Source organism: Lentzea sp. NPDC051838 (assembly GCF_040681245.1).
GTDB lineage: Bacteria > Actinomycetota > Actinomycetes > Mycobacteriales > Pseudonocardiaceae > Lentzea.
The window spans coordinates 71925-128171 of sequence record NZ_JBFAYI010000021.1 but is presented as its reverse complement, the minus strand read 5'-3'; the positions used below and the strand labels follow the sequence as shown (position 1 = coordinate 128171).

Annotated in this window: 60 protein-coding genes and 1 tRNA gene; 40 read left to right on the top strand and 21 right to left on the bottom strand. The window is 68.4% G+C overall.

What is annotated here, in order from left to right; all coding sequences use genetic code 11:
• Positions 1-87 precede the first annotated feature (87 nt).
• From AB0M24_RS33760 to AB0M24_RS33750, 3 genes are read left to right on the top strand one after another with little or no spacing between them, the layout of a single operon-like run.
• Positions 88-1929 (top strand): SdrD B-like domain-containing protein, encoded by a 1842-nt coding sequence (locus AB0M24_RS33760; protein WP_363777309.1) that lies wholly within the window; start codon positions 88-90, stop codon positions 1927-1929.
• A 36-nt stretch (positions 1930-1965) separates the two neighbouring features.
• Positions 1966-2907, top strand: coding sequence for a hypothetical protein (locus AB0M24_RS33755; protein ID WP_363777307.1), 942 nt, complete (start codon positions 1966-1968; stop codon positions 2905-2907).
• A gap of 50 nt (positions 2908-2957) precedes the next feature.
• Positions 2958-3212, top strand: a complete 255-nt coding sequence (locus AB0M24_RS33750; RefSeq protein ID WP_363777305.1) for a hypothetical protein — start codon at positions 2958-2960, stop codon at positions 3210-3212.
• A gap of 130 nt (positions 3213-3342) precedes the next feature.
• Here AB0M24_RS33750 and AB0M24_RS33745 read toward each other — a convergent pair whose 3' ends face one another.
• The 4 genes from AB0M24_RS33745 to AB0M24_RS33730 are packed head-to-tail and all read right to left on the bottom strand — an operon-like array spanning position 3343 to position 7622.
• The gene (locus AB0M24_RS33745) at positions 3343-3699 is read right to left on the bottom strand and encodes a septal ring lytic transglycosylase RlpA family protein (protein ID WP_363777303.1); all 357 of its coding nucleotides are present in this window, start codon (positions 3697-3699) and stop codon (positions 3343-3345) included.
• Positions 3700-3744: 45 nt separating this feature from the next.
• On the bottom strand, positions 3745-4137 hold the full coding sequence (locus tag AB0M24_RS33740) for a contact-dependent growth inhibition system immunity protein (RefSeq protein ID WP_363777301.1): 393 nt from the start codon (positions 4135-4137) through the stop codon (positions 3745-3747).
• Positions 4138-4165: 28 nt separating this feature from the next.
• A complete protein-coding gene (locus AB0M24_RS33735; RefSeq protein ID WP_363777299.1) occupies positions 4166-4795 on the bottom strand; it encodes a hypothetical protein in 630 nt (209 codons plus the stop codon).
• Between the two features lie 40 nt (positions 4796-4835).
• Positions 4836-7622 (bottom strand): BTAD domain-containing putative transcriptional regulator, encoded by a 2787-nt coding sequence (locus AB0M24_RS33730; protein WP_363777297.1) that lies wholly within the window; start codon positions 7620-7622, stop codon positions 4836-4838.
• Between the two features lie 58 nt (positions 7623-7680).
• Between AB0M24_RS33730 and AB0M24_RS33725 the strand changes: the two genes are divergently transcribed.
• On the top strand, positions 7681-8727 hold the full coding sequence (locus tag AB0M24_RS33725) for a cytochrome P450 (protein WP_363777295.1): 1047 nt from the start codon (positions 7681-7683) through the stop codon (positions 8725-8727).
• On the opposite strand, the gene AB0M24_RS33720 is transcribed toward AB0M24_RS33725, so the two are convergent.
• Positions 8702-9130 (bottom strand): OsmC family peroxiredoxin, encoded by a 429-nt coding sequence (locus AB0M24_RS33720; protein WP_363777293.1) that lies wholly within the window; start codon positions 9128-9130, stop codon positions 8702-8704. The genes AB0M24_RS33725 and AB0M24_RS33720 overlap by 26 nt on opposite strands.
• A 133-nt stretch (positions 9131-9263) precedes the next feature.
• On the opposite strand from AB0M24_RS33720, the gene AB0M24_RS33715 reads away from it, so the two are divergent.
• Positions 9264-10151, top strand: coding sequence for an LD-carboxypeptidase (locus AB0M24_RS33715; protein WP_363777291.1), 888 nt, complete (start codon positions 9264-9266; stop codon positions 10149-10151).
• Positions 10152-10193: 42 nt separating this feature from the next.
• Here the strand turns inward: AB0M24_RS33715 and AB0M24_RS33710 are convergent.
• A tRNA-Gly gene (locus AB0M24_RS33710) sits at positions 10194-10269 on the bottom strand.
• Between the two features lie 32 nt (positions 10270-10301).
• Entirely contained in the window at positions 10302-10700 is a 399-nt protein-coding gene (locus tag AB0M24_RS33705) for a hypothetical protein (RefSeq protein ID WP_363777289.1), read from the bottom strand.
• Between the two features lie 173 nt (positions 10701-10873).
• Here AB0M24_RS33705 and AB0M24_RS33700 point away from each other — a divergent pair, with 173 nt between their 5' ends.
• The 3 genes from AB0M24_RS33700 (at position 10874) to AB0M24_RS33690 (ending at position 13592) form a co-directional block, all read left to right on the top strand.
• On the top strand, positions 10874-12178 hold the full coding sequence (locus AB0M24_RS33700; protein ID WP_363777369.1) for a sigma-70 family RNA polymerase sigma factor: 1305 nt from the start codon (positions 10874-10876) through the stop codon (positions 12176-12178).
• Between the two features lie 94 nt (positions 12179-12272).
• Positions 12273-12710, top strand: a complete 438-nt coding sequence (locus tag AB0M24_RS33695) for a hypothetical protein (protein ID WP_045313076.1) — start codon at positions 12273-12275, stop codon at positions 12708-12710.
• A 15-nt stretch (positions 12711-12725) separates the two neighbouring features.
• Positions 12726-13592, top strand: coding sequence for a DNA-formamidopyrimidine glycosylase family protein (locus AB0M24_RS33690; RefSeq protein WP_363777287.1), 867 nt, complete (start codon positions 12726-12728; stop codon positions 13590-13592).
• On the opposite strand, the gene AB0M24_RS33685 is transcribed toward AB0M24_RS33690, so the two are convergent.
• From AB0M24_RS33685 to AB0M24_RS33675, 3 genes are read right to left on the bottom strand one after another with little or no spacing between them, the layout of a single operon-like run.
• Positions 13585-14163 (bottom strand): LUD domain-containing protein, encoded by a 579-nt coding sequence (locus tag AB0M24_RS33685; RefSeq protein WP_363777285.1) that lies wholly within the window; start codon positions 14161-14163, stop codon positions 13585-13587. The two genes, AB0M24_RS33690 and AB0M24_RS33685, sit on opposite strands and share 8 nt — an antisense overlap.
• Positions 14156-15574: a LutB/LldF family L-lactate oxidation iron-sulfur protein gene (locus AB0M24_RS33680; RefSeq protein WP_363777282.1), complete on the bottom strand. Its 1419-nt coding sequence runs from the start codon at positions 15572-15574 to the stop codon at positions 14156-14158. Before AB0M24_RS33680 ends, AB0M24_RS33685 begins: the two co-directional genes overlap by 8 nt.
• Positions 15556-16263 carry a (Fe-S)-binding protein gene (locus AB0M24_RS33675; protein WP_363777367.1) on the bottom strand — a complete coding sequence of 236 codons (708 nt, stop codon included), beginning with the start codon at positions 16261-16263 and terminating at the stop codon, positions 15556-15558. Before AB0M24_RS33675 ends, AB0M24_RS33680 begins: the two co-directional genes overlap by 19 nt.
• Positions 16264-16374: 111 nt before the next feature.
• Here AB0M24_RS33675 and AB0M24_RS33670 point away from each other — a divergent pair, with 111 nt between their 5' ends.
• Together AB0M24_RS33670 and AB0M24_RS33665 are read left to right on the top strand one after the other, a co-directional pair.
• Entirely contained in the window at positions 16375-17637 is a 1263-nt protein-coding gene (locus AB0M24_RS33670; RefSeq protein WP_363777280.1) for a histidine kinase, read from the top strand.
• A 51-nt stretch (positions 17638-17688) separates the two neighbouring features.
• Positions 17689-18030 (top strand): hypothetical protein, encoded by a 342-nt coding sequence (locus AB0M24_RS33665; RefSeq protein WP_363777277.1) that lies wholly within the window; start codon positions 17689-17691, stop codon positions 18028-18030.
• A 222-nt stretch (positions 18031-18252) separates the two neighbouring features.
• On the opposite strand, the gene AB0M24_RS33660 is transcribed toward AB0M24_RS33665, so the two are convergent.
• Positions 18253-18420, bottom strand: coding sequence for a hypothetical protein (locus AB0M24_RS33660; RefSeq protein ID WP_166048541.1), 168 nt, complete (start codon positions 18418-18420; stop codon positions 18253-18255).
• A 111-nt stretch (positions 18421-18531) separates the two neighbouring features.
• Here AB0M24_RS33660 and AB0M24_RS33655 point away from each other — a divergent pair, with 111 nt between their 5' ends.
• The 13 genes from AB0M24_RS33655 (at position 18532) to AB0M24_RS33595 (ending at position 29689) form a co-directional block, all read left to right on the top strand.
• On the top strand, positions 18532-19392 hold the full coding sequence (locus AB0M24_RS33655; protein WP_363777275.1) for a S49 family peptidase: 861 nt from the start codon (positions 18532-18534) through the stop codon (positions 19390-19392).
• 63 nt (positions 19393-19455) lie between these two features.
• Entirely contained in the window at positions 19456-20328 is an 873-nt protein-coding gene (locus AB0M24_RS33650; protein ID WP_363777273.1) for a LytTR family DNA-binding domain-containing protein, read from the top strand.
• Complete coding sequence (locus tag AB0M24_RS33645; protein ID WP_363777271.1) at positions 20325-20753, top strand: hypothetical protein; 429 nt, start codon at positions 20325-20327, stop codon at positions 20751-20753. The genes AB0M24_RS33650 and AB0M24_RS33645 overlap by 4 nt, the downstream gene beginning before the upstream one ends.
• Before the next feature lies 1 nt (position 20754).
• The gene (locus AB0M24_RS33640; RefSeq protein ID WP_363777269.1) at positions 20755-22554 is read left to right on the top strand and encodes a cation acetate symporter; all 1800 of its coding nucleotides are present in this window, start codon (positions 20755-20757) and stop codon (positions 22552-22554) included.
• 259 nt (positions 22555-22813) lie between these two features.
• A complete protein-coding gene (locus AB0M24_RS33635) occupies positions 22814-23164 on the top strand; it encodes a DUF485 domain-containing protein (RefSeq protein WP_363777267.1) in 351 nt (116 codons plus the stop codon).
• On the top strand, positions 23161-24762 hold the full coding sequence (locus AB0M24_RS33630) for a cation acetate symporter (RefSeq protein ID WP_363777265.1): 1602 nt from the start codon (positions 23161-23163) through the stop codon (positions 24760-24762). The genes AB0M24_RS33635 and AB0M24_RS33630 overlap by 4 nt, the downstream gene beginning before the upstream one ends.
• A gap of 120 nt (positions 24763-24882) precedes the next feature.
• On the top strand, positions 24883-25368 hold the full coding sequence (locus AB0M24_RS33625; protein ID WP_363777263.1) for a SigE family RNA polymerase sigma factor: 486 nt from the start codon (positions 24883-24885) through the stop codon (positions 25366-25368).
• Complete coding sequence (locus AB0M24_RS33620; RefSeq protein ID WP_363777261.1) at positions 25368-26297, top strand: hypothetical protein; 930 nt, start codon at positions 25368-25370, stop codon at positions 26295-26297. Before AB0M24_RS33625 ends, AB0M24_RS33620 begins: the two co-directional genes overlap by 1 nt.
• Before the next feature lie 59 nt (positions 26298-26356).
• Positions 26357-26695, top strand: a complete 339-nt coding sequence (locus AB0M24_RS33615; protein WP_363777259.1) for a rhodanese-like domain-containing protein — start codon at positions 26357-26359, stop codon at positions 26693-26695.
• A gap of 2 nt (positions 26696-26697) precedes the next feature.
• The gene (locus AB0M24_RS33610; protein WP_363777257.1) at positions 26698-27603 is read left to right on the top strand and encodes a DUF4328 domain-containing protein; all 906 of its coding nucleotides are present in this window, start codon (positions 26698-26700) and stop codon (positions 27601-27603) included.
• A gap of 62 nt (positions 27604-27665) precedes the next feature.
• A complete protein-coding gene (locus tag AB0M24_RS33605) occupies positions 27666-28496 on the top strand; it encodes a DUF5753 domain-containing protein (RefSeq protein ID WP_363777255.1) in 831 nt (276 codons plus the stop codon).
• Between the two features lie 12 nt (positions 28497-28508).
• A complete protein-coding gene (locus AB0M24_RS33600; protein ID WP_363777253.1) occupies positions 28509-28694 on the top strand; it encodes a DUF397 domain-containing protein in 186 nt (61 codons plus the stop codon).
• A gap of 23 nt (positions 28695-28717) precedes the next feature.
• Positions 28718-29689: a glycerophosphodiester phosphodiesterase gene (locus AB0M24_RS33595; RefSeq protein WP_363777251.1), complete on the top strand. Its 972-nt coding sequence runs from the start codon at positions 28718-28720 to the stop codon at positions 29687-29689.
• On the opposite strand, the gene AB0M24_RS33590 is transcribed toward AB0M24_RS33595, so the two are convergent.
• The gene (locus tag AB0M24_RS33590) at positions 29686-31377 is read right to left on the bottom strand and encodes a SpaA isopeptide-forming pilin-related protein (RefSeq protein WP_363777249.1); all 1692 of its coding nucleotides are present in this window, start codon (positions 31375-31377) and stop codon (positions 29686-29688) included. The genes AB0M24_RS33595 and AB0M24_RS33590 overlap by 4 nt on opposite strands.
• 262 nt (positions 31378-31639) lie before the next feature.
• On the opposite strand from AB0M24_RS33590, the gene AB0M24_RS33585 reads away from it, so the two are divergent.
• Positions 31640-34567 carry an NACHT domain-containing protein gene (locus AB0M24_RS33585; protein WP_363777247.1) on the top strand — a complete coding sequence of 976 codons (2928 nt, stop codon included), beginning with the start codon at positions 31640-31642 and terminating at the stop codon, positions 34565-34567.
• Here AB0M24_RS33585 and AB0M24_RS33580 read toward each other — a convergent pair.
• On the bottom strand, positions 34554-35741 hold the full coding sequence (locus AB0M24_RS33580; protein ID WP_363777245.1) for a cytochrome P450: 1188 nt from the start codon (positions 35739-35741) through the stop codon (positions 34554-34556). The two genes, AB0M24_RS33585 and AB0M24_RS33580, sit on opposite strands and share 14 nt — an antisense overlap.
• Positions 35742-35831: 90 nt before the next feature.
• Here AB0M24_RS33580 and AB0M24_RS33575 point away from each other — a divergent pair, with 90 nt between their 5' ends.
• The 11 genes from AB0M24_RS33575 to AB0M24_RS33525 all read left to right on the top strand — a co-directional run bounded on the left by AB0M24_RS33575 (position 35832) and on the right by AB0M24_RS33525 (position 43708).
• Positions 35832-36572 carry a glycerophosphodiester phosphodiesterase family protein gene (locus AB0M24_RS33575; RefSeq protein WP_363777243.1) on the top strand — a complete coding sequence of 247 codons (741 nt, stop codon included), beginning with the start codon at positions 35832-35834 and terminating at the stop codon, positions 36570-36572.
• A gap of 27 nt (positions 36573-36599) precedes the next feature.
• Positions 36600-37535 (top strand): DUF5926 family protein, encoded by a 936-nt coding sequence (locus AB0M24_RS33570; RefSeq protein ID WP_363777241.1) that lies wholly within the window; start codon positions 36600-36602, stop codon positions 37533-37535.
• 44 nt (positions 37536-37579) lie between these two features.
• Complete coding sequence (locus AB0M24_RS33565) at positions 37580-37915, top strand: DUF952 domain-containing protein (RefSeq protein WP_363777239.1); 336 nt, start codon at positions 37580-37582, stop codon at positions 37913-37915.
• 88 nt (positions 37916-38003) lie between these two features.
• Positions 38004-38528: a SigE family RNA polymerase sigma factor gene (locus AB0M24_RS33560; RefSeq protein WP_363777365.1), complete on the top strand. Its 525-nt coding sequence runs from the start codon at positions 38004-38006 to the stop codon at positions 38526-38528.
• Positions 38529-38531: 3 nt separating this feature from the next.
• Complete coding sequence (locus tag AB0M24_RS33555; RefSeq protein WP_363777237.1) at positions 38532-39329, top strand: hypothetical protein; 798 nt, start codon at positions 38532-38534, stop codon at positions 39327-39329.
• 281 nt (positions 39330-39610) lie between these two features.
• Positions 39611-40171, top strand: a complete 561-nt coding sequence (locus AB0M24_RS33550) for a hypothetical protein (protein ID WP_363777234.1) — start codon at positions 39611-39613, stop codon at positions 40169-40171.
• Positions 40172-40262: 91 nt separating this feature from the next.
• Entirely contained in the window at positions 40263-40862 is a 600-nt protein-coding gene (locus AB0M24_RS33545) for a hypothetical protein (RefSeq protein ID WP_363777231.1), read from the top strand.
• A 33-nt stretch (positions 40863-40895) separates the two neighbouring features.
• Positions 40896-41447 (top strand): hypothetical protein, encoded by a 552-nt coding sequence (locus AB0M24_RS33540; protein ID WP_363777228.1) that lies wholly within the window; start codon positions 40896-40898, stop codon positions 41445-41447.
• Positions 41448-41473: 26 nt separating this feature from the next.
• The gene (locus AB0M24_RS33535) at positions 41474-42049 is read left to right on the top strand and encodes a hypothetical protein (RefSeq protein WP_363777225.1); all 576 of its coding nucleotides are present in this window, start codon (positions 41474-41476) and stop codon (positions 42047-42049) included.
• A 103-nt stretch (positions 42050-42152) separates the two neighbouring features.
• On the top strand, positions 42153-42560 hold the full coding sequence (locus AB0M24_RS33530; RefSeq protein WP_363777222.1) for a YciI family protein: 408 nt from the start codon (positions 42153-42155) through the stop codon (positions 42558-42560).
• A gap of 2 nt (positions 42561-42562) precedes the next feature.
• Positions 42563-43708 carry a sigma-70 family RNA polymerase sigma factor gene (locus AB0M24_RS33525; protein WP_363777219.1) on the top strand — a complete coding sequence of 382 codons (1146 nt, stop codon included), beginning with the start codon at positions 42563-42565 and terminating at the stop codon, positions 43706-43708.
• A 49-nt stretch (positions 43709-43757) separates the two neighbouring features.
• On the opposite strand, the gene AB0M24_RS33520 is transcribed toward AB0M24_RS33525, so the two are convergent.
• The 4 genes from AB0M24_RS33520 to AB0M24_RS33505 all read right to left on the bottom strand — a co-directional run bounded on the left by AB0M24_RS33520 (position 43758) and on the right by AB0M24_RS33505 (position 47289).
• Positions 43758-44318: a ferritin gene (locus tag AB0M24_RS33520; RefSeq protein ID WP_363777216.1), complete on the bottom strand. Its 561-nt coding sequence runs from the start codon at positions 44316-44318 to the stop codon at positions 43758-43760.
• A gap of 99 nt (positions 44319-44417) precedes the next feature.
• The gene (locus tag AB0M24_RS33515; RefSeq protein ID WP_363777213.1) at positions 44418-45659 is read right to left on the bottom strand and encodes an arginine deiminase; all 1242 of its coding nucleotides are present in this window, start codon (positions 45657-45659) and stop codon (positions 44418-44420) included.
• Positions 45660-45752: 93 nt separating this feature from the next.
• Positions 45753-46514 (bottom strand): CPBP family intramembrane glutamic endopeptidase, encoded by a 762-nt coding sequence (locus AB0M24_RS33510; protein ID WP_363777210.1) that lies wholly within the window; start codon positions 46512-46514, stop codon positions 45753-45755.
• 10 nt (positions 46515-46524) lie between these two features.
• The gene (locus AB0M24_RS33505) at positions 46525-47289 is read right to left on the bottom strand and encodes a DUF2470 domain-containing protein (protein ID WP_363777207.1); all 765 of its coding nucleotides are present in this window, start codon (positions 47287-47289) and stop codon (positions 46525-46527) included.
• Between the two features lie 245 nt (positions 47290-47534).
• Here AB0M24_RS33505 and AB0M24_RS33500 point away from each other — a divergent pair, with 245 nt between their 5' ends.
• Positions 47535-47831: a hypothetical protein gene (locus tag AB0M24_RS33500; protein WP_363777204.1), complete on the top strand. Its 297-nt coding sequence runs from the start codon at positions 47535-47537 to the stop codon at positions 47829-47831.
• Complete coding sequence (locus AB0M24_RS33495; RefSeq protein WP_363777201.1) at positions 47828-48292, top strand: hypothetical protein; 465 nt, start codon at positions 47828-47830, stop codon at positions 48290-48292. The genes AB0M24_RS33500 and AB0M24_RS33495 overlap by 4 nt, the downstream gene beginning before the upstream one ends.
• Here the strand turns inward: AB0M24_RS33495 and AB0M24_RS33490 are convergent.
• Genes AB0M24_RS33490 through AB0M24_RS33475 form a run of 4 tightly spaced genes read right to left on the bottom strand, consistent with a single transcriptional unit; the run spans position 48289 to position 52083 of the window.
• Positions 48289-49431, bottom strand: a complete 1143-nt coding sequence (locus tag AB0M24_RS33490) for a VWA domain-containing protein (protein WP_363777198.1) — start codon at positions 49429-49431, stop codon at positions 48289-48291. The two genes, AB0M24_RS33495 and AB0M24_RS33490, sit on opposite strands and share 4 nt — an antisense overlap.
• Positions 49428-50060 carry a helix-turn-helix domain-containing protein gene (locus AB0M24_RS33485; RefSeq protein ID WP_363777195.1) on the bottom strand — a complete coding sequence of 211 codons (633 nt, stop codon included), beginning with the start codon at positions 50058-50060 and terminating at the stop codon, positions 49428-49430. Before AB0M24_RS33485 ends, AB0M24_RS33490 begins: the two co-directional genes overlap by 4 nt.
• Positions 50060-51223: a fumarylacetoacetate hydrolase family protein gene (locus AB0M24_RS33480; RefSeq protein WP_363777192.1), complete on the bottom strand. Its 1164-nt coding sequence runs from the start codon at positions 51221-51223 to the stop codon at positions 50060-50062. Before AB0M24_RS33480 ends, AB0M24_RS33485 begins: the two co-directional genes overlap by 1 nt.
• Complete coding sequence (locus AB0M24_RS33475) at positions 51220-52083, bottom strand: hypothetical protein (protein ID WP_363777189.1); 864 nt, start codon at positions 52081-52083, stop codon at positions 51220-51222. Before AB0M24_RS33475 ends, AB0M24_RS33480 begins: the two co-directional genes overlap by 4 nt.
• 70 nt (positions 52084-52153) lie before the next feature.
• Between AB0M24_RS33475 and AB0M24_RS33470 the strand changes: the two genes are divergently transcribed.
• The 3 genes from AB0M24_RS33470 to AB0M24_RS33460 all read left to right on the top strand — a co-directional run.
• Positions 52154-53326, top strand: coding sequence for a homogentisate 1,2-dioxygenase (locus tag AB0M24_RS33470; RefSeq protein WP_363777186.1), 1173 nt, complete (start codon positions 52154-52156; stop codon positions 53324-53326).
• Between the two features lie 33 nt (positions 53327-53359).
• Positions 53360-54523 carry an SWIM zinc finger family protein gene (locus tag AB0M24_RS33465; protein ID WP_363777184.1) on the top strand — a complete coding sequence of 388 codons (1164 nt, stop codon included), beginning with the start codon at positions 53360-53362 and terminating at the stop codon, positions 54521-54523.
• Positions 54520-56247, top strand: a 1728-nt coding sequence (locus tag AB0M24_RS33460; RefSeq protein WP_363777181.1) for a DUF5691 domain-containing protein, incomplete at its 3' end; no start/stop codon positions are given. The genes AB0M24_RS33465 and AB0M24_RS33460, both read left to right, overlap by 4 nt.

Here is a 56247-nt window from a genome sequence, read left to right as displayed (position 1 = left end):
CACATCCACCGCACGGCGGGGTTTCGCGCGGTACGTCGGGGGTCGTGTCGCGCCGGAGCGGTGATCTATGTCCTGGGGGAGTTCCTCTTGTCTGCAACACAGGCGCGCCTTGTCGCGCGCAGATCGGCCGTGTTCGCGGCCGCCCTGGCGTTGACCGCCACGACCTGCTTCACCGCGTACGCGCAGCCGGACGACCCGGCGACGCCGAGCACGCCTGCCACGGCGACCAGCACGCCCGCCGAGACCAGCACGCCCGCGGAGCCGACGGAGTCCAGCACTCCGGTTGAGCCCAGCACGCCCGCTGAGACCAGCACGCCGGTCACGCCACCTGCGGAGACGCCGGCCGAGCAGCCTGCGGAGAAGCCCGCCGAGCAGCAGAAGCAGCAGGAAGCCGACCCCGCCCGTCCGGACCTGAAGGCCACCGCGACGGTGGTCGGTGCGGGACCGTTCCTCGTGGGTCAGTTCGTGTCGATCAAGCTCACCGTCACGAACAGCGGCGCCGGCGAGGCCACCGAGGTCTCCGCTTGGTCCGAGGCCCTTTCCGGTTCGTGGTTCAGCATCAACCGGGAAGACTGGGACGGCCTTCAGCCGCCGTTCGGTGAGCCGTCGACGTTGAAGCTCGCGGCGGGTGAGACGCGGACCTTCAACCTCAAGGGCCGGACCTACGGCTACCAGGGCGACTCGAAGATCCGGTTCCGCGTCGAGACCAAGAACGACGTCAACCCGTTCAACAACACCACCGATGTCGAGATCGCGTTCCGGGAGCCCGTCAAGACCGGCACGATCAGCGGTGTCCTGTGGGGCGATGCGAACGGCAACGGCGCCCAGGACGCGGGCGAGGGCCTGGCCGGCGCGGGCGTCTACCTCTACGGCGGGGGCGACCCCAACGTGACGCCGAGGACGCGCACCGACGCCAGCGGCCGCTTCACCTTCACCGGTCTCGAGCTCCGCACGTGGGGCCTCGGCTTCGACGACGACCTGCCCGGCGGGTGGGTCGTCCAGAGCAACTCCTCTTCGGACATTCCCGTCGACGGCAGCGGCTCGACCTCGGAGCTGCGCTACCAGGCGGTCCGGCCGCTGCGCGACCAGCTGTCCGCCGCGGTGCGCTTCCTCCCCGGTGAGTACGTCGACGGCGGTCCCGTCACCCTGGAGTTCACGCTGACCAACAAGGGCGGCGCGGACATCACCGACATCACTGCCGGCTGCGGGCGCTCCGGTGAGGGACCCCACGTCGACGTCTGGCGCGGCCGTCTCGGCGAGCTCGACTGGAGCCGTGGCGCGACGATCCCGGCAGGCCAGAGCCGTGTGTTCACGGTCGAGGCCTTGATCGCCGGCAACGCCTCCGACTACGGCTACTCCTTCGTCGCGTGCGACTTCGGCCCGAAGGACCAGGGTGTCATCCACGGCTACCCGAGCGTCTTCGACTACGTCAAGGTCGGCAGCAAGCGGACGAACACCAGCGGTTCGATCTACGTCGACCTCAACGGCAACGGCTGGATGGACGGTCAGGAGCACCTCAACGGGGTCTCGTTCAGCCTGGTCGACCCGAAGACCGACGAGGTCGTGGCGACCGCCACCGGCTCCGGCGAGCACGGCGAGGCCTTCTTCAACGACATCCCCACCGGCCTGTACAAGATCGTCGTGAACGGGCCGTACCAGGTGAAGCACCCCGAGTGGTTCATCACCGCCTCGGACTGCTCGAAGTGGTGCCAGACCGGCTGGAACATCCAGGTGGTGCCGGTCGAGGGGCCCGCGGGTCCGCAGCCTCAGCCCGAGCAGCCGGCGATCGTGCCCGTCGCGAACTACAGGTCGACGTCCGGCGCGCTCGCGGACACCGGTGCCAGCGTCTCGGGTCTGGGCCTGGTCGGCGCGCTCACGCTGCTCGTCGGCGGGGCGTCGGTCTTCCTGGCGCGACGCAGGACTGCGTGATCAGCAGAAGATGAGGCGCTGAGAGAATCCGTGCCGGTGGGGGCGAAACTCGACTTCTTCGCGGACGTCGTCCACAGCGGCACGGTTCTCGGCGTCGACGCGAACCTGGGGCCGGACGCTGTGTCGGCGGTGCTGGGCGACTTCGGCGAGAACCGGAACGGCCGGTCGTACTGGCGGTCGTACGGCATCGTCGAGATGGCTTGGTACGACCGCAAGCGCGGCCTTGGGCTGAAGGGCGAGCACTGGGCGGTGCAGGCGCATCGGCTGGCGTACGACGTGCCGCTGGAGAAGGCGATCGTGGCTCGCTACGGCGAGTTCAGCGGATTGCAGATGTTCGACGAACTGCAGGCCGAGCTCGAGGGCCGCGGCGTCGGGCTGGTCGAGCTCGGCGGGCCGGAGTTCGGGCACCAGCGGTACTGGCAGCCGGACGCACAGGTCACGTTGCACGTGTCCGTCGACGACGATCCGGGCGCGGTGCAGAAGATCTTCTCGGCGTTCGGCGAGGATCACACGATCAAGTTCGACGGCGACTCCAAGGCCGCCTGGCAGCAGATGAAAGCGGTCTGCGCCATGACGGAGGAGCAGCGCGCCCGATGGGTCGAGAAGAAGCGGCCGGACGACTTCCGGTCGTGGTGGCGGTACTGCACGCGGTTGACGACGGCCCGCACCGAACTGGGCGACGTCGGTGATCGTGCGGCGTTCGTGGAGCTCGTCTTCTGGATGCTCGAGTTCGGTCGTACCCACGACGTGTTTACGCCGGCGGAAGTCGCCTACCGCCGGGCCGATTTCGCGGCTCACCTGGACGAGCTCCACCCCGAAGAAGTGATACCCGGCCACGACGTGCTGGTCGACGCGTGCCTCGACCACGTCAGCGAACAGATGACGCGCGACGACAAGAACCTGGTCGACGTCGCGAGGTTGTTGAGCCACGGCCTGACTGACCCTCGAAGGCTGAACCGGGCGATCAGCAGAAGATGAGGCCGCAGGGCTTCGTGGTGGTCGTGGTCGGCCGCGGCGGCTGAGTCGTCGTGGTCGGCTTCGGCGGCTGCGTTGTGGTCGTCGTGGTCACGGTGGTCGTCGTGGTGGTGGTCGTTGTCGTTGTCGTGGAAGAAGAAGACGACGAGGACGACGACGGGCCGGACGACACTGTCAGTGATGGTGTTTCGGTCTGCGTGGGCATCAAAGACGGGGTGTTGATCAGCGAAACACGGGCTGGTTTGTCGCCGTCCGGGGCTGTCGGATCGCCCGCTGCGAGCGATCCGACATGCGGTGCGAGCACGTAAAACGCTGCGATGAAGGCACCAAGAAGTGCACCAGTGGCGAGCCGTACAGGCCCACTCATCGCCGCCAACACCCCGATTGCCTATCCCGTTCACTCGATTGGGTCAAGCTAAACGAGAGTTTTGGTATGGATCAAACGCGGGTAACCGTGACGCCGACTACGCCCTGTGACAGCTGGGCGATGGTCTTGAAGGCCTTCGGGGTCAGGTCGATGCAGCGGCCGGTGATGAACGGGCCGCGGTCGTTGATCCGCACGGTGACGGTCTTGTTGTTGGAGCGGTTCTTCACCTTCACGCGGGTGCCGAAGGGCAACGTCTTGTGCGCGGCGGTGAGCTTGTTGGGGTCGAAGCGCTCGCCGCTGGCCGTGGTGCCGCCACCGGTGTAGTACGAGGCCTTGCAGGTCTCGGCGGAGGCCACGGGGGAGAAGAGCACTGCGGTGGCGGCGAGAGAGGCCAGCGTGAGGCCGGCGGCCGCGAGGGTCTTTGCCATGTGCCCAGAAACCCAGAGCGCGCCAAAGAGACGCCTAACGCGCGCCTAACCGGGGAATTGCTCCGCCGCGGACACGAGCAGCTGCCAGTCGCCCTCGGGCAACGTGCGCAGCCGGTCCAGCAGAACCGACATCCGCGTCAGTAACGCTGGGTGATCGGTCCAGAACGAATGATCTACTCTGAGTAGAGCGGCGAGCAGGTCGCCGGGATACAGAGCGAACGACCGCAGCGGATCCGACTCGACGTGCTCCAGCGCCAGCAGGGCGGTGACGTCGAGGCCCACCTGGTGCGTGACCAGCAGGTGCAGCGACGTCGGCGTCAGCTCCCGCACCGGCAGGTCGCGCAGCGCGCAGAGGTCGCGGTACAGCTGGGTGGACGACGGGTCGGGTCTCAGCCAGTCGTCGTCGCTCAGGTGCGCGAGCGTTCTGTCGCGGTCCACGCACACATAGTCCCTGCCGGGACAAGACCTAGCGGGCCGACTGAGGCAACGGTTCGGCATTGGGCGACTGCCAACCCACCCGAACGAACACCTCGCCCTCGTGCAACAACGCCTGCGACGCCAGTCCCCACACGGTCGAGGCGAGCAGCACTGAGCTCACGGCCTCGCCCAGCCGGAGCCAGTCGTGGCCGATGAGTCGCAGCAGCACGCCGTTGCGCCGCGCCACGAGCTCCAGGTCGCAGCTCTCGGCGTGGGCGGCGTGCAGCAGCCACGTCAGCGCCGAGTCGGGCACCTCGTCGTCCAGGAACGGCCGCGGATCCGCGCGGCGCAACGAGATCGCCGCCGCGGAGGCCACCTCGCACGAGAACGCGTCGAGTTCCCATCGGGGGTGCACCGACGCGACCCGGCCGTCCCCTTCCCTGGTCCGCAGCACGTGGCAGTCCCAACCCATCGCCGAGAGAGCGACGCGCACGTGGTGAAGCACAGCGCCACACGCGAGGAGCGCCGTCTGGTCCGTGCGTGTCGTCAAGAGTTCGAGGCACTCGTTGCCGTTGCGCCAGCGCCACGGCGGCACGATGTCGAACGACGGCGCGCGGGCGGCGAGCTTCAGGACTTCCTCGACCGTGCCCTCGTCTGGGGTGCGAACGCTGGTCCTCATGCGAAACAGCCTGCTCAGACCCGGTTGCACGGGGCCTGCGTCACGACTGCGCGGCCGCGACCACCGCCGTCACGGTCATCGCCGCGCCCCGTGCGAACGTCGCGGCGTACTCCTCCTCGCCCAGCGCCTGCACGCACAGGGCCACGCATTGGTCGTGCGAGGCCGCGAAGTTCGCTGACCCGAACAGCGGCAACCCGACCGACTGCCACACGCGGTCAGCGCCTCCCAACAACAACGCGGCGTGCAAAGGACCTCCGGACACCACCGAGATCAGCGCCAGCAGCTCGACGGACACCGCGATGCCCAGCAGGTCGTCGAACTTCTCCTTGATGAGCAACGAAGAAGTAGCCAGCTCACGAGCCTCTGCGACGTCACCGCGTCCCATCGCCACGAACGCCAGGACGTACAACGCGTACGCGCGCGCCCAGAGCTCGCCGTTCTCCTCGCACACGGCCCGCGCTTCAGAGCACAAAGCGGCTGCGCGGTCGAGCTCACCGGCGAAAGCCACGGTGATCGCCAACGCCACCCGCGCCATGATCACGTTGCTGTCCAGGTGCCCCATCTCGGCGTGCAGCCGGTCCGCCTCGGCCAGCAGCGACGCGCCCAGCGGCAGGTCGTCGTTGAACACCGCGGCCGCACCCTGCACGTAGGTCGCGTAGACGTCGGCGTCCGCGTCGTCCAGCAGCGCGGCCTCGGTCCGGCAGGCCTCCAGCAGCGCGGGCACGGCGGAGGTGTTGCCCTGCAAGGTCGCCACGTACCCGTTGACCCACAACGCCTTGCAGCGCGCCCGGGACGGCTCGGTCTCCAGCGACAACGCCCAGTTCAGCCAGTGCCGTCCCTCGGCGAACCGGCCGCAGCCGACCCAGTAGAACCACAGCGTCGCCGCCAGCCGCAGACCCGTGTCGGCCTCGCCCGGCGCGGTCATCGAGTACTCCAGGGCCGCACGCAGGTTGCCGCGCTCGGCGGTGATCCACCCGACGGTCGCGGCCTGCCGCGGCGTGAACCAGGCCCGTTCACCCTGCTGCGCCACGCCGGCGTACCAGTCGCGATGTCTCAGCCGCAGCCGTGACTCCTCATCGCTCGCACGCAGCCGTGTCTGCCCGTACTGGCGCATGGTCTCCAGCAACCGATAGCGCGCCACGCCCGCGTGTTCCTCGCGCTGCAGCACCGACTTGTCGACCAGCCCGTCGACCGCGTCGAACATGAAGTCCGCAGTCAGCGAGTCGTCCGAGCACACCGCCTCGGCCGCCGAGAGGTCGAAGCTGCCCGCGAAGACCGATGCCCGCGCCCACAGCAGCTGCTCGCGCGGTGAACAGAGGTCGAAGCTCCAGTCCATCGTCGCCAGCAGGGTCTGGTGCTGGGGCAACGCCGTTCGGCCGCCGTCGGTCAGCACCTTGAACCGGTCGTCGAGCCGTTCGAGCAACTGCGCCGGTGTCAGCGCGCGCACCCGCAGCGCCGCCATCTCGATCGCCAGCGGGATGCCGTCGAGCCGCCGGCACAGGTCCGCCACGGCCTGCTCGTTCGCCCCCGTGATGACGAACGAGCCAGGCACCGCGGCGTCGGCGCGTTGAGCGAACAACGTCGCCGCCGGGTAGGGCACGGACAACGGCGCCACGGCCATCACCTGCTCGCCGTAGACGCGCAAAGCCCTGCGCGAAGTCGCGATGACGCGCAGCCGAGGCGCTACCCGCAGCAGCGTGTCGACCAGTACCGCGCAGTGGTCGACGACGTGCTCGCAGTTGTCCAGCACCAGCAACGCGTCCCGGTCTGCCAGGAACTCCTGGAGCACCGTGAGCTGCCCACGGCCCGTTTGGTCGACCACGCCCAACGCCTCGGCCACGGTGTGCGGGACCAGTGCCCGGTCGCGCAACGCCGCCAGCTCCACCAGCCACACCCCGTCCGGCGGCTGCTCGCCCCGCGCCACGTGGACGGCGAGCCGCGTCTTGCCCACCCCGCCGACGCCGATCAACGTCACCAGCCGGTGCTCCCGGATCAGCTGGGCGACGTGGTCGGTCTCCGGCCGGTTCACGAAGCTCGACCGGTCGGCCGGCAGGTTGCCGCGCACCACGACCGGAGCACGTTCGGGCAGGTCGAGGCGTGGATCGGCGGTCAGCACGGCCTGTTCGAGGTCGCGCAGCCTGGTGCCGGGCTCGATGCCCAGCTCGTCGACCAGCACGCCGCGCGCCCGGTGGAACGCGGCCAGCGCCTCCGCCTGCCGTCCCGACCGGTAGAGCGCGATCATCAGCTGCTCCCACAGCCGTTCGCGGAACGGGTGCTGCTCGACCAGCGAGTTCACCAGCGGCGCCACGGCGGCGTGCTCGCCGAGCGCCAGCGAGGCGTCCATCAGGTCCTCGGTCGCGTCCATCCGCAGCTCGGTGAGCCGGGCGGACTCGTGCCGCGTCCATTCCCCTGGCCGACAGTCCGCGAGCGGATCGCCCGACCACAACGCCAGCGCCTCCCGCAGCATCCGTGCGGAGTCCACCGGGTCGTCGCTCTTGCGTGCTGCTGCGACGAGCACCTCGAACCGTGCGGCGTCCACGGTGTCCGCGGAGGCGTTGAGCACGTAGCCCGGCTCGCGGGTGGTGATCAGCTCGCCGAGTCCGGCGTCGCGAATCTGGCCGCGCAGACGTGCGAGGAGGCTGTGCAGGGTTTTCGTGGCGGTGGCCGGCACCTCGTCCCAGAGCGCGTCCACGAGTGCGCTGCGCGGCACCGTCTCCCCCGGATTGAGGGCGAGCCGTGCCACGAGCGTCCGCTGTCCCGCGCTGCTGAGCTGAACTGCTCCGTTCGGTCCGGTGAGTTCGAGCGGACCGAGCAGCCGGATGATCACTGTAATTCGTCCTGTCGTCAGCCCCCGACAAAGGCTGGAACCGGGACAAGATACTGCAATGGAATTCGACCCGAGAATCAACGCCCAGCGGGTGACCGCATACGCCGACCTGCGTGCCGTGCTGGCTGATCCGGTGACGTTCTCCTCCCGGAACATGACAGGTCCGCAGGTCGCGGCCGTGGCGGCACTGCTGCCGCCGGAGCAGCGGCGATTGCTGGAATTGATGTCCTCGCTCAACGCGGCGGACGGCGCAAGGCACGCCCGAATTCGTGCGGCGGCGAATCAGAAATTCACTCCAACGGCCGTGCGCCAAATGGCTGACGTAATTCGATTACGCGCTAGGACGCTTCTCGACGGCCTGCCTTCCGAGGCCGACTTCGTGAGCGAGTTCGCCGCGCCGTTCGCGTTGGGCGTCGTCGGTGACGTGCTCGGTGTGCCCGAACGCGACTTCCCGCTGTTCCGCGAGTTCGTGGCACCGGTGCTGGAACTGACCAGCGGCGAGGAGGTCAGCGAGCGGGTCCTCGGGTCGTACTTCGCCGGGATGAACGAGTTCTGCGCCTACTTCGGGCGCTCGGACGCCTTCAAGGGCGGCCAGCTGTCCGAGCAGGAACGGCTGTCGCTCTGCCTCGCCGTGGTCGTCGCGGGCACCGACTCGACCACGAACCTGTTGGCCAGCACGCTGCTGCGCCTCAACGCACGGGAACGACGGCTCGGTGGCGTGGTGGAGGAGGTGGTGCGGCTCGACGCGCCGTTCATCGGCTTCTTCCGGACGGCGACGTGTCCGGTGACGATGGGCGGGGTGAAGATCGCCGAGGGCGAGCACCTGTTCCTCGACTACGCGGCGGGAAACCGCGACCCGCGCGTGTTCACCGAGGACTTCGACCCCGGCAGGCCGTCCGTGCCTGCCCACCTCGGCTTCGGGCACGGGCCGCACTACTGCCTCGGCGCGGGGCTGGCGCGCCTGGAGGGCCGGATCGTCGCCGAAGAGCTGCTCGACCGCTCGTCCGAGGTGGCCGAGCAGCCCGGCGACGTGCGCTACCGCAGGCACCTGATCAGTCACGGGCCCGCGGAGCTGCGGTTCAGACCAGGGCGGCGTCCAGCGTGATGTTCTCGACGGCCGCGAGCGCCTTGGACACCGGGCAGTTCTTCTTGGCGCCCTCAGCGGCCTCGGCGAAGGCCTCCTGGGTGAGGCCCGGCACGTTGGCGCGGACGGTCAGGTGGATGCCGATGATGCCCTGGCCGGCCTGGAACTTGACCTCCGCCTTGGTGTCGATGGAGGTGGGCGGCGTGCCCGCGCCGGTCAGGCCGTGCGAGAGCGCCATCGAGTAGCAGGAGGAGTGCGCCGCCGCGATGAGCTCCTCAGGGCTGGTCTTGCCACCGGCCTCCTCGGCGCGCGCCTTCCAGTCGATCTCGAAGCTGCCGCTCTTGGAGGTGTCGAGGCTGACGTTTCCCTTGCCCTCGACGAGAGAGCCTTCCCAGTGCGCGTTTGCCGTCTGAGTGACTGCCATGATCTCCAGGTCCTTGTCGAACGTGCTCGATCAGGTTGATGCGAGCGGACACCGGCCAGCTTTTCACGGTCCGGCCCCGAGATCACCTTGAGAACCCTGAGAAACCACGGGCCGGGACTGGAAGAGTCGTCACGTGCGTGTCGTGTTGCCCCGGCGGGTGGGGGCTGGAGATCGTGTCCGGCTCGTGTCACCCGCGAGTTTCCCAGGCGAAGAGGATCTCGCCGAGTCCGTGCGAACCCTGGAGAGCTGGGGATTGGTCGTCGAGGTCGGCGAGCACGCGATGGACCGCCACGGGTACATGGCCGGGCGGGACGAAGACCGGCTGGCGGATCTCGACGACGCCTATCGCGATCCCGGAGTGCGGGCGGTGTTCGCCACCCGAGGTGGTGCCGGCGCATACCGCATCGCCGACGACCTGGACTTCGCCGCGGTGCGTGCCGACCCCAAGCCGTTGGTGGGCTTCAGCGACATCACCAACCTGCACCTGGCGTTGTGGCGGCACTGCCGGGTCGCGGGGATCCACGGGTCGGTGCCCTCAGCGCGGTCGTTGCTGATGGAGAGCGAGCCCACCGTGCTGCACCGGGACGAGCAGGCGCTCACGGCCGCTGTTCGGATGCCCGGAGTGGCCAGGGGGAACCTCGTCGGCGGTCATCTCGGCACCCTCGCCTGGTCCGTCGGCGTCGGCTTGCCCGATCTCGACGGCGCGATCTTGTTCCTGGAGGCTCCGCGGGCGGTCGGACTGGGTCACGTCGACCGTCAGCTGACGCAACTCATGCGATCCGGCTCGCTGCGAGGGCTCCGCGGGGTCGCACTCGGCCGGTTTCCGGGCTTCGAGGACTACTCCGACCGCGAGTGGACGTTGCTCGACGTGCTGCGAGACCGGCTGGGGACGCTGGGAGTGCCGGTGCTCGGTGGCATCGACGTCGGACACGGAGACAACACGCTGTCGGTACCGCTGGGTCCGTTGGCTGAGCTGGATGCCGATGCAGGTGTGCTCACGGTCGGGCCTGCAGTTCGCTGAAATGAAAGAAGCCCGGCGTCCGTGGACACCGGGCTTCTTTCGTGGAGCGGATGACGAGACTCGAACTCGCGACCCTCACCTTGGCAAGGTGATGCGCTACCAACTGCGCTACATCCGCACTGCCTTACGTGGAGAACTATACAACAGGGCCTAAACGGCATCTTGCGAGGGGGGCTGCAAACCGGCCAGCAGCTGATCTACCTCGTCCAACTGCTCCTTGGGCCAGCGCCACTCCCAGAGAGCGCGAACCTTGGCCAGCACGTCGACCGGCAGCCAGGCCGCGACCTCCTCGCGAAGGTCCCAGTCGTCGAACACGTGCTCGTAGAAGCTGACCAGCGCGGCGTTCTCCAGGAACTGCTCCTGTTGGTGGAAGCACCAGTGCGCGAACCCGTACGCGCGCCGCAGCACGTCGTCGTCGTGCTCCCGGTGCGCCTCGGCCGCCAGCTGCGAGAGCTCGGAGAAGAAGACGTGGCAGGACCACTCCTCGGTCAAGGCGACAGCACGAAGTTCCGGCACCAGAGCCGAAGCGCGTTCCCGCCAGTCCACCACGGGCGTGACGATAGTCGCTCGATCTTGTTGCGCCGACGGTCCGACGCCCACATGTGACCGTCTCGTCACCGGATGCGTTGCGCTGATCAGCTCACGACTATCGGATGGTCTTGTATATCGACCTGTTCTCATCTGAAGGCAGGTCTGGCCCCTTGTGGCATGTTGAACCCGTGATGGTCGACGAGAACGAGGTCGACCGGGACCTGCTCGCCAGGGTGCGCGAAGGAGACGACTCGGCCTACGGCGAACTGTTCTCCCGGCACGCGGACGCGATCCGCCGTTTCTCACTCAGGCACGTCCGCGAGGCGGCCGAAGCCGACGATCTCACCGCAGAGGCGTTCTTCCGCATGCTGCAGGCGATCAGGCGCGGCAGCGGTCCCACCGACCACGTCCGCACCTATCTGCTGACGGTCGCGAGGCGTGTCGCGTGGGAGTGGAGCGGTCGCCGGCGTGATGTCCCGGTGGAGGACGAGGAACTGGGTCGTCGGGTGGAGCCCGTGGGCGACAACGCGAACCGCCGCGCCGAGCACAACCTCATCACCAGAGCCTTCTCGAGCCTGCCCGAACGCTGGCGGGTCGTGCTGTGGCGCGTCGAGGTGGAGGGCGAGCGCCCCGCCTCCGTGGCACCGCATTTCGGTCTCTCGCCGAACGCCATGTCCGCGTTGGCTCGCCGCGCGCGTGAGGGTCTGCGTGCGGCGTACCTGCAGGCGCACCTGGCGGCCGACGACGGGCGTTCGTCGTGCGCGGCGATCCGGTCGAAGCTCGGCACCTACACCGCCGGCGGGGTCCAGGGCGTCGAGGAACGCCGGATCCGCGCCCACCTGGACACCTGTTCTGGCTGCTCACAGCTCTACACCGAGCTGAACGAGGTCTGCGCGACCCTGCGCGCCAACTCGGCGTTCCTGATCGTGCCGTCCACGCTCGGCGTCGCGTTCGCCGGCAAGCTGCTGATCAGCAAGGCGAAGATGGCGGTCGTGGCGGCCGGTGTCGCCACGGTCGGCCTGTTCGGGACGATGGCCGCGGTGTTCAACGGCGGGCCCGGTGCGGCGGTGTTGCAGCCGGACCAGCACCCGGTGATCGCGATGAGCACGTCGGGCTCCAGCTCGGGTCACAAGCAGGAGCTCGTGGCCGCGCCGGCGCCCCAGGAACAGCAGCAGCCGGTGAAACCGCAGGAGAACGTGGTCAACCCAGGCGGTGCGCCGAAGCAGGAGACCGTCCGCAAGACGGCGGCCAACCCGCCGCCACCTGCCCAGGAGCGCAAGGACCCGCCGACGGAGCGGGCGCTGCCGGTCGCGCAGTCGTCCTCGTCCGAGGTGATCACCTCGGTTTCCACGACCACCGCCAGGGACATCAGGTCGCTGGACACCCCGCCGTCGTCGTCCGAGCCGGTCTACCCGCCGCCGGACCCCTGCTCGACGCCTCAGACCACGTCCACCACGATCATCCTCTACCCGACCAGGCCGCCCGTCGAAGACTGACGGTGACGATCGAGCTAGGGCGAGTTCACCCACAAGGCTCACCTCGCGTTAGGTACGGTTTGAGCAGAATCGACCGAGCGTGGGAGACGGGTTTATGACGCGGCTGGTGCGCGGTGCCGACGGGCGGATGTGGACGGTCCACAGCCGCATCGAGTGGCGCAACCCGGAGGTGTCCGACGACTTCGAGCACGACGTCAGCGGTGGCATCCTGCCCGGCATCATGATGGCCGGGATGCTCGTCGTGATGACGGTGGTGCTCATCGCGTGGACGCCGGAGCAGGTCGTCGTGCCCGCGTGGCTGATCCTCGCGCTGATCTTCCTGTTCGCGTTCTTCCCGGTCCGCTGGGCGCTGCGCCGGCCGCACACGCTGGTCGCGGAGAGCAAGGCGACCGCCGACGAGCTGCCGCCCGAGCGGTGGATCGGGTCCGTGCGCGGCCCTCTCGCGGTGCGCCAGGAGGCGTCGCGGGTCGCTCGCACCATCGAGATGCACTCGCTGCCCGACGTCGAGGGCCCGCTGCAACCCGTCGACTGATGCGACACTGGACCGGTGCCCGAGCTACCCGAGGTAGAAGCACTGGTCCACCACCTGCGTGAGAACGCGGTGGGCCGAACCGTGCACCGCGTCGACGTGGCGTCACTGCAGGTGCTCAAGACGTTCGACCCGCCGTGGACCGCGCTGCACGGCCAGGAGGTCGTGGCCGCGCACCGGCACGGCAAACACCTGGACCTCGAGGTCGCGGACGGCCTCCACCTCGTCGTTCACCTCGCCCGCGCCGGTTGGCTGCGCTGGGCGGACAACATGTCGGCGCCGCCGCCCAAGCAGGGCCGAGGCCCGCTGGCGTTGCGCGTGCACCTGGGCCCGCCCGGTCAGGGTCCTGGGTTCGACCTGACGGAAGCTGGCACGAAGAAGGGTCTCGCGGCGTGGATCGTGCGCGATCCCAAGTCGATCGCGAGCATCGCGCGGCTGGGCCCGGACGCGCTCGGGATCACCCGCACGCAGCTGGAGGACCTGCTGCGCGGGCACACCGAGCGGTTGAAGACGGCGCTGACCGACCAGTCGCTGATCGCGGGCATCGGCAACGCGTACTCCGACGAGATCATGCACATGGCTCGGCTCTCGCCGTATGCGACTTCAGGCAAGTTGAACGACGAGCAGCTGGATGCGTTGCACGAGGCGATGCTCAGCACGCTGACCGATGCCGTCGCACGGTCCGTTGGTCAGGACGCGGCCCGGCTCAAGGGCGAGAAGCGGTCGGGCCTGCGAGTGCACGCGCGCACCGGGCTGCCTTGTCCCGTGTGCGGCGACACGGTCCGTGAGGTGTCGTTCGCGGACAAGGCGTTCCAGTACTGCCCGACGTGCCAGACCGGCGGCAAGCCGTTGGCCGACCGCCGGCTGTCGCGCCTGCTCAAGTGACGATCAGAACCTCCAGGGTGCGAGGGCCGTGGACGCCCTCCACCCGGTTGAGCTCGATGTCGCTGGTCGCCGACGGTCCGCTGATGAACGTCAACGGCCTCGTGGGCTCCAGCCGTTGCAATGCCTCCGGCACCGACGCGGCGATCTGGTCCTCGCGCACCACGCACAGGTGGTAGTCGGGGAGCAGGGTGAGCGCGCGGCGACCCTGCGCCTCGCCGCCGTCGAGGACGATCGTGCCGGTGTCCGCGATCGCAGTGGCGCATCCGGTCAGCACGCCGTCCGCCTGGTCGAGCTCCTCGATCGTGAGCGGCTCGTGCAGCCACGTGACGCCGTCGATCAGCCACTCCGGCGGAACGTCTTGGGGCGCAACGATCCGCTTGCCCTTGAGGTGTTCGAGCGCGGCCGGGACGTCGCTCACGACGTGCACGATCGCGCGGTAGTCGGCGACCCGTTCGGCGAACAGCTCGACGCCACCCTTGCCCGTCTGGTGGTAGCCGCGCACAACCGGACGCGCTTCAGCCACTCGTGCGTTGCGGATGCGCTGGAGGATCTCTTCTTTCGCGCTAGCCACGGTTCTTCCTCCACCAGGCGCGGAACGACTCGGACGGTGGGGCGGGCACGTCGCGGGAGGACGTCCACTTCGAACCCGGCCACGGCAGCGACGTGATCTTGCCGTCCTTGGCCAGGAAACGGGCCAGGGAACCGGCTTTCTGCGCCTTCTCGTACCGCGACGCCGAGGCGAACATCCACGCGGCGGCAGCCATCGCGACGGACTCAGCCGTGCGGCCCTTGGCTTCCACGGCCTCGGCGCGCAGGTGCGTGAGGACGGACGGGATGTCGATGCGCACCGGGCAGACCTCGAAGCACGCGCCGCAAAGTGAAGAGGCGTAAGGAAGTGAGGCGGCCTGCGGGTCGTGCATGTCGCCGACCAGCTGCGGTGTCAGGATCGCGCCGATCGGGCCTGGGTAGACCGAGCCGTACGACTGGCCGCCGGTGCGTTCGTAGACGGGGCAGACGTTGAGGCAAGCTGAACACCTGATGCATCGGAGTGCTTGGCGCCCAACGGAGTCTTCCAACGTTTTGGTGCGGCCGTTGTCGATCAGCACGAGGTGGAAGTTCTGCGGGCCGTCGCCTTCCGTCACTCCCGTCCACACGCTCGTGTACGGGTTCATGCGCTCGGCCGTGGACGAGCGGGGCAGCAGCTGCAGGAAGACTTCCAGGTCCTGCCACGACGGCACGAGTTTCTCGATGCCCATCACCGTGATGAGGGTGTCCGGCAGCGTCAGGCACATCCGGCCGTTGCCCTCGGACTCCAGCACCACGATCGACCCGGTGTCGGCGACCGCGAAGTTGGCGCCGGAGATCGCGACCTTGGTGGTGAGGAACTTCTGCCGCAGGTAGACGCGCGCGGCTTCGGCGAGGTCCGCGGGTTCGTCTGATACTTCGACTCCCATGCGGCGCTGGAAGATCTCGCGGATCTCCGAGCGGTTGCGGTGGATCGCGGGCACCAGGATGTGCGACGGCCGGTCGTCGCCGAGCTGCACGATCAGCTCGGCGAGGTCGGTCTCGATCGCGTGCACGCCACCGGCTTCGAGGGCTTCGTTGAGCCCGATCTCGGCGGTGGCCATCGACTTGACCTTGACGACCTCTTTCGCGTTCTCCGCTTTGCAGAGGTCGAGCACGATCCGGTTGGCCTCTTCGGCGTCGCGGGCCCAGTGGACCGTTCCGCCGCGTGCTTGGACTGACTCCTCGAGCTGGAGCAGGAGCGTGTCGAGGCGTGCCAGGACGTCGTCCTTGATCTGCTCGCCTGCCAGTCGGAGCTGCTCCCAGTCGTCCATCTCGGCGACCGCGGCCGCCCGCCGCCCGCGGATCGTCCCGGTGGCCTTGCGCAGGTTCTGCCGCAGCTGGGTGTCCTGCAGGGCCGATTTCGCGGCTTTGGGGAACGTCGGGCTGCCCAGCCACGTCACGGGGTTGCGCGCCACGGGTCCTCCTCCGTCGAAGCCAGGATCTCCGCCAGGTGCACCGGCCGGACGCCCGCGCGCAACCGCGACAGGCCACCTCCGATGTGCATGAGGCAGGAGTTGTCCCCGGCAGAGAGCACTTCCGCGCCGGTGTCGAGCACGCACTTCATCTTGTCCGCGAGCATCGCCGTCGACGTCTCGGCGTTCTTCACCGCGAACGTGCCGCCGAAGCCGCAGCACTGCGTCGAGTCCGGCAGTTCCACCAGATCGAGTCCTTTGACGGCCCTGAGCAGCGCCAACGGCTTGTCCCCGACGCCCAGCATGCGCAGCGAGTGACAGGTGGGGTGGTAGGTGACCCGGTGGGGGAACCACGCGCCCACGTCCGTCACGCCCAGCACGTCCACGAGGAACTCGGCGAGCTCGAACGTGCGCGGCGGAGACGTACCGAGCGTGGGGTGGATCTCGCGAACCATGCCCGCGCATGACCCGGATGGCGCAACCACGAAGTCATAGCCGTCGAAGACCTCGGTGTACTTGCGCGCCAGAGGCTTCGAATGCTCCCGATAACCGGTGTTGAAGTGCATCTGCCCGCAGCACGTCTGGTCGAGCGGGAACTCCACCGAACAGTCGAGCCGTTCCAGCAGACGCACCACGGCGCGTGCCGTCGACGGGAAGAACGTGTCGGTCAGGCAGGTAGCGAACAGAGCCACTTTCACGCGCACACCCTCTCCCCAAATTCATCGGATGTCTACCCGGATCGGTGGACCGTACGGGGGTACGCCGGGCGCGCCTCTTGCTATAGAGGTGTCCCACAGCACAGCATGTGCAGCGTGGGCGACCTGTTGACCGAGCGCGCTGTGCTCGGCGTCATCGCGACCCTGGCCGTTCTTGGCCTCTTCGTGATGCTGTGCCGCGCTCGACGAGTCAGCACCTCCGTCGAGGATGCTGTGATGGACATGCTCGACCGCATGTCCAGGGCGTCGAGCGACCTCCGCGCGGGCTTGACGGAGGAAGCCGCCAACAAGGCCACACCCCACCTGCGCGAGATGCTGCGGTGCGTCGCGGTCGCCATCACCGACGAAGAGGGCACCGTCCTCTCGTGGGACGGCGGCGCGAACGACCACTACGAGTACCTCCGCGACACGGTCGCCCGTGCCATCAACAACTGCCACAAGGAACACGTCGACCACCGCAAGCTCGGCTGCGAGCTGCAGGGGCCTTGTTCTTTGCACAGCGTTGTCGTGGTCCCCCTGGTTGTCGAGGGCGACGTCGCCGGCACGTTGATCGTGGTGTCGGGCGTGGCCTCGAAGCGCCAGATCCGGATGGCGGAAGAGACTGCCCGTTTCGTCTCCACGCAGCTCGAGCTCGAGGTCGTCCAGAAGCAGCGCCAGGCCCTCGCCCAGGCCGAGGTGAAGGCTCTTCGCGCGCAGATCTCGCCGCACTTCGTCTACAACGCCCTGAACACCATCTCGTCGTTGATCCGCACGGACCCCGCGCACGCCCGTGAGCTGCTGCAGGAGTTCGCCGAGTTCACGCGCTACTCGTTCCGCACCGACGGCCTGTTCACGACGCTGGCCGACGAGCTGACGAACATCCACCGCTACCTGACGATCGAGCAGGCCCGGTACGGATCCCGGCTGAACGTCCGGCTGCGCATCGCCCCCGAGGTGTTGCAGGTCGTCCTGCCGTTCCTCGTGCTGCAGCCACTGGTCGAGAACGCGGTCCGCCACGGCCTGGCCAAGAAGCCGGGCGGCGGCATGCTGACGATCACCGCCGAGGACAACGGCAACGAGGCCCTGATCAGCGTCGAGGACGACGGCGTCGGCATGGACCCCGAACGCCTCGACGACATCAAGGACGCCCACCAGACGGGCGCGCACGTCGGCATCGGCAACATCAACGACCGCATGCGCACCGTCTTCGGCGCCGAGTACGCGCTGGTCGTGGAGACCGCACCCAACGCGGGCACCAAGGTGATCCTGAACGTGCCGAAGTTCGCGCGGAACGTGCTGCCGAACCTGAACCTGGGCAACCAGCTCACCGACGAGCCGATGACGAACGAGCAGCCGGTGGTCCGCGCCTGAGCCGTCAGCGCCGCCGAGTAACGCGGCAGGGGCGATGTGCGAATGCTGGACATGCCTGATGAGCCCGAAGTCGCAGCGGATCAGACCCAGGTCGACCCGGCCGACGCGTTCCGGCCGATCGCGCAGAAGGAGGCGGGTCCCGGCACAGGTCCTGATTGGTCGGGTACGTACCCGGCAGCGTCGCTGCGACGTATCCGCGCAGCCGCGACGACAGACGAGATGGGTGTGCAGGCAACGACCGAGGTAGTGATCCTGCTGCACTCGATCCGCCGCATCCTGATGTGGATGCTGGTCATCGTCCCGGTCGCAGCTGCTGCCCTGATCATCGCGCTCACCGTCGTGGGCGACAGCGCCGAACCCGCGCCGTGCAGCTCGATCTACTCCTGCCGCTGAGCGCAACGAAAGTTGCAGGGTCAATCATGCTCAACCCAGGCCTGGATCGTGCCGATTGTGGTGTTGACCAATGAACAGCCGGCCATTCGAGCCAACTCAGGCCGGCCGCGAGCAAAGGCCATCATCAATTGCACGAACAACAGGCACCCGAGCGCGTCCGCGTCTGCATCAAGTGCACCGCAAAGGGCTTCAACAGCTGCAAGTGCTGATCAGCACCGCAGGTCAGCGTGCTGCCACAGCCAAAGTCGTGATCAGCACGACGGCGCACACGCTCCAGCTCACCCACATCCAGTAGATGTGCATCGGCGTAGGCCCGGCAGCGTTCTGCCGGCCCCGGTCGTCCCACCACTCGACATAGCGTTCGAGCCAGCGGATCGGGTTGAACGTCACACGCCGAACCTAGCAGCACAGCAAGCAGTTACGTGTTCCAAGTCACGCGGGAGCAACCGACAGCGCAGTTGGGCTCCCGCGTGCCCACGAAACGCACGTACTGTCGAGTACATGAGCGTCACGGACAAGATCGCGGCCCGTCTTCCGAGGGTCATGGACCGGGGCGAGCGGCCGCCGGTCGTCGCCGCGGTGCGGTTGCACGGGGTCATCACCCCGCAGTCCTCGCCGGTCGCGCGCAACACGGTCAGCCTCCAGAACGTGGAGAGCGCCATCAACCGGGCGTTCGACAACGAGCGCCTGATCGCCGTGGCTCTGCTCATCAACTCGCCGGGCGGGGCGCCCACGCAGTCCGCCCTCATCGCCGAGCGCATCCGTGAGCTCGCCACCAAGAAGCACGTGCCGGTGCTCGCGTTCTGCGAGGACGTGGCGGCGTCCGGTGGCTACTGGCTGGCGTGCGCGGCGGACGAGATCTACGCGCACGGCACGAGCCTCGTCGGTTCGATCGGTGTCGTCAGCGCTGGTTTCGGGCTGAACGGCCTGCTGGAGAAGGCCGGCGTCGAGCGTCGCGTCTACACGGCCGGCGAGAACAAGGTCAGGCTCGACCCGTTCCAGGCGGAGAAGCCCGAGGACGTCGAGTGGTTGAAAACCCTCCACTCCGATCTGCACGAGCAGTTCAAGGCGTGGGTCACCGAACGTCGTGGCGCCAAGCTGAAGACCGAGGAGGACCTCTTCAGCGGCGAGATCTGGACCGGGGTCAAGGCGCAGCAGCTGGGCTTGGTCGACGGCATCGGGACCATCCGGACGGTGATCGCCAAGCGGTTCCCGGACGCCGAGCTGACCATCGCCGAGCCGAAGAAGCCGTTGCTGGCCAAGCTCGGGCTCGCGGCCGCGTCCACCCGATCGGGCGATCTCGTGACGCAGGTGCTGGCGAGCCTCGAAGAACGTGCTCGCTGGTCCCGATTCGGGCTGTGAGCATCAGTTCGGTTTCGCAGGGCGTGTCGAGGCCTACCCCGGCGTAGACATGACCGCACATTGATGGGCAAGATGCCCGACACAGTGAGTACCCAAGACAACGCCGGTCTCCTCGTCCTCGCAGTCGATGACGAGGCTCCTGGCCTGAGCGAGATCAAGTTCCTGCTCGAGAGCAGCCCTCACATCCGGCGCGTCCTCACGGCGTTCGACGCCGCCGAGGCTCTGCGCATCCTGAGGGGTGACTACGAGGAGGAGGTCATGGCGAGGACCAGGGCCGGCCTGCCGCCGGTCGACGCGGTCTTCGCGGACATCAACATGCCCGGACTGTCCGGCATGGATCTCGCACGGGTGCTCAGTGCGTTCCGGTACCCACCGGCACTCGTCTTCGTGACGGGCGTGGAGGAACGCGACGCGCTCGTCACGGCGTTCGACGTCGGCGCGCTCGACTTCATCAACAAGCCGATCAACGAAGAACGCGTGCTGAAGGCGATCTCCCGGGTCGCCGACCGCGTCGGTCGCACGCCGGCGGCACCGCAGGCGCAGGCCTCGGCCGCCGCGCAGGCCACGCCCGCCGAGCCGACCGACGACGAGGTCATCCCCGTCGAGCTGGGCGGCACCATCAAGCTCGTGCCGCGCGCGTCGGTGCGGTACGTCGAGGCGCAGGGCGACTACGCCCGCCTGCACACCCAGGACGGCAGCCACCTGGTGCGCATCCCGCTCGCCCAGCTCGAGGAACGCTGGGCCAACGCGGGTTTCGTGCGCATCCACCGCTCGTATCTGGTCGCGCTGCCGTTGGTCAGCGAGCTGCGGATGACGGCGAACGGCTACGCGGTGGTCATCGGTTCCGGTGAGACCGCCAAGGAGCTCCCGGTCAGCCGCCGGCACACCAAGGAGCTCAAGGAACGCATCGTGCGACCTCCGAAGAGCGGCTGGTGAGCAGGCACGACGCGGGAAAGCCCGAGCAGCCCGCCCGCGAGGCCTGGCTCGGCGAGCAGGGCGGCAGGCCACGCCGCCGCCGCGTGATCCTGAACGACTCGGCGAAGAACCGCGGCAAGGCGCTGCGCACGATCATCGAGCTGGAGGAGCAGACCAGCGTCGGCGAGAAGCTGGTGCGCGACCTCATCAAGCAGCAGCTGCGGTCGGCGTTCGGGCTCGCGTTCGCGGTTCTGATCGGCATGTGCCTGCTGCCCATCACCTTCTACCTGTTCCCGCAGATCGGGGACCTCAAGATCCTCGGCATCGGCATCCCGTGGCTCGTGCTCGGCCTGGCGCCCTTCCCGATCCTCTACGGGGTCGGCTGGGTGTTCCGCAGACAGGCCGAACGGCACGAGCGCGACTTCGTGAACATGGTCGACCGCTGACGTGAACGCCACCATCTGGAGCCTCAGCGCCATCGTGGCCGTCGCGGCTGTGACGTTCCTGCTCGGGTACGTCGGCTCGCGCAAGGCCAACACCACCCCGGACTTCCTGGTCGCACGCCGGGCGATTCCGGCCACCCGCAACGCCGCCGCGATCTCCGGCGAGTACCTGTCCGCGGCGTCGTTCCTCGGTGTCGCGGGCCTCGTGCTCAAGGACGGCATCGACGCACTCTGGTACCCGATCGGCTTCACCGCGGGCTACCTCGCGCTGCTGCTGTTCGTGGCCGCGCCGCTGCGACGTTCCGGCGCCTACACGTTGCCCGACTTCGCCGAGGCCCGGCTGGGATCGGCGAACGTGCGGCACTTCAGCACGTTCTTCGTGGTCTGCATCGGCGTGCTGTACCTGGTGCCGCAGCTGCAGTCGGCGGGTCTGACGCTGACGACGATCACCGGGCTGCCGGCGTGGTTCGGCGGCCTGATCGTCACGGTCATCGTGGTGATCAACGTGCTGGGTGGCGGCATGCGCGCGATCACGCTGGTGCAGGCGTTCCAGTACTGGGGCAAGCTCTTCGCGATCGCGGCGCCGACGTTCGTGCTGTTCGTGGTCTTCCTCGCCTCGCCGGACCGCGGCACGCAGCCGATCAGCGACGAGGGCGTGGTCAGGTTCCCCCAGGCCGAGAAGATCACCGTGGCCGAGCAGGTGATCAAGGTCAGGGTCGACGAGCCGCTCACGTTGAAGGTGCGCGGCGAGATCGACGGCAGGGAAGCGGACGGCGCGGTGTTCTGGGGCCGTGGCGTCTACGAGCTCAGCCCCGGCACGGTCATGGAGTTCACCGCGGGCAGCCCGGTGCCGGTGGTCGAGGGTTCGCCGACCAACAACCACGACTGGACGCGCCCGCAGACCGGCGGCATCTCGGACCTGCTCAAGACGTACTCGCTGATCTTCGCGACGTTCCTCGGCACGATGGGCCTGCCGCACGTCCTGGTCCGCTTCTACACCAACCCGGACGGCAAGGCGGCCCGTCGCACGGCCCTGCACGTGCTCTACCTGCTCGGCCTCTTCTACATCTTCCCGACGGTGCTCGGCGTGCTGTCCCGGCTCTACCTGCCGCAGCTGCTGGTGAACGGGAAGACCGACGCGGCGGTGCTGATGCTGCCGCAGACGATGCTGCCGAACCTGGGCGGTCAGATCGTCGGCGCGATCGTCGCGGCGGGTGCGTTCGCCGCGTTTCTTTCGACCAGTTCGGGACTCGTCGTGTCCGTCGCCGGAGTGGTTTCGACTGACATCATGCCGGGCAAGGTTCGTGACTTCCGGTGGGCAACTGTGTTCACCGGACTCGTCGCAATCGGTCTCGCGCTCCTTCTTCCGCGCTCGGACGCGTCACTGACCGTGGCGATGTCATTCGCGCTCGCCGCGTCGACCTTCTGCCCGCTTCTGGTCCTCGGCATCTGGTGGAGAGGACTCACCTGGGTGGGTGCCGTGTGCGGTCTCGTGCTCGGCGGCGGCATGGTGATCATCGCGCAGGTGATCAGCGTCGTCAGCTCCTACACCGGCCGCTGGGCGCCCGCCGTGTTCACCCAACCAGCGCTGATCACGGTGCCGGTCGCGTTCATGACGATGATCGTCGTCAGCAAGGCGACCCGCAGACGGGCGCCGGCGGACGTCAACCAGATCCTGCTGAGACTCCACGCCCCGGACCCGCTGGGCTTCATCAAGGACCGCGACATCGCCCGCTTCGGAACCGCCGAGGAGAAGGCCAGACTGGCCGAGGACAAGCACAGAGGCGCCAGTCGTACACGCTGAGTAGTCAGCGTTTCAAATGGGTGAAAATTGGTCACTCGAATCGGTGAACGGTGAAATTCGTCACGCAGAGTGCTGTTCGTCTACGCATACTGACCGTTCGTCGCATCACCCGACTGCTGGGCGCAACGCCTCGAACGGGGTCTTACCTGAGTGAGTCAAGTCTCCATACGGTTCTCGACCAAGAACAGGACCGCACCTGGAGGCATTACGTGCCCGTCACGTTGCTGACACCTACGACGAGTACCGCGAGGAGGGGACTGTGAGCACCGTCGAACACACCCCGAGCGAGTCGGCCCCCGATGCGCAGAAGTGGGTCGACGTACAAGCAAGCGACGACTTCGTGGAGCTGAAGCACAGGCTGCGCAAGTTCGTCTTCCCCGTCTCCGGCCTGTTCCTCGCGTGGTACCTGCTGTACGTGCTGCTCGCGGACTACGCACACGGGTTCATGTCGACCAAGGTGATCGGCAACATCAACGTCGGGCTCATCTTCGGCCTGCTGCAGTTCGTGTCCACGTTCGTGATCACGACGCTGTACGTGCGGCACGCCAACAAGAACCTCGACCCGTTGGCGGAGAAGCTCCGCGGTGAGATCGAGGGAGACGGCAAGTGAACGAGTCCAGCCCGATCCTCAACATCAGCATCTTCGGTGTCTTCGTCCTGATCACGCTGTTCGTGGTCATCCGGGCGAGCCGCAACACCAAGACCGCTGCCGACTACCTCGCCGCCGGGCGCGCCTTCACCGGCCCGCAGAACGGCATCGCGATCGCGGGTGACTACCTGTCCGCCGCGTCGTTCCTCGGCATCGCGGGCGCCATCGCCCTCAACGGCTACGACGGCTTCCTGTACTCGATCGGCTTCCTGGTGGCGTGGCTCGTCGCGCTGCTGCTGGTCGCCGAGCTGCTGCGCAACACCGGCAAGTACACGATGGGCGACGTGCTGAGCTTCCGGATGCGCCAGCGTCCGGTCCGCGCGGCGGCAGCCACGTCGACCATGGCCGTCTCGTTCTTCTACCTGCTGGCCCAGATGGCCGGTGCCGGTGGTCTCGTCGCCCTGCTGCTCGGCATCACGGGCACGGCCGGCCAGTCCCTCGTCATCGCCGTGGTCGGCGCCCTGATGATCGCCTACGTGCTCATCGGCGGCATGAAGGGCACGACCTGGGTGCAGATCATCAAGGCGGTTCTGCTGATCGCCGGTGCGGGCATCATGACCCTCTGGGTGCTCGGCATGTACAAGTTCAACCTGTCGTCGCTGCTCGGTGCCGCCGTCGAGAACGCGCCCAAGGCGGGCGAGAAGCTGCTCGGCCCCGGCCTCGCGTACGGCAAGAACGGCACCACCAAGCTCGACTTCCTGTCGCTGGCCCTCGCGCTGGTCCTCGGCACGGCGGGTCTGCCGCACATCCTGATGCGCTTCTACACGGTGCCGACGGCGAAGGAAGCTCGTCGCTCGGTGGTGTGGGCGATCTGGCTGATCGGCATCTTCTACCTGTTCACGCTGGTCCTGGGCTACGGCGCCGGTGCGCTCGTCGGTCCGGACGCGATCAACAAGGCCCCCGGCAAGGCCAACTCCGCCGCTCCGCTGCTCGCGCTGGAGCTCGGTGGCCCGATCCTGCTCGGCCTGATCGCGGCGGTGGCGTTCGCGACGATCCTGGCGGTCGTGGCGGGTCTGACGATCACGGCGTCGGCGTCGTTCGCCCACGACATCTACGCCAACATCATCAAGAAGGGCAACGGGAACGACAGCGACGACAAGACCGACGAGGTCAAGGTCGCCCGCATCACCGCCATCGTGATCGGTCTCGTGTCCATCGGCGGCGGCATCATCGCCAACGGCCAGAACATCGCGTTCCTCGTGGCGCTGGCGTTCGCGGTCGCGGCGTCGGCCAACCTGCCGACGATCCTCTACTCGCTGTTCTGGAAGAGGTTCAACACCTCGGGCGCGCTGTGGAGCATCTACGGCGGTCTGATCGTCACGATCACCCTGATCATCCTGTCGCCCGCCGTCTCCGGCACGCCGACCTCGATGTTCAAGAACGCCGACTTCGACCTGTTCCCGCTGTCGAACCCCGGCATCGTCTCGATCCCGGTCGCGTTCCTGCTCGGCTACATCGGCACGATCCTCTCGAAGGACAAGGCCGACCCCGTCAAGCAGGCCGAGATGGAGGTCCGCTCCCTCACCGGCGCGGGCGCCGAGAAGGCCATCGCTCACTAGCAGTTCCCGCACGCGAGAACGGGCCGTCCTTCACGGGGGCGGCCCGTTTTTCGCGTGTGCAACCCTGCACGGGCCGACTGCGTATTCAACGCGAACGCAGCGAAAGCATGGGGGACCGGAGTGCGACGAGACGAGGAGTTCTCGGAGTTCTTCACGGGCAGGTTCGACTGGGCCAGGCGCACGGCGTACGCGTTGTGCGGCGACTGGTCGGAAGCCGAAGAGCTCGCGCAGAACGCATTCGTGAAGGCGTACGCGAAGTGGCCGAGCATCAGGCGTGAGACGGCGGAGGGCTACGTCCGCACGATCGTCACGCGCCTGTTCCTCGACAGCAGGCGTCGTCGTCGCGAGGACCCGGTCGCCGACCTGCCCGACCGCGGGGTCGCCGGTGGTTACGACGACCCCGACGCCAAGCTCAACGCGGCACTGCTCAAGGTGCCGCCCAAGCAGCGGGCGGCGCTCGTGCTGCGGTTCGTGCACGACCTGTCGATCGAGCAGACGGCCGCTGAGCTGGGCTGTTCGATCGGCAACGTCAAAAGTCAGACAGCCAGGGGTTTGGCGACGCTCCGCGAGGCGTACGGCGAGCCGGTTACCTCGGAGTGTGCTTGATGAACATCGAAGAGAAGCTGCGCGGAGCTCTCGACGCACCTGCTCCGCCTCCCACGACAACGCTGGACGTGGTGCTCAAGCGCGGCCGCCGCAGGGTGTTCGCCCAGCGCGCCGGTGCCGTGCTGGGAGTGTTCGCGGTGGTCGCCGGCATCGGTCTCGGGTCGACCGTGCTCAACCACGCCGCCCCGGATCCGTCGCCCGCGGACGAGTTGCCCGACGGGCCCGCCACCGTGGTGCACGAGCTCGACTGGCCACGCGTCAACGTTCCGTCGCAGCAGCCTCTCGGTACGTGGACGCCGGGGTCCACGGCGCCGCCTCCTCCCGGGCGGCCGGTGCTGAGCTTCCCCCAGTGCGAGATGAAGCAGCGCTTCGACCGCGAGACCACGTACTTCGGCGGCGAGGAGATCCCCGCGAAGACCGTCGCCAGGTACGTGGACACGGCACGGCGGCTGTTCCCCGACATCACCGTCGGGGAGCCGCGGCTGCGCAAGGAAGGGCAGCAGATCAGGGGCGTCGACATCGACCTGACCGACGCACAGGGGACGGGAAGCATCAGCATCACCGCGGGCAGGCTCGCCGGCCCTCCGCAGACCGAGGCCGACAGGGACGTCTGGCTCACGGGGGACTGCCAGCCCCCGCGCCGCAAGGTTCTCGGCAGCGGGACGACCCTGCAGCTCTACGGCGTGCAGCCGTCGGAGCCGTTCCAGTCGCTCACCCAGCTGCTGACCGAGTACCGGGCGATGGAGTTCGGCTACACGGTCCAGGTGGAGCTGCGGAACTGGGGCACTCCTGACCTCCGGCGCGACCCGAACCAGCCCGATCCGAACCAGCCGGGTTCGTGGGAGCGGGTCGGCCAGGGCCGGGCCACGCTTCCGCTCACCGAGGAGCAGTTCGCGAGGCTCGGGCTCGCCGTCGCGGAGGGAGCCTGAGGGTGGGCCGTGCTGGAGGCTCACGAAAGTGCAACCTCCGGCATGGCACCATCTAGGGCGTGACTGTTCCAAGCGTGGAGATCGCCGAAGTTCCCGCCGTGCTGCCGCAAGACGCCGTCCTGCTGGACGTGCGTGAGCAGGACGAGTGGGACGCGGGCCATGCGCCCGGCGCGCTGCACATCCCGATGAGCGAGATCGGTGCCCGGCTCGAAGAGGTGCCGAACGACGTGCAGCTCTACGTCGTGTGCCGCGCCGGTGGCCGTTCGGCCCGCGTGACGCAGTACCTCAACGAGAACGGCTGGGAAGCCGTCAACGTCGAGGGCGGCATGCAGCACTGGGACGCCGCCGGTCGTCCGCTCGAGGGCGGCACCGACGGCATGGAACCCGAGGTCATCTGATCGTGCAGCCGTTGCAGCCGATGCGCGTGGACTGGGTGGCGACCCCGCCACCCGGTGCGTACCCGCAACCCTCGCGGAGGTCGCAGCGGCTGTCCTACGGCGGCCCGCCGAACTACCCGGTGCCGCCGCGCTGGGGTTTCCCGCTGCTCGCGTGGCGCTGGCCGACGGCGGTGCCGGGCACCGTCGAGCACGCCGACTCGGTCGACGGTGTGCGCAGGCTCGGCCGCACCGTGCAGAACTCGCTGTGGCTGCTCGGCGCCGTCGCGGTCTGGGCAGCGTTGTCCGAGGTCTGGCGGTACGTCCTGGTCGCGCTGAGCCGCTACGGCGCGCTGTCGATCGGCGTGGTCAGCGCTTCGGACGCGATGGTGCAGACGGCCGCGTGGATCATGGTCGTGGGCTGCGTGCTGTCGCTCGTGCTCACCATCCTCTGGGTGTTCCGCGCGCGGAACGTGGCCGCGACGCTCGTGGGCTACGGCCCGTCGCGTTCGGACAACCAAGCGCTGCTCGGCCTGTTCGTCCCCGGCATGAACCTCGTCGTGCCCGGCTCGGTGCTCGCCGAGCTCGAACACGCGGTGGCACGCAGGCCGGCCGACGAACGCCCGCGCCCGTCGAAGCTGCTGCGCTGGTGGTGGGGCTTCTGGGCGGGGTCGGGGCTGATGTTCCTGATCACGATCCTGTGGTCGTTCCGGGAGAGCACGCAGGCCTTGGCGGACGGCGTTCTGCTGCACGCGTTGGGCGATCTGGTGCTGGCAGGCGTCGTGGTGACGACGGCACTGGTCGTCCGGCGGATCACCACGCTGCTGCTGCCCGTGGACGCCGCGTCCGTGCGGTTGATGCGCGTTGTCGAGGTGAAGGACGCTCCCGAGCCCCCGCTGCGGTCGTTCCGCGCGTCCGGCTCGCCCCGGTAAGCCTTTCGTGTGATCTTTCGCGAGAATCTCACACGCGGGTTCTCGCTGACGATCATGGGGAAATGCGCAAGCGTCAGCCGCCTTTCCGCCGCCGCAAGCTGGCCAAGAAACTGCGGAAGATGCGCTTGACCGCTCGGATGAGCATCCCGGAGGCGGCCAGGGCGCTCGACAAGGACGTCCAAGCGCTCTACCGCATCGAGGCGGCGGAGACGCGCGTCGACGTGCATCTGGTGCGGTCGATGATGGACCTGTACGACTCCTACGAATCAGACCTGCTCGACCAAGTGCGCGACGCGCTGAAGGCAGGCTGGTGGCGCGCTTTCGGCGTTGAGGACATGGGATACCTCGATGTCGAGACCGAAGCGGCCGTGATCAGGGAGATCGCGCTGCTCACCATCCCCGGACTGTTGCAGACCGAGGCATACACACGGGCGCTCTTTGATGCGGACCACCGTGAGCGCAGCAAAGGATGGCAGAACAACCAAGTGGCGGTCCGACAGTTCCGGCAACGGCGTCTCACCGACCCCGACAACCTGTTGGTCCTCGACGCGGTCATCGATGAAGCGGCACTGAGGAAGCTTGTTGGAGGAATCGACGTCATGCGAGCGCAGCTCCGCCACCTCATCGACATGGCGGCCCTGCCCAATGTCACGCTGAGGGTGCTGCCATCCGAGCTGGGGGCTCATGACGGGATGAATGGCGGATTCACCTTGCTGAGCTTCCCCGACCCTGAGGATTCCGATCTCCTGTACATCTCGTACGCGACCGGTGCGATGCACATCGAGAACGAGGGGGAGTTGAAGGAGGCTAGGCTGGCGTTCGACCGCTTGTCTGCCAGGGCGTTGACGCCCGCCGAGTCGGTGGCCTTGATCGAGCGGACGCTGGCCGAGTGAAGGGTGTCCACTGTGGACTTTTCTGGCGCCGAGTGGCACAAGAGCAGTCGAAGCGGCACCGGCGGCAACGACAACTGCGTCGAGGTAGCGTTCGCCGGCTCGGCCGTGGGTGTGCGTGACTCCAAGAGCCCGGACTCCGGCACCCTCGTGTTCTCCGCCGTTCAGTGGGCGTTCTTCCTGAAGGGCTTCCAGGGCTGACCCATCAGTGCCAGGTTGGGTGGATGCGGACACTCATCGGGGCTCTGGTGATCGCAATGGCCACACCGGGAATCGCGGAAGCGCACCATCACCGAGGCTTCGACCTGCAGGCACACCGCGGCGGCATCGGCCTCACCGTGGAGAGCACGCTCAAAGCGTTCGGCAAGGCGCTCGAACTCGGCGTCACCACGCTGGAGCTGGACCTGCAGATCACCAGGGACGGCCGTGAGGTGATCACCCACGACCGCAAGACGAACCCGGCGAAGTGCCTCGACACCGCGCCGGCGTTTCCCGGCGACCCGGAGTTCCCCTACGCCGGCAAGTACGTGAAGGACCTGACGTTCGCGCAGGTCCGCACGCTCGACTGCGGCAGCACCAGGTGGTCGCAGTACCCGGACCAGGAGCTCTCGCCCGGCGCGAGGATGCCGACGCTGGCCGAGCTGTTCGACCTCGCGCGCAAGCACCGGGCGTGGGGCATCCGCTTCAACATCGAGACCAAGGTCGAGGCCGCCGCGCCGCACGAAACCGCACCCCGCGAACAGTTCGTGCAGCGCGCGGTCCGGGAGATCCGGCGCAGCGGCTTCCTGCCCAACGTGACCATCCAGTCGTTCGACTGGGGCACGTTGATGCGGATGCACGAGGTCGAGCCGCGCCTGCCGCTGGTGGCGCTGACCCAGCCCGAGTTCCTGCGGCCCGGTTCGCCGTGGACCGGTGGCCTGAACCTGGACGACTTCGGCGGCAGCGTGCCCAGGGCCGTGCGGAGCTTCGGCGCGAAGGCCCTGTCCCCGGTGCACACGATGACCACGAAGGAACTGGTCACCGAAGCCCACGGACAGGGCCTCGCGGTCATCCCGTGGACCGTGGACGAGGAGCCGCGGATGCACGAGATGATCGACACCGGGATCGATGGCCTGATCACCGATTACCCGGACCGCTTGAGGAGCGTGCTGAAGGAACGCGGTTTCAAGCTCCCCAAGCGGTATCCCCGGCGTTAGTTGATCGCGACTGGGTTGGCGGAGTGGTTACCGGTCTGCAGTCCACCGCGCTGTCCGGTCGAGATGCCGCACAACGTCGCTTCGTCCAGTCCGGCGGTGGCAGCCTGCGCCGAGGACAGCGAGTTGCCCGCGGCCTGGCCGTCAATCGTCACGCCGCTCGGGTAGAGCTTGCTGTCCGCTTCACGGCAGACGAGCACGATCACCTTGAAGGTCCTCGGGTTCGTGAACGAGAGGTTCTTCGTCTCGCCGCGGACGACGCTGAAGGTCAACGGCAGTGAGGCGTCCTTCGCGTAGCCGGTCGGGGTGGTCGTCTCGTCGATCGTGTACGTGCCCGCGGGCAGGTTCGCGAACGGCGGCTGGCAGACACCGGCGGCGTCCGTGGTGCAGGTGCCGACGACGGTGCCGCTGGTGTTGGCGCCGTTGTAGAGCGTGAAGACCGCACCAGGCACTGCCGCGCCGGTGTCGTCCTTCTTCTGCACGTTCACGGTGGCCGGGCGGGCCGGGTCGGTGAACGTCAGCTGCTTGTTCTCATCGGCCGCGATGGTGAACTGGTACGGCAAGGTCGGGTCCTTGTCGTAGCCGGCGGGAACCGTTGTCTCGTCGAGGGTGTAGGTGCCGACGGGCAGGTCGGTGAAGACCGGGAGGCACGCTCCGGCTGCGTTCACGGTGCAGGTTCCCCTGACCGTGCCGCCCGTGCCGGCGCCGTTGTACAGCGTGAAGACGGCGCCGGCCTGGCTGCCGCCGTCGCTGCCGAGCTTGGTGACGGCAGCGGTACCGCAGTTGCGGATGTTGATGTTGCCCGGTCCGACCAGGTCCTTCATCTGCGCGGTCGACGACTGGCCGGAGCTGCGGCTGACGGCGTACGCCTTGCCGAAGCCCTCGCACACGCCAGGCGTGAAGACGCCGGCGGCGGTCAGGTTGATGCCTGCTTCGCCGAACTCGGACAGCCCAAGTGTCTCGGTCGTGGGTCCGACGGTGTCCTGCGCGGTCGCGCCGGTGTTGACGGCTGCTTCCGCCACGCCGCTGGACAGGGTGGTCGCGACGCCCCAGCACGGCGGGGAGCTGCTGCCGACCTCGCACGAACCGGACGTGATCCAGCGCGAGAGCTTCAGGACCGGCGTGCCGCCGCCCTCGAAGTCGTAGACGATCAGCATGTCACCGGCGGTCCGCTGCACGAGCCCACCGGATCCGGCACCGCAGGACGTGGTTCCCTTGTTGAACTCGAACGCCACGTGTGCGGACGGCGAGGTGGTGTTCTGCGGGATGCGGACCCACGCGAGTGTCAAGTACACGCTGGTGCCAACGGTCTTGCTCGCGACGTAGATTCGCTTGAGGTCGTCCTTGTTGGACGCTTTCGCGGTGCCGACGCTCGGACAGATGTGGTCCTGCTTGGTACCACCGGCGAAGCCGGAGTCGGCGGTGGTGGCCTGCCAGTCCTCCAGGCCGGTGAACGACCAGCCGGAGGTGACCTTGGCCGCCGTTCTTGTCGGTGCGGTGCCGGTCCAGGTAGCCGGCGAGAAGCTGTTCCAGTCGAAGTTGATCGGTGCCTGCGGGGCGAGGTTCGCGTCGTCGTCCTCGAAACCGGCGGCGGTGCCGACCGGGCCGGCCAGCGCTACGCCGGCTGGGCCGAGCAATCCGATGACGAAGGCCGAGACCGCGGCGCCCGCGATCATCAAACGTCTGCGCATGAGGGTTCTCCAATGCGCGAGGGACGCCTGCTGCGGCCCCCGCACCGTGCGCCGACGTCCAGTGGACGGTTTGGCGGCCGGGCGGGAGGGTTGCTGCAAGGATCAACGGTCGGGCGGGGCCGAACCATCAGGGTAAGCATGCGGACTGACAACCGCGCTCGTGCTGACTCATTCAAGGCCGATGTACTGGCCGAAGTGCTCAGGTCGGGTGATTACTGCCGGTAACCGTAACCCTTGCTCGTTCCGGCCCGAAAAGCCTGGCATGGCACAGGACCTGGGACCGGTGAGCGATCCGCTCAAGGTGCTGATCGACGCCCTCAAGGCGTTCCTGTCGCCGGGCACCACCACGATCGTCGTCGCCGTGATCGTCGTGCTGGTCCTGTTCAAGTACTTCGGCCTGGGCAAGCAGATCGGCACCGCCTACCGGTGGCTGACCACCCGCACCGACAAGCGCAGGGCGGCCAGGCGGGCGCGGTTCGCCGACCACGTCGAGAGCCAGATGCGCAGGCTCGGCGAGAAGGAGGAGTGGCGCGACCACCGCTACGCCGAGCTGGAGGCCGAGCTCGAGATCACCGGCCGCCAGCGTCCCCGGTTGCTGCGCCGCACCCCGATGAACTCGCTGAAGCGGGTGCCGTCGCTGTCGAAGGCGCTGGAGGAGCACGAGGACCGCATCGTGCTGCTCGAAGGAGAGCCGGGCGCGGGCAAGAGCGTGGCCATGCGGCATCTCACGCAACGCATGGCGGGCAGGGCGATGCGCCGGCCGAGCGAGCACAGCGTCATCCCGATCTACGTGAACCTCAAGACGTTCGAACCTCCTGGCACGCCGACGGCCGAGGACGTCCGCGCGTTCGTGATCGAGTCCATCAACGCCGTGCGCGACCGTGACGTCGAACGGTTCCTCGAAGAAGAGTTCGACCGCGGTATGCGTGACGGCACCTGGCTCTTCCTCTTCGACTCCTTCGACGAGATCCCGGAGATCCTCAGCGCCACGTCCGCGAACCACGCCATCGAGGCCTACGCCGACGCGGTGCACGCCTTTCTGCACGCCATGAACGCGTGCCGCGGAGTCGTGGCGAGCCGTGAGTTCCGCGGTCCTGGCCGTGCGGCCTGGCCGACGTTCCGCGTGGTTCCGTTGTCGGAACAGCGAAAGCGTCTGCTGGTCCAGCGTTCCGAGCTCGACCGCGCCGTCGAGGACCAGCTGCTGGGCGAGCTGCCGAACGCCGAGGTGAGCGTGCAGCAGATGTCCGGCAACCCGCTGTTCCTCGGCCTGCTGTGCGAGCACATGAGGCAGGGCAACGACTTCCCGACCAACGTGCACGCCGTGCTGGAGACCTACATCGGTCACCGCCTGGCCCGCGACGCCGAGCGCCTCCGCGGCCACTTCGACGTCGGCAGCGACGACGTCCGCAGGATCGCCGAGGAGCTGGCGTTCCTGATCGCGTCACGGCAGTCGCTCGGCCTCAACGTGCCCAAGGTCCAGGCGGTCGCGCTGCTCGCGGAGTCGTTGCGCCGGCCCAAGGCCGACCTCGCCCGCACCCTGGACGCGCTGATCTACACCAAGATCGCGCGCACTGGTGACGACGAGGGCAGCGTGACGTTCTCGCACCGGCGGCTGCAGGAGTACTTCGCGACCTGCGTGGTGATCAGGGAACCCGACCGCGTCCCCGTCCACGACCTGCTGACGAGCGGACGGTGGCGCGAGACGGCCGTGACGGTCCTGCAGACCCAGCGCGCCGACCACGCGGGCAAGCTGCTGGAGGAAGCCGTCCGGTTGCTGCCCTCCGAAGTGCCCGGCACCGGCGACCGCGGCTACGACTGGCCGCCGGGACTCCTCTACCTGCTGGGGATTCTGGCCGAGGGCGGCTCGCCGACGTTGCTCGCGACGCAGCCCGAGGTCGCGAGGCTCGTCGGCCCGGTGCTGAAGAAGGCCTGGGAAGACGGCATGTTGTTCGACCGCAAGTGGGTGCTGGAGGTGTGTTCGGTCGCGGACACCGACACGTCCCGCGAGCTGCTCATCGAGGGGTTCGCCAGCGACAGCGAGTGGCTGCGGCAGGAGTCGTTCCAGCAGATGCGCAAGCTCCCGCAGCTCGCGGTCGAGCTGCGGGACCAGATCCGGCAGATGCTGGTCGACCTGAGCGTGGGCGGAAAGCTGCGCAGGGAACGGAAAGCGGTGCTGGCGCAGGTCCGCAGACTGCCGGATCCGGGAGTGTTCGAACGGGCGCAGCGCCTGCTGATCTTCGGCCCGTTCCTGCACACGGCGGTCACGTTGGTGGCGACAGTGCTGATCGCGCGGTTCAGTGTCGTGCTGCCGAGCTTTGAATGGCTGCTCGTAGTTCTGTACTTCCTGATCAGCACGCACTACTTCCTGGTGGTCCGGATGGTCGCGTGCAGCGAGTCCAGGATGACCGCTCGTTTCCAGGCGTTCTCCTCGGTTCTCCGCGACACGGACCTGTACCTGCTGATGTCGATTCCGTACATGGGCAACATGGTGCTGACAGTCGCGCTCGTCATCGGGGCTTGGCAGGGCGGTCCGGCAGCGGGCGGAGTCGTCACGGTGTTCGCACTGCTCGTCTACCTCCTGCCGATCGTTCTGCTCTTCACGGCGAAATACGGGTGGCAGGGCATGGTGCGGGCATCCCTCAACGTCCTCAGCCCGAAGGCGGTGTTGCAGGCGCTGCTCTTCGTGGCCGGTTACGCAGTTGTTCTCGCCCTGGTCGCCGGCGGTGCCTACGCCGTAGAAGGTGCGGGCCTCGATCCTGTGGTCGGGGAGATCGCGGTCACCGTCTTCATCGCGCTGCTCGCACTCGCGGTGTTGTTCTGGGTGATGTCGGTCGTGGCGAGCCGTCGGATGCAACGGCGCCAGTTGGAGGCCATGAAGTTGCGGCTGGACCAGGGCGACTTCTCGGCGGACATGCTCCGCGACCACCTGTTCGACCTACGGACGTCGTATGCCGCATATGCCACGTTCGCAGAGCTGCATCTGCGCGAGGTGCGCTGGCCGGACGAGCTGATCGCGTTCCTGCACCTGCTCGCCAAAGCGCTGGGCAGCAGGAACAACGCCGACTTCGACGCCGTCGAGATGCCCACGGCGGTTCGGAAGCGGGCATGGGTGGGCAGCACCGAGGTGCTCGACCAGCTCAGCATCTTCCTCGGCGCGCAACGCAGGAAGGCCGAAGCTACTCCGCGCTGAGCACCAGCGAGTGCAGCCCGCGGATCACGAACTCCGCGCGTCTGTTGGGTTCCTCGGCCAGCACCGCGCCGGGCAGCTTGCGGTGCAACGACGACAGCGCCGCCTCCACCTCGATGCGGGCGAGCGGGGCGCCCAGGCAGTAGTGGATGCCCATGCCGAAGCCGAGGTGCTGGTTCTTCTCGCGGCCGACGTCCAGGACGTCGGGCTCTTCGAACACCAACGGGTCGCGGGCGGCGGCACCGAGCAGCGCGGCGATCTTCTCGCCCGGTTCGATGACGTGGCCGGCGATCTCGACGCGTTCGGTGGCGGTGCGTTCGAAGAGCTGCAGCGGCGAGTCGTAGCGGATGAGCTCCTCGACCGCGGTGGGCATGATCGACGGCTCAGAGAGGCGTTCCCACTGCGAGCGGTGTTGCATCAGGGCGAAGACTCCGTTGCCGATGACGTTGACCGTGGCTTCGTGGCCGGCCATCAACAACAACACCGCGGTGGCGACGAGCTCGTCCTCGGTGAGGCGGGCGCCGTCGGTGTCGGTGACGGCGACCAGGTCGGACACGAGGTCGGAACCGGGCGAGACGCGGCGCAGCGCGATCAGTTCGCGCAGGTAGGCGACGAACTCCTTGGCGGCGCGTTCGGCGATGTCCTGCTGCTCGGCCGGCAGGCCGTACTCGTACATCTTCACGATGGCGTTCGACCACGGCTGCAGCAGGTAGCGGTCCTGGCCGGGCACGCCGAGCAGCTCGGCGATCACCTCGACCGGCAGCGGGGCGGCGACGTGGGCGAGCAGGTCGGCCTGGCCCACGTCGTCGATCTTGGCCACCAGCTCGTCGACGAGGCGGTCGGCCAGGTCCGCGACCCACGGGCGGAGGCGCTCGACGTGGCCGCGGCCGAACGCGGCGGCGACCAGGCGGCGCAGGCGGGTGTGGGTGGGCGGCTCGTTCTCCAGCAGCGAGTTGCGGTGCAGCAGGTTGAAGGCCATGAACTGCTCGACCGGCTTCACGTCCGACCAGATCCGGCCGAGCGAGCGGTGGCGCAGGACCGCCGAGCAGGCGGCGTGCGAGACCGCGACGGCGACGCCCATCTGCTCGTGGTGATGCACCTCACCGGCTTCGCGCAGCGCGGCGAAGGCCGGGTAGGGGTCGGAGATGAACGCGGGATCGCGCTGGTCGAACGTCACAAAGCGGGACGGTAAGTCGCGTTTCGCGTTTCGTCCACGTCCATTTGATTGATCCCTCAAATTGTTGCCAACCAACTATCGTGCGCGGTTGTGCAGCTACCTTCCGTCGTCGCCCACCGCGGTGCCTCCACCGACCGCCCTGAGCACACCATCGGCGCGTACGAGCTGGCGTTGAAAGAAGGCGCGGACGGGCTCGAGTGCGACATCAGGCTGTCGAAGGACGGCGAGATCGTGTGTGTCCACGATCGCACCCTCGCCCGCACCTCCAACGGTCGTGGCACGGTCAGCGCGCTCACGTTGAGCGAGCTGAGGCAGCACGACTACGGCAGCTGGCACCGCCACGGTCAGCCCGCTGAGCTGCTCGTGCTCGACGAGCTGCTGGACCTGGTCAAGGGCACCAACGTGCAGCTCTTCGTCGAGACCAAGCACCCGGTCCGGTACCGCAACGAGGTCGAACGCAAGCTCGTCGAGGCGTTGAAGAAGCACGGGCTCGACTCCCAGATCGTCATGATGTCGTTCTCACCGACCGCGGTGAAGGCGTTCCGCGACCAGGCGCCGGACATCCGCACGGTGCTGCTGCTCGACCGGCTCGGCCGCTACCGCAGCGGCGCGCTGCCCTCGTTCGCCGACTACACCGGACCGGGCGTGCACGTGCTGCGCAACGACCCCGGTTACGTCGATCGGGCGAGGCGGGCCGGGCACGAGACGTACGTGTGGACGGTCGACAGCGCCGAAGACGTCGCGCTGTGTCGTGACCTGGGCGTCCGCTACCTCGCGACGAACGCCCCGGCGAACACCCGCCGCCTGCTGACGGCTAACTTGGCCACCTGACCAAGCCTGAACACGAGGAGGGCCAAGGTGGCCAAGCGGACCGCGGTCAAGGACGCACCGAAGGACGGGATCAACCCGAAGCAGCCCTGCCCGTGCGGGTCCGGCAAGCGCTACAAGGCCTGCCACGGCGCACCCGGCGGCGCGACGGACGTGATCGTGTCCCGGCCGTTCGAGGGCCTGGCCGCCGAGTGCGAGCTGATCGCGCTGCGCGAGTTCGTGCCGTCGGCGATCGCCAAGCTGCAGGTCTTGGACGGCCGCGAGGTCACGCTGGCCACCGTGCTGCCGATGGCCGCCGCCGGGCTGATCCGCGGCGACGACGTGCCGTTCGTGGGCCTGCAGGTGCAGACGCGGTCCGGCGACATCAGCCGCGACCTGGCTCGCGCACTGCAGTGGGCGCAGGAGGCCAAGACCGGTGACGTGCTCCCGGTCGTCGGCCCCGAGGACGGCGCGAACCCCGGCCGCCTGCAGGACCTGCTCGACACCGAGGCCGAGATCGTGCCCGTGCTGCACACCGACTTCGTGTGGTGGATGCCGGAGGGCACCGAGCCGACCGGCGACGTCGCCCTGTCGCTGGAGCGCGCGAACGCCGCGATCCTGCCGACCGAGCGCCTCGACGCTCCCGGCGTGAAGGCCGCGTACTGGGTGGACGCGGGCGACAAGGCGCACCTGCGCTGGGTCCGTCCCGAGCCCGAGGAGAAGCTGCTGCCCGCGATGGCCCGCCTGGCCGCCCGCGGCGAGCTCGACCTCGGCGAGGGTTCCCGCTACGCCGGTTCGTTCCGCGCGCACGGCCTGCTCGTGCCGGTGTGGGACCTCGACCGCGAGATGCACGCCCGCGAGTGGGCCGAGCCGGCCGAGGCGCTGGGCAAGCGTTTGCTCGAGGCGCTGGCCTCCGACGAGCCGCTGACCGACGCCGAGCGCCGGGCCCGTGACGGTCTGCGCGGCCGTCAGATCACCCTGCGTTGATCCACAGGTTGTCCACACGGTTGTCCACAAGGAGCTGTGGATAAGTGCTGACGCACATCATCTCGATGGCCGGCTGGGCCGCTGCCCAGTCGGCCGGGTCGATCGCACCCGCCGGTGAGGAGTTCGTGCACTGCTCAGACCGCGGGGTCGTGCACGTGACGGCGAGCAAGTTCTTCCACGGGCAGAGCGGGCTGCTGCTGCTCGTCGTCGACCCGAAGCTGGTCGAGGTGCCCGTGCGGTGGGAGGCGGTGCCGGACTCGCCGCTGTGGTTCCCGCACGTCTACGGCCCGATTCCGGTCGAGGCCGTGGTCGAGGTGCACGAGTTTCCGTGCGAGCAGGACGGTTCGTTCGTTCTGCCGGAGACCGTTGCCGTTCTGTGATTAAGTAGGGCAACCGTTCCGCTCAGTCGCGCGTGGACTCCCTGAAGCCAGTTGTCGCTTCGGGGAGGGAGCGTGTGCCGTGACGGCGGTGCTGCAGCTGGAGTCGGCCGCCGAACGCGGCGGGGGAAGAGCGGAAGCCGTGGGGGACTTCGCGGAGTTCGTGCGCATGTCGATGCCCGGACTTCTGCGTTATGGCCATGCACTGACCGGAAACCCGCACGACGCGGCCGACCTCGTCCAGTCCGTGCTGGAGAAGGTCGGCTCGCGTTGGGTGGCGGTGCAGCGCAAGGGTGACGACCCGCTCGCGTACGTCCGCAGGGCGATGGCCAACACGCACATCAGCATCTGGCGCCGTCGTCGCCGCGAGAACCTCGTGGCGGATCTTCCCGACAGCGGCGCGCTGGCTCCCGAGCTGAGCAGGCTCGACAACGAACCGCTCTGGCAAGCACTGCGCGACCTGCCGCCGAGGCAGCGCGCGGTGATCGTGCTGCGCTACTACGAGAACCTCAGTGAAGCCGAGATCGCGAACGCGCTCGGCATCTCGGCGGGCACCGTGAAGAGCCAGAGCAGCAAGGCGATGGCGAGTCTCCGGACCCGCCTGGGAAAGGACTGACCGGTGGACGACGACCTCGACGACGAGCTGCGCAGGCTCTTCAGCGACGATCGGCTGGACGTCCACGCGACTCCGGACGCGACCGACGCGGTGCTGCGCGGCGCGGACAGAAGGCGACGACGGCGATCAGCCATGACCACCGCCTTCGCCGTGGTGGCACTGGTCGGAGCCGGAGTCGGACTGACCCAGCTGCCGTCCTCCGGTGACCACACGGCAGGCGAACTGCTGCCGACCTCCTCGCCGTCGACCACCTCCGTCTCGCAGTCCACCAGCACCGTCTACTCGACCACGGTCGTGACGGTCGATCCGCCGGCGAACTCGAGCGGCAGCACCCCTGGTGCCGGCACCCCGTCCTCCGGCAACCCGAGCAAACCGCGCACGACCACCACCCCGCCCGCTCCTCCTCCCGCGGAAGCCGGCAAGTTCGGCAAGCTCGTGCTGGGGATGAGCGAGGCGGACGCGTTGAAGACCGGGTCGCTGATCGAGCCGGGCACGCCCGTCGGTTCGTGCACCGGCTACGCGACTGGGACGGTGGCGGAGAACGACGCCGTGGTGATCTCGCCGGCCAGGGGACTGGTCCGGATCACGTTGCCGAGCTACGCCAAGACCGCGAAGAACGTCGCTGCCGGCACGCCGGTGGCCGACGTGAAGAACGCCTATCCGACCGCCGTGCAGAACGGTTCCGAACTGCGCGTGGAAATGGCAGCGACACCCAAGTGGACGTACGTCTTCGAAACCGACGGCGCGGTGGTGACGACGGTGCGAATGCGTTTGAACGCCAACGACTGTCCGGGTATCTGACCATTTGATCTTGTCGAGGTCCCGCCGCTCTTGGGGGTGCGGCGGGACCTCGACGCCTCTTACGGCCTGATCGCGGGCTTGCAGGCCGTTTACAGCGGTCTTGCAGGCCGGTCGCGCACAGTAGAACCTGATCGTTCCACTCCGCACTGCGGGGGTATTTGTCGTGCCTGAAATTCACGTTGTTTCCGTGACTTTTCTGTGACGTTGAAGTTTGCAACCCGCTGATGGTGTCGACGTCTTATGGGTGTCTCGAAAAACAAACATTCAATGGGGGTCCAGAAATGAACAGCTCGATCAAAATCGCACTCGTCGCCGCAGTCGCCGTCGCCGGAATCACCGCGTGCACCTCCACGCCCGCGCAGCAGCAGAACGCCGCGCCGCAGACGTCCTCCAACCAGACCTCGGAGACGCCGCCACCTCCCGTCGTGACCGAAGTGGTGACGCAGACCGTGACCAACCCGCCGAAGCCGGTCGCCGCGCTGAAGCTCGGCATGACGCTCGACGAGGCGCGCGCCGCCGGTCTGACCGACCTCACCTGGGACAGCGACGGCGACGGCACGTGCGTCGGCGACGGCAAGGTCTCCTTCTCGAAGAAGTACGGCGTCGTCCGCATCACGCTGGCCGCCGACGCGAAGACGCCCAAGGGGATCGGCGTCGGCTCGACGTTCGGCGACGTGAAGCGCGCCTACGCGGACGCCTCCGAGTACCGCGGCGGCTGGTCGGCGAAGGCGAGCGACACCGCCTACTACTCGTTCGTCGGCGAGCCCGGCAGCGATGCCAACGAGGTCCAGGTCATCAAGCTCGGCGCGACCGGCGCCGACTGCGCGATGTACCTGCTCTGAACTGGTCGTACCCGCCTCGCTGGGGGGTGAGGCGGGTACGACCCCCACCGTTGTGAAGTCCGAGAAACCAAGTTCCTGGGGGGGAACCGAAATGAACCGCTCGCTCGTCCTCGTGGCCGCCGCCGCGGCCCTCGTCCTGTCCGCCTGCACGTCCACTCCGGACAGCAGCCCGGCACCGACGTCCACGCCCGAGTCCACGTCCACGCCGCCGCCGGTCGTGGTGACCGAGATGGTGACCCAGACCGTCACCAACCCGCCCAAGCCGGACGCCGTGGTGCAGACCGACAACCGCCTCGGTTACGGCCCGCTGAAGCTGGGCATGACGCTCGACGAGGTCAAGGCCACCGGCATGGCGCCCGCGGACTTCGGTGCGGAAGAACGTCTGGGGTGCTGGGTGAGCAGGGAGGTCGTGGTCTCGAAGAAGCTCGGCCTGGTTTTGATCAAGCTTCCCGCCGACGCCAGAACCTCCGCCGGAATCGGTGTCGGCTCGACCGTCGCCGACGTGAAGAAGTCCTACCCCGAAGCCAAGGAGTACCGCGACGGCTTCGAGACGAAGTTGGGCGCAGACGCCAGTCTCGCGTTCCTCAGCATCAGCAAGACCAACAGCATGTTCTTCGCGGACAACGACGAGATCGTCGCCATCAAGATCCTCGCGAACGGCGCCGACTGCGCGATGTCCGACCTCCGCTGACCAATCCGAAACACCAAGCACTGGGGAACCACCATGAACCGCTCGCTTGTCCTCGTCGTCCTCGGCGCCGCTCTCGCCCTGTCCGCCTGCACGTCCACTCCGGACAGCAAGCCGGCGCCCACGCCCACCGTGCCGGTGGTCACCGAGGTCGTGACCAACACGGTCACGAACCCGCCCAAGCCACCCGCCGACAGCCGCCTCGGCTACGGCGCGCTGAAGCTCGGCATGACGCTCGACGAGGCCAAGGCGACCGGTCTCGCGGGCGGCGACCTCCACGTCGCCAACGGCGGCCAGTGCAGCTACAACGAGAACATCACCGTGTCGACGAACGGCGTCGAGCGGATCGTGTTCCCGAAGGACGCCAAGACCTCGGCCGGCATCGGCGTGGGCGCGACCCTCGAAGAGGTCAAGAAGGCCTACCCGAGCGTCGCGGAGGAGTCCCTCGGGTACGCCGTGGAGATCCCCGGTGACGCGCGCCTGCTCTTCGAGACCAGCGACACCCTCACGCCTCGCAAGCTGACCGACAAGGTCACCAAGATCAAGCTCTTCAAGCGCCAGCTCGCCTGCATGGCGGCTGTCTTCTAATCCGAAAACTCCTGGGGGAAACAGAAATGAACCGCTCGATCCTGCTCGTCGTTGCCACCGCAACTCTCGGCCTGGCCGCCTGCACGTCCACCGCAGCGCCCACGCCCACCGGCACCTCCGAGCCGGCACCCACGCCCGCCGCCGCGGTGGTCACCGAGGTCGTGACCCAGACCGTCACGAACCCGCCTCCGGCACCGGAGAAGCCGGTGATCGGCTCGTCCGGCTACGGCAAGCTCAAGCTGGGCATGACGCTCCAGCAGGCGTTGGCCACGGGGATGATCGGCCCGGACCGGACCAACGTCCCGGAGGCCACCTGCACGTCCCACGAAATCCTCGGCACCGGCAAGCACGTGTGGGTGTCCAAGGCGAAGGGGCTCGCGACCATCAACTTCACCTCGGCGATGGCGTCCGACGGCGTGGGTGAGGGCGCCACCGAGGCGACGCTCAAGGCCGAGTACACGAACCTCGAGCCCATCGGCCCCAACTACAGCTACCGGGCGAAAGCCGACAACAACCCGGCCGCGGAGTTCATCTTCGGGGTGCGTGACGGCAAGGTCTGGACGGCGTTCCTCGACCTCAGGGACCAGGACTGCCACAACTAGTCGAAAAATCTCGAGACGCGATGTCGAGAAGCAGGGAACGGCTCCGTCCCCGTGGTGGAAGCGGCCAAGATGGGTCGCACCAGCACCGAGGGAGACACCCGAGATGGCCAAGTACCTGCTGCTCAAGCACTACCGCGGCGCCCCTGCACCGGTGAACAACGTGCCGATGGACCAGTGGACCCAGGACGAGATCTCGGCCCACATCCAGTACATGAACGACTTCGCCGACAAGCTCAAGGACACCGGCGAGTTCGTGGACGGCCAGGCGCTCGAGATGGCGGGTGCCTGGGTCCGTTACGACGGTGAGGGCAAGCCGCCGGTCACCGACGGACCGTTCGCGGAGACGAAGGACCTCATCGCGGGGTGGATGATCATCGACGTCGACAGCTACGACCGGGCGATCGAGCTCGCGGGTGAGCTGTCGGCGGCACCGGGCAAGGACGGCAAGCCGATTCACGAGTGGCTCGAGGTCCGCCCGTTCTACGGCAACCCGCCGACCATCACGGAGTGACCATGGACGAGGCGCTGGTCAGGAGCCTCACCCCGGCTGTGCTCGGTGTCCTCGTCCGCCGCGGAGCTGACTTCGCGGCGGCCGAGGACGCGGTGCAGGACGCGTTGATCGAGGCGCTCCGGGTGTGGCCCGAAGATCCGCCGCGGGATCCGAAGGGCTGGCTCGTCACGGCTGCCTGGCGCAAGTTCATCGACGCGACGAGAGCGGAGACCGCTCGAAAACGCCGTGAGGAGAACACCGAGCCGGAACCGGGTCCCGTCAGCGACACCGACGACACGCTTCAGCTCTACTTCCTCTGCGCGCACCCGAAACTGACGCCGTCGTCGGCCGTCGCGCTCACGTTGCGGGCGGTCGGCGGCCTGACCACCCGCCAGATCGCCCAGGCCTACCTCGTGCCGGAAGCGACGATGGCCCAACGGATCAGTCGTGCCAAGAAGACGGTCGGCGACGTGCGGTTCGACCAGCCCGGCGACGTCGCGACCGTGCTGCGTGTCCTCTACCTGGTCTTCAACGAGGGCTACTCGGGCGACGTCGACCTCGCGGCCGAAGCGATCAGGCTCACCCGGCAGCTCTCCGGTGCGATCGACCACCCCGAGGTGGCCGGCCTGCTCGCTCTCATGCTCCTGCACCACGCCCGCCGGGCCAGCCGCACGGCTCCAGACGGCAGCCTCATCGCGCTCGCCGACCAGGACCGGGCGAAGTGGGACACGAGGTTGATCGCGGAAGGCGTCGAGATCCTGCAGAACGCGTTGGCGAAGGACCGGCTCGGCGAGTTCCAGGCGCAGGCGGCGATCGCGGCCCTGCACGCCGACGCGCCCGAGGCCGAGGAGACCGACTGGGTGCAGATCGTCGAGTGGTACGACGAGCTGACCCAGCTGACCGACAGCCCGATCGTGCGGCTCAACCGCGCGGTCGCCGTGGCCGAGGCGGACGGGCCGCGGGCCGGGTTGAAAGCACTCGCCGAACTGGACGCGGAACTGCCCCGCTACACGGCTGTGGCCGCCTACCTCCACGAGCGCGATGGCGACGAGCAAACGGCCGCGCGGCTCTACGTCGAGGCTGCCGGGAAAGCGTCGAACCTCGCCGAGCGGGAATACCTCACGCGCCAGGCGGCCCGGCTCAACCGAAAAGGCCCGCCGCACCCGTGAAGGTGAGGCGGGCCCGTATTTCAGGCACTCGAGCGTGCGAAGAAAAACCTCAGAGCGCGCCACCCGCGGCGGTGGGGGCACCGGCGTCGCCGCCGCCGTCACCCACGCTTTCGCGGGTCAGGAACGTCTCCACGTAGAACATGTTGCCGTCGGCGCGGTCCATGATCGTGAGCAGCGTCTTCATCGAGGAGACCTCCTCGACCTGCTCCTTGAGGAACCACTGCATGAACTGCTCGCCGATGTAGTCGCTCTCCTCGCGGGCGGCCCTGGCGAGCGCGACGATCTGGTCCGTGACCTGCTGCTCCTGGCGCAGGGCGAGGTCGACGAGGTCGCGCGGCGTCTTGAACTCGTTGAGCGGGTTGTCGGTGCCGGGAATGGCGACCGCGATGTCGTTGTCCATGAGGAACTGCACGATCATCATCGCGTGGTTGCGCTCTTCGAGAGCCTGCTTGTAGAAGTGCGACGCGAGGCGAGGGAGGTCCTCGTTGTCGAACCACACGGCGAGGGCGATGTACTGCTGCGAAGCGGAGAACTCGTTGCCGACCTGAGCCTGCAGGAGCTCGTGGAACTTCGACTTCTTCGGGGCAATCTTCTTCACGTTCGAGGCCATGGGGAGTACGTTAGCCCAAAACGTTCATGGTCGCATTCCAGGAAAAGCTAACCTTTGTTTGGAAAGGTGAACCAAACAAAGGTTAGGCATTCCTAACGGTCACACCAATGGGGCGCGGTCAATCGGGCACGACATGCACCGGGGACCGCCGCGGCCCGAACCCAGCTCCGAGCCGGCGATCCGCAGCACCTCGATGCCGGCGGCCTCCAGGCGCTCGTTCGTCTCGACGTTGCGCTCGTACGCCACGACCAGACCGGGGCCGACCGCGAGCGTGTTGTTGCCGTCGTCCCACTGCTCGCGCTCGGCGGTGACCGCGTCGAGGCCCGTGTCGATCACGCGCAGGCGTTCGATGCCCATCGCCTCGGCCGCCGCCTCCAGGAACGGCGCCGGGCCGTCGATGTTCACGCCGCCGTTGCCGTCGGACCGGACCGCGTAGGCGATCAGCGCGTCGCTGATGGCCGGGTACATGACCACGGCGTCGCGGTCGACCATCGTGCAGACGGTGTCGAGGTGCATCGTGGCGCGTTCCTGCGCGATCGGCACCGCCAGCACCGTGTGCGCGAGACCGTCGGCGAGCGCGGAACGGGCGAACGACTCCGCGCCCGCCGGGGTGGTGCGCTCGCCGACACCGATGGCGATCACGCCCGGCGCGAGCAGCAGCACGTCGCCGCCCTCCAGCGGAGCCGAGTGGGCCCCGTACGCGCGGCCCGTGCGGCGGAAGCGCGGGTGGTAGGCGTAGATCAGGTCCGTCAGCGTCGTCTCGCGGTCGCGGGCGGGCAGGGCGAGCGACGTGATGGCCACGCGGTCGCCGACCCACACCGACGAGTCACGCGTGAAGAGCAGGTTCGGCAGCGGGTCGACGGCGAAGTCGATCGGCAGGTGCATCTTGCGCACCAGCGACGCGCCCTCGGCGGCCGGCAGCTCCTCGAACGTCATGCCGGTCATCAACGCCTGCGCCAGCTGCGGAGCCGGCAGCGAGGTGAGGTGGCTGCGCAGCGCGTCGGCCAGGTCGATGCCGAGCCGCCGCTCGTTGACCGCGCTGTGGATGCCCGCGATGCGCGCCCGGTTGTCCTCCAGCGCCTGCGTCAGCACGTCCGCCAGCAGCAGCACCTCGACGCCGCGCGCGGTGAGCGTCGCGGCGAACGCGTCGTGCTCCTCCTGGGCGCGGCCGACCCACGGCACGCCGTCGAACAGCAGCTGGTCGTTGTTGCGCGGGGTGAGCCTCTTGAGCTCGTTGCCCGGCCGGTGCAGCAGCACCGTGCGCAGGGGGCCGACTTCGCTGTCCACGCGGGGCGAAGCGTCGGGGAGTGCTTCCGTCTCGGCGATCGTGTGCGCAGTCACCGGACGAGCGTAACCCTGAACAGCACAAATCGCCGCTGCTGAGCCCAAATCTGCAACGAATGGTGCGGAATATTCGCTGGTGCAGTCGAATCGTTAAGGCAACCAGCTGACTTTGCCACGCAATATTGTGTAACCGACGAACGCGACAACATCGAGGATCGTGTGAGCGATCACCAGCGGCCAGAGTCGTTTCGTCCGCTGCCAGTAGAAGCCGAACACCAGGCCCATGACCAGGTTGCCGACGAACCCGCCGAAGCCCTGGTAGAGGTGGTACGACCCGCGCAGCACGGCCGCCGCGAACAACGCCGTGTACTTCCGCCAGCCGAGCTGTTCCAGTCGGGTGATCAGGTACCCGACGACGAGCACCTCCTCCGCCCACGCGTTGCCGGCGGCGGCGAGGATCAACGCCACGCTCATCCACCACTGGCTGTCCAAAGTGGACGGCTGCACGGCGAGGTTCAGTCCGAGGCCCCACGCGGCGAAGTAGAAGGCCAGGCCGGGGATGCCGATGATCGCGGCCAGCCCCAGCGCGCCCAGTGCGTCCGCTCGTTTGCGCGTCCCGTCCAGGCCGATGACCTTGAGCTTGATCCCCGTGCGCCACAACAGGTACAGGCCGATCCCGCCCCACGCGGCGAGCTGCAGCACGCCGAGCAGCTGGGCGATCAGGTCCAGCAGGTCGGCCCTGGCCTGCGGGACGTTGATCGCGACCGACTGCTGGTTCAGCGGGACTGGCTGCAACAGGCTGTCGATCAGCCGCACGAGGCTGCGCAGGCCGGACAATCCCAGCGTCATGCTGAAGACGATCAGCAGTTCCAGCTGGTAGCCGCGCTTCTCGTCAGCGGGAATCAAGGTCACCCGCGCGAGGCTACCTCTGGGACAGGAACGGGCAGCCCATCAAGCGTCGCAGTTCGGCGGCGAGTTCCTGGGGAGTGCTGACCGGCTTCGAGAACGCGATCCGCACGTCGTGGTCCTCGCGCTCGTCCTCGACCCGCAGCCGCAACCCGAACCGGTCGAGCCCGAGCGGCCGCACGTGCCCGCCCTGCAGCTCCTCCGGCAGGTGCCGGGCGAGCTGACCGACGACGTCGCGGTGCGCGGCCTCCAGGTGCCGCAGCCAGTGGTCCTCGTTGCGGCAGAACGGGTCCGGCGTGGCGTTCGCGAACTGCTCGGTCCGGATCGACGACGTGCCCTCGGCGTCCGCGATCACCATCGACGCCGGTGTGAGCCTCAGCACGGAAGCCCCGTGACCCGCGTCCAGCAGCCGGTGATCGGGTCGCACGTCGGCGACCGCGAGGATCTCGTCGCGCGCCTCCTCGCCGTCGAGCGCCGTCACCCACCCGGTGAGCCACAGCAGGCCGCGCACGGGCTCCCGCAACGGCACCGGCGCCTGGTCAGCGATCTCCAGCATCGCCGTCACCTCGGCCCGCGGCGTCTGCCACAGCTGCCCGACCAGCGGATGTTCGTCGGCCAGCAGCAAGATCGTGGTGCCACAGGGGTGCACGTGGTGGAACAACGGGCTGGTGCGGTTCCCGGCCTGAGGAAGCAGTGCGGCGTGACCACCGCGAGCCGCGATCGTGCGAGCGCGCTCGGCGGCGTGCGGCGCCGGTGGGCGCTTGGTCTGGGTGTCGGTCACCGTCCACCTCCTCGAAGGTTAGGCAAGCCTAACTTAGCTCCGCTCCTGATGGGAAGGTTCACCTGTACGGTTGACAGGTGGTCGTGCCAAACAAGCCTTCCACCGAGGTGACGGCGTTGGACGATCGGTGGACCCGGCACTGCGTCGACCGATCGAGTCGTCGTGCCCTGATGTGGACCGTTCTCGCCGCGTCGGCCTTCCTCCTCCAGTTCGTCCTGGTACTTGTGTGGTCGTGGTCCTCACCGGTGGCGCTGGTCCTGCTCTTCTTCGCCGCGGCCGTGCTGTGGGTGGTGACACGTCGCCGTCCGGTGCGTTTACCGGAAGGTGAACCGTGGCATTTCGCTCATGTGCAGTGGGAAGGAGGGCGTCTGGTCGTGTTGTCGTCACCGCCGCTTCTGCTGACCTTGCGCGTCGGTCCTTTCCTGCGCGGACGCATCGCTCGCCACAGGCGCGTGTGGTTCGTGCCGCCGGACTCGGCCGGGAACACCGTGGTCACGTTTCGCGGGGTGCCGCAGCTGATTCCGGCGCGTGTGCAGAGATGATCCCCAAGATCGGCGTGGAGAACTGGACCGAGACCTGCCTGGCGCGGGCGGATCGGCGGGCTGTCGGGCACATCCTGTTCGCCGTGGTGGCGTTCGGCGCCGTGCTGGTGGTCGGCTGGTTGTGGCTCACCGTGCTGGCGGTTCCGGTGGCGCTGGAGCTCGCGGCGCCGGGGTTGCGGCACTTCATCACGCGCCGCAAGACCCTGCAGCTGATCGACCGGTTCCCGTTCCGTCCGGTGTCGGCGAGCTTCGTGCCCGGCCGCAGGATCGGGCGGACCGCGTACCTGAAGGTGCACGAGTCGGAGAAGAACCTGCGGCTGCCCGAGCTGCCGGAACGCGCGCGGGTGCTGGTGCGGCACACGGGCCGGGTGTGGATCGCCGGGCCGGACGAACGCGGCAGGCTCGTGGTGATGACGCGAGGTTTGGCGTTCCTGACGCGTGGACGGGTCGTCGACCGCTAACGGCCCGTTGCGATGCCTTCGGACTCCGCCCACTGCGTGAGGTCGTCCTTGCGCAGTGCGGCCGCCAGCAGTTCGGGGAACTTGTCCGGGGTGCAGGCGAACGCGGGGGCGCCGAGAGCGTGCAGCTTGGCCGCCAGCTCGTGGTCGTAGGCCGGAGTGCCGGAGTCGCTGAGCGCCAACAGGTTCACGACCGTGACGCCACTCGCGACCAGTTCGCGGACGCGGCGCTGCAACTCGGCTTCCGACCCGCCTTCGTAGAGGTCGCTGATGATCACGACCACCGTGTCGGTGGGCCTGCGCACCTGGGTTTGCGCGTAGGCGACCGCGCGGTTGATGTCCGTGCCGCCGCCGAGCTGGGCGCTGAAGAGCAGATCGACCGGGTCGCTGAGCTGGTCGGTCAGGTCCGCGACCTCGGTGTCGAACACGACCAGCCGCGTCGAGATCGAGCGGATGGACGCCAGCGCCGAACCCAGAACCGCCGCGTGCACCAACGAGTCCGCCATCGAGCCGGACTGGTCGACGAGCAGGATCACGTCCCGCATCGCCGCCGTGCGACTGCGCCGGCGGTGGCCGATCAGGTCCTCGACGATGACGGTTTTGTGCTGCGGCTGGTAGTTCTTGAGGTTCGCCTTGATCGTCGTGGCCCAGTCGACGTCCTGCAGCTGCGGCCTTCTGGTGCGCCTCGACCGGTCGACCGCTCCTCGCACGGCTTCGACGAGTCGATCCTTGAGTCGCTTCTCGATGTCCTCGACCACCTGGCGCACCACGGCTTTCGCGGTGTCGCGGGTGCGCGCGGGGATGGCGCGCGAGAGTTGCAGCAGCGTGCTGACGAGGTTGACGTCCGGCTCGACCGCTTGCAGCAGTTCGGGTTCGAGCAGCAGCTGCTTGAGGCCGAGCTTCTCGACGGCGTCGCGTTGCATGACCTGGACGACGGAGGTGGGGAAGTACTTGCGGACGTCGCCGAGCCACCGGTGCAGCTGGGGTGAGCTCGCGCCCAGACCCGCGCCCCGGTCGCCGCCACCGCCGTAGAGACCCGTCAGCGCGCCATCACGCCGTTGGTCGTCATCTCCGAGCTGCGCGACGTCTTCCGCGCTCGGGCCGAGGAGAAGCCTCCAGCGCCGGAGCCGTTCTTCGCTCATTTGAGAGCCGCCGCCACTTCTTCGGCCGCACGCACGACGTGTGGGCCGACGATGTCCGCGTCGAGCTTCTCAAGCGCAACAACGCCAACGGAAGCGCGCAGACCTGGGACGCCGCGAACCGGTGCCGCTACACCGAAAGCGTTCGGCTGCAGCTCTCCGGCGGAGACGACCCACGATTCCGAAGGGTGCGCGATGGCCTTGCCGGCCGCCCCGCGGTGCACCGGGTGGCGGGAACCCACCCGGTACGCCACGTGGAAAGCGGTCCACGACGGTTCGACGACCGCGACGGCCTGGGCCTCGCTGCCGTCCGCGACCGTCAGGTGTGCGGTGGCGCCGACCTTCTCGGCGAGCTCTCGCAGCGCCGGGTTGGCCGCCATCCGCAGCTGGGGGAGGACGTTGGAGGCGAGCCGCAGCACGCCGAGGCCCAGCCGGACCTTCGAACCCTCCCTGCGCACGAGACCGCGCGCCTGGAGCGGCACGAGAAGCCGGTAGACCGCGGCTCTGGACGCGCCGATGGCGTTGGCGAGCTCCGAGATCGACGGTGCCTCGGACTCCGCCTCAGCGACAGCCTGGAGGAGCGCCAGACCCCGTTCCAGGGTCAGCGAACTCTCCTTCGTCGCTCCGACCATCACGCACTCCGAACTGTTCCCACCACCTCGGCGAGACCGACCACGCTGCCGCCTTCACCGGGAGCGGTCGCGGTCAGCCTGACCGTGTCGCCGTCCTCCAGGAAGGACCTCGTGGAGCCGTCGTCGAGCTTGAACGGTTCCTTGCCGCCCCAGCTGAGCTCGAGGAACGAGCCCCGCTCGTCCTTCTCCGGTCCCGAGACCGTGCCCGAGGCGAACAGATCACCAGGGCGAACGGTAGCCCCGTTGACCGTCATGTGCGCCAGCTGTTGCACAAATGACCACGACATCTCCCGGAACGGAGGCCGCGCGACGATCGTGTCGTTCAGCTCGACGGTGATCGTTATGTCCAGGCCCCAGGGCTGATCGGTGCTCAGGTAGTCGTGGATCTTGTTCGGCAGCGGCGGCGTCGGAACGCGTGCAACTGAGAACGCTTCGAGGGGCGTGATCCACGCGCCGATCGACGTGGCGAACGACTTGGCGAGGAACGGGCCGAGCGGCTGGTACTCCCACGCCTGGATGTCGCGGGCGGACCAGTCGTTGACCAGAGCGACGCCGAATACGTGCTCGGCGGCCCTGCTCGTGGACACGTTCGCCGCCTGTGGACCGCCGCAGACGAACCCGACCTCGGCCTCGATGTCGAGGCGCTCGGACGGCCCGAACTTGGGGCCTTCGCTGCCGCGCTTCTGGCCGTTCGGGCGGACGATCTCGGTGCCCGAGACGTACACCGTGCCCGCGCGGCCGTGGTAGCCGATCGGGAGGTGCGTCCAGTTCGGGGTGAGCGCGTCACCGTCCGGGCGGAACATCTTGCCGACGTTCTCGGCGTGGTGCCTGCTCGAGTAGAAGTCCACGTAGTCGCCGACCGTGAACGGCAGCTTGGCGGACTCGATGCCCGTCAGCTCGGCACCCTTCGGCGCGGAGGTCGCGGTGACGATCTCCTTGAGCTTGGCGCGCAGGGCACTCCAGACCGGACGGCCCGCTTTGAGCAGCGGGTCGAGCGAGTCTCCCTGGACGTACTCGCTGCACTTGCCCAGCGCGAGGGTGTTGAGCAGCAGAGCCTGGTCGCCGACGCGGACGGCCACACCCCCGTCGACGACGCCGTAGGGGAGGGTCTGCGGTCCGAACGGCTGGTCCTCGGTGAAGTTCGGGTCGCTGATCCAGCTCACAGCAGCCCCAGCCCTTCAAGGTCCTCGATCGGTTCGGCGAGCGAGCACGAGCCGTAGCTCGCGAAGACGCCGCGGACCGCGTGGGCGGCCTGGTCGCTGAGCGCCTTGGCCTCGGCGGTGAGCGCCTCGGCGTCGGTGCTCGCCAGTGCCTCGCGGACGTCGCGGCCGCTCAGGCTGCGAGCGGTGGCCACGAGGAGGTTCAGGAAGCCGTGGTGGGTGAAGCCCTGCTCGTCGGTGTAGCGGACGGCCTTGTGCAGGCCCGCGGTCGCCTTGAACGCGACACCGCCACCGCTGACGACGGACAGGAAGTCCGCGACCTCGTCGACGCTCGGGAAGTTCTCCTGGGAGAGACCGCCGCAGCGCAGCTTGGGCCAGCTGCCGTGCTCGATCACCCTGCGGACGCCGTCGAGCCACTCGGGGCCGCCGCGGCGGGGCTCCACGACGCGGATGACGTCCTCGGGTACGAACTCGGACACGCGCTCGAGCCACACCTCGTCCACATCGGACGGTGCGGGCATCTCGACCATGCGCAGTGCCAGGAGCTCACTTCGGCTCTCGACGATGGACACGGCCTTCGGCACGCCGCCGAGGCCCGTGTCGATCACGAGGCTCAGCGCGATCGGCTTCGGTGGCTTGACCTTGATCAGTTCGGTGATCAGCTCGGCGAGACGGGACGCCGGGCACAGGAAAAGTCCCATGACACCGGACCACTCGCCGACTCTTCCGTCGAGGTGACCGCGCACCGCGTCGGGCATCGACGCGTTCCCCGGAGGGAACAGCGCGGCATCGTCCACAAGCCTCGCGAGCAGGGGCGGAGTACCGCGCGGACCGGGCGCACGGAGTTCGACAGCGCTTGACACGGCTGACACGCTAGCTGGGTATCGGTAAGTGAACAAAGATGTCCGATAGTCGAACGCCTCCGGAGACGTCATGGCCTACTACCGCCAGGTCGGGGAGATCCCCCGAAAGCGCCACACCCAGTTCCGCAAACCGGACGGTGGGCTCTACGCGGAAGAGCTGATGGGAGTCGAGGGGTTCTCGGCCGATTCGGCGCTGCTCTACCACCGGCACCTGCCCACCGCGATCGTGAACGCGGAGACGGTGAAGGACGAGCGCGGAGGTGTCGCGCCGAACCTGCCGTTGAAGCCTCGGGCGTTCAAGACGCAGGACCTGACCTGGGCTTCTGACGAGGTCGACGCCGTCACCGGTCGCCGGAAGCTCTTCGGGAACCCGGACGTGACCATCGGGTTCGTCGTCGCTTCGGTGCCTTCGCCGTTGTACCGCAACGCTTTCGGTGACGAGCTGCTGTACGTGCAAGGTGGCTCGGGTGTCATCGAGACGATCTACGGTGCTCTTTCGGTCGGTGACGGCGACTACGTCGTGATCCCGACCTCGTGCACGTACCGGGTGGTGCCGTCGTCGCCGATGTCGATCCTGGTGCTGGAGGCGACCGGGCACATCGGGCCGCCGAAGCGGTACCTGTCCAAGGCCGGCCAGTTCCTGGAGCACTCGCCGTACTGCGAGCGGGACATCCGCGGCCCTTCGGAGCCGTTGCTGGTCGAGGGCACCGATGTCGACGTGATCGTGCGGCACCGGGCCGGGCTGACCAAGTTCACCTACGCGCACCACCCGTTCGACGTCGTCGGCTGGGACGGGCACCTGTACCCGTGGGTGTTCAACATCCGCGACTTCGAGCCGATCACCGGCCGCGTGCACCAGCCGCCGCCCGTGCACCAGACGTTCGAGGGCCCGAACTTCGTCGTGTGCTCGTTCTGCCCGCGCAAGGTCGACTACCACCCGCTGGCCGTGCCGGTGCCGTACAACCACGCGAACGTCGACTCGGACGAGCTGATGTTCTACGTGGGCGGCAACTACGAGGCGCGCAAGGGTTCGGGCATCGGCATCGGATCGATGTCGCTGCACCCGTCGGGCTGCACGCACGGTCCGCAGCCGGGTGCGGTGGAAGCGTCGCTGGGCGTGGACTACTTCGACGAGACCGCGGTCATGGTCGACACGTTCCGTCCGCTGGAGCTGGGCGAGGCGGCGGAGGCCTGTGAGGACCCGGCTTACGCGTGGACGTGGGCCCGTCGCGGTCCGGCCTGATTTTTTGTCGGAGGTCCTCGCTAGTTTGGTTCTGTGAGGACACGAGCCGTTCCGATGCGCTGGCAGGGCCTGGGCAAGGCCCTGCCGGTGCTGTGGGGCCTCTACTCGGGCTCGGGCTCCGTGCCGTACCGCGTGTGCGTCGACCTGGCGGCGGGCTCCGCGAAGTGCACGTGCCCGTCCCGCAAGTTCCCCTGCAAGCACGCCGTCTCGCTGCAGGAGCTCGACATCCCGGACGCTCTGCCGCCGGACTGGGTTTCCGAGTGGACCACGCGCCGAGCTGTTCGCGAGCTGGATTCCTCTCCGGAGGCCGTGGCTCGTCGTCTGCGGGCGAGGGAGAAGACAGCGGATCGTCGTGCCGCCGCGATGTCCTCGGGCATCGACGGCCTGCGCGACTGGCTGCTCGACGTGGCTTCCGCGGGAATCGCGTCGCTGCCCGGCCGTCCCGCTTCGTGGTGGCAGGCGTTCGTGGCGCGCATGATCGACGCGCAGGTGCCCGGCGTGGCGGCGGCGGTGTCCGAGATCCAGGAGATCGTTGGTCGCTCGGGTCCTCGCTGGACGTCCGACGTGGCCGACCGTCTCGGCGGCCTGCACCTGTTGTGCTTCGTGCAGCCGCGCTCGCGTCTCGGCGTGACGATCCCGGAGGAGACGGTGCGCGCCGCTCCTGGCGTGTCGGATCGCTGGGTCGCCCTGCTGCGCCTGGAAACCGACGACGGCCGGGTCCGGACCGTCCGGCAGTGGTGCTGGGGCCGTCAGACCGGTCGCTGGGTGGTGGCGATCCGGCATTCCGCGGTCGGCGCTCCCGTTCCGCTGCTCCCGCACGGTCAGGAGTCCTCGGCGCTGGTGCACCCGTATCCCGGCTCGGACCGAGTGGCGTTGGGCGAGCTCGCCGGTTCCCGTGCGCCTGATCCCGTGCCGGCGCCCTCGGTGTGGCGTTCGTCGTTGGCTTTGCTGGAACCGATGCTGATGGCCGACCCGTGGCAGCGGCTGTTCCCGGTCGGCTGCGCCTCGGTCCGGCTGTGCGGCACGTCCCTGGTCGACTCGTCGGGTCACGGACTTCCAGTCCGCGACGACGGAGGTCTGGACATGGCTCTGGCGCTCACCGGCGGCGAACCGTTCGACGCGTGGGGTCTTTGGGACGGCCACGCTCTCCGCCTGGGCGCTGTGACGGTGGCCGGGACCCTGGAGGTGGTCGCGTGACCACAACGCCTCCACGGTCCACTCAGAGCGCCAAAGCCGAGTGGTCCAAGACCGTCCAGGACCTCCTCATCGGCACGTCGCGAGGCGGCGGCGACCCGACAGCGCTCTTGTCCGACTGCGCCGCGCTGGGCGTGGCCGCGTTCGGTGCCACGCTCCCGCAGGAGGTTTCGGCCGAGCCGCTCCCACCGTCACCTCCCGAGCCCAGCCACCTCCCGCGCCCGGCCGCCCGCGCGGTCCTCGAAGCGATCATGAGCGTCGACGACGAGGTGCTCCTCACCGAGTGGTGCGCCCTGGCCAAGGCCAACAACGTCGTCGCGGACCACCGCATGCTCCCGGCTCTGCTGGGCCTCGGCACCGCTCGCCCAGGCCTTCGTGCCGCGGTCGTCGAGGTCCTGGGCGTCCGCGGCCGCTGGCTCGCGAACACCCGTCCTGGCTGGTCCTGGGCGTCCGGCACCACACCCCTGGTGGACGAGGTCCCGCTCGACGAGGTCCTCGACCTGCCCAGCGCCCAACGCGTCCGAGCCCTGCGCCGCAAACGCAGGTCCGACCCCGCGACGGTGAGAGCCTTCATCACCGCCGAGTTCGAGGCGTCCCGTCGTTCAGCCGACCGGCAGGTCCTGATCAGCGCCCTCGAAACGGCGCTGAGCCCGGCCGACGAAGCCCTCCTGGAAGCGGCGCTCGACGACAAGGCCTCGTCCGTCCACGACGAGGCCCTCAGGCTGCTCCGCAAACTCCCGACCTCAGCCCTGGCCGCCCGAGCCGCCGACCGCCTAGGCCGGGGCCTGTGGCGCACCGACGACGGCTTCGACGTCCAGACCGAAGAACTCTGGACCACCCAGCCCGAGGCGGACGAGCAGCGCGACCTCATGCGCGACGGCTCCGAAAAGGGCGTGGCAGGCCGAATCCGAGCCGCCGCGGCGAGCGTCCCACCGTCCTACTGGACCGCCCGCCTGGAAACCGACGACCGAGGCGCGGCCAGGGTCCTGCGCAAGGGCCCATGGGCAGGCGCACTGCTACGAGGCATCGCCGACCAACTGGCCGCGGCGACCGACCCCCGCCCCTGGGCAGTGGCCGCCGCCGAAACGCTGACAGGCATGGAACAGCTGGAAATGCTGGCCGCCCTCCCCGCCTCGGTGGCCGAGCAGGCGGTCGTAGCCGTCTCCGTGAACTGGCACTACGACCTCCTCGACCACGCCTGCGCCCAACTCCCAGCCCCGTGGTCACCAGAAACCACCAGAGCGCTGCTGCACCGCTACGCCGCCCTCCCGGACCCGCGCTGGCGCACAGGCCGCCCACCCGCCGTCCTGCTGGCCCGAGGCAACGCCGACCTGCTCGGCGCCAACTGGGAGGGCCTGACCCGCCGCTGGCCGGAGAACTCGCTGGAGCTGGAAGTCCTGCGCCTGCGCATCCGACTACGCGAGTCGTTCGCCCCACCACCCACCGACTCCACCCCCACGCCGTCTGCCCCCACGCCGTCTGTCGCGACGCCGTCTGCCGCTCCCGCGCCGTCTGCCGCTCGCACGCCGCCGGGCTCAACGTCGCCGGGCTCAACGCCTGCCGCTCACACATCGGCCGCTCCCACGCCCGCCGGTTCCCTGCCCGCCATCCCCACCTCCGCCGGCTCCGCGTCCGCCGGCTCCGCGTCCGCCGGCTCCGCGTCCGCCGGCTCCGCGTCCGCCGGCTCCGCGTCCGCCGGCTCCGCGTCCGCCGGCTCCGCGTCCGCC

What these genes read in the sequence shown, in the direction of transcription:
- AB0M24_RS33745 (WP_363777303.1), bottom strand. Translation starts at nt 3,699, where the DNA reads ATGGCAAAGACCCTCGCGGCCGCCGGCCTCACGCTGGCCTCTCTCGCC.
- AB0M24_RS33735 (WP_363777299.1), bottom strand. Translation starts at nt 4,795, where the DNA reads ATGAGGACCAGCGTTCGCACCCCAGACGAGGGCACGGTCGAGGAAGTC.
- AB0M24_RS33725 (WP_363777295.1), top strand. Translation starts at nt 7,681, where the DNA reads ATGGAATTCGACCCGAGAATCAACGCCCAGCGGGTGACCGCATACGCC.
- AB0M24_RS33720 (WP_363777293.1), bottom strand. Translation starts at nt 9,130, where the DNA reads ATGGCAGTCACTCAGACGGCAAACGCGCACTGGGAAGGCTCTCTCGTC.
- AB0M24_RS33700 (WP_363777369.1), top strand. Translation starts at nt 10,874, where the DNA reads ATGGTCGACGAGAACGAGGTCGACCGGGACCTGCTCGCCAGGGTGCGC.
- AB0M24_RS33695 (WP_045313076.1), top strand. Translation starts at nt 12,273, where the DNA reads ATGACGCGGCTGGTGCGCGGTGCCGACGGGCGGATGTGGACGGTCCAC.
- AB0M24_RS33670 (WP_363777280.1), top strand. Translation starts at nt 16,375, where the DNA reads ATGTGCAGCGTGGGCGACCTGTTGACCGAGCGCGCTGTGCTCGGCGTC.
- AB0M24_RS33665 (WP_363777277.1), top strand. Translation starts at nt 17,689, where the DNA reads ATGCCTGATGAGCCCGAAGTCGCAGCGGATCAGACCCAGGTCGACCCG.
- AB0M24_RS33655 (WP_363777275.1), top strand. Translation starts at nt 18,532, where the DNA reads ATGAGCGTCACGGACAAGATCGCGGCCCGTCTTCCGAGGGTCATGGAC.
- AB0M24_RS33650 (WP_363777273.1), top strand. Translation starts at nt 19,456, where the DNA reads ATGGGCAAGATGCCCGACACAGTGAGTACCCAAGACAACGCCGGTCTC.
- AB0M24_RS33620 (WP_363777261.1), top strand. Translation starts at nt 25,368, where the DNA reads ATGAACATCGAAGAGAAGCTGCGCGGAGCTCTCGACGCACCTGCTCCG.
- AB0M24_RS33605 (WP_363777255.1), top strand. Translation starts at nt 27,666, where the DNA reads ATGCGCAAGCGTCAGCCGCCTTTCCGCCGCCGCAAGCTGGCCAAGAAA.
- AB0M24_RS33595 (WP_363777251.1), top strand. Translation starts at nt 28,718, where the DNA reads ATGCGGACACTCATCGGGGCTCTGGTGATCGCAATGGCCACACCGGGA.
- AB0M24_RS33590 (WP_363777249.1), bottom strand. Translation starts at nt 31,377, where the DNA reads ATGCGCAGACGTTTGATGATCGCGGGCGCCGCGGTCTCGGCCTTCGTC.
- AB0M24_RS33585 (WP_363777247.1), top strand. Translation starts at nt 31,640, where the DNA reads ATGGCACAGGACCTGGGACCGGTGAGCGATCCGCTCAAGGTGCTGATC.
- AB0M24_RS33550 (WP_363777234.1), top strand. Translation starts at nt 39,611, where the DNA reads ATGAACAGCTCGATCAAAATCGCACTCGTCGCCGCAGTCGCCGTCGCC.
- AB0M24_RS33545 (WP_363777231.1), top strand. Translation starts at nt 40,263, where the DNA reads ATGAACCGCTCGCTCGTCCTCGTGGCCGCCGCCGCGGCCCTCGTCCTG.
- AB0M24_RS33540 (WP_363777228.1), top strand. Translation starts at nt 40,896, where the DNA reads ATGAACCGCTCGCTTGTCCTCGTCGTCCTCGGCGCCGCTCTCGCCCTG.
- AB0M24_RS33535 (WP_363777225.1), top strand. Translation starts at nt 41,474, where the DNA reads ATGAACCGCTCGATCCTGCTCGTCGTTGCCACCGCAACTCTCGGCCTG.
- AB0M24_RS33530 (WP_363777222.1), top strand. Translation starts at nt 42,153, where the DNA reads ATGGCCAAGTACCTGCTGCTCAAGCACTACCGCGGCGCCCCTGCACCG.
- AB0M24_RS33525 (WP_363777219.1), top strand. Translation starts at nt 42,563, where the DNA reads ATGGACGAGGCGCTGGTCAGGAGCCTCACCCCGGCTGTGCTCGGTGTC.
- AB0M24_RS33520 (WP_363777216.1), bottom strand. Translation starts at nt 44,318, where the DNA reads ATGGCCTCGAACGTGAAGAAGATTGCCCCGAAGAAGTCGAAGTTCCAC.
- AB0M24_RS33495 (WP_363777201.1), top strand. Translation starts at nt 47,828, where the DNA reads ATGATCCCCAAGATCGGCGTGGAGAACTGGACCGAGACCTGCCTGGCG.
- AB0M24_RS33490 (WP_363777198.1), bottom strand. Translation starts at nt 49,431, where the DNA reads ATGAGCGAAGAACGGCTCCGGCGCTGGAGGCTTCTCCTCGGCCCGAGC.
- AB0M24_RS33485 (WP_363777195.1), bottom strand. Translation starts at nt 50,060, where the DNA reads ATGGTCGGAGCGACGAAGGAGAGTTCGCTGACCCTGGAACGGGGTCTG.
- AB0M24_RS33470 (WP_363777186.1), top strand. Translation starts at nt 52,154, where the DNA reads ATGGCCTACTACCGCCAGGTCGGGGAGATCCCCCGAAAGCGCCACACC.